This is a genomic window from Novosphingobium aeonii (genome assembly GCF_052279045.1).
Classification (GTDB): Bacteria; Pseudomonadota; Alphaproteobacteria; order Sphingomonadales; family Sphingomonadaceae; genus Novosphingobium.
Map to the genome: position 1 here is coordinate 1 of NZ_CP176832.1, position 54,234 is coordinate 54,234.

Annotated in this window: 61 protein-coding genes and 1 tRNA gene (1 of these 62 only partly in view); 26 read left to right on the forward strand and 36 right to left on the reverse strand. The window is 64.0% G+C overall.

From position 1 onward, the window contains the following. Positions 1-99 precede the first annotated feature (99 nt). The 4 genes from tnpA (at position 100) to ACLIMP_RS00020 (ending at position 2,787) form a co-directional block, all read left to right on the forward strand. The gene (gene tnpA, locus ACLIMP_RS00005) at positions 100-474 is read left to right on the forward strand and encodes an IS66-like element accessory protein TnpA (RefSeq protein WP_443477961.1); all 375 of its coding nucleotides are present in this window, start codon (positions 100-102) and stop codon (positions 472-474) included. A 17-nt stretch (positions 475-491) separates the two neighbouring features. Next, a complete protein-coding gene (gene tnpB / locus ACLIMP_RS00010; protein ID WP_348635608.1) occupies positions 492-818 on the forward strand; it encodes an IS66 family insertion sequence element accessory protein TnpB in 327 nt (108 codons plus the stop codon). A 62-nt stretch (positions 819-880) separates the two neighbouring features. Next, positions 881-2,491, forward strand: a complete 1,611-nt coding sequence (gene tnpC, locus ACLIMP_RS00015) for an IS66 family transposase (protein ID WP_443477962.1) — start codon at positions 881-883, stop codon at positions 2,489-2,491. Continuing rightward, the gene (locus ACLIMP_RS00020) at positions 2,491-2,787 is read left to right on the forward strand and encodes a hypothetical protein (RefSeq protein WP_431568171.1); all 297 of its coding nucleotides are present in this window, start codon (positions 2,491-2,493) and stop codon (positions 2,785-2,787) included. The genes tnpC and ACLIMP_RS00020 overlap by 1 nt, the downstream gene beginning before the upstream one ends. A gap of 269 nt (positions 2,788-3,056) precedes the next feature. Here the strand turns inward: ACLIMP_RS00020 and ACLIMP_RS00025 are convergent, their stop codons facing one another. Further along, positions 3,057-3,743 (reverse strand): DUF6118 family protein, encoded by a 687-nt coding sequence (locus ACLIMP_RS00025; protein ID WP_443477963.1) that lies wholly within the window; start codon positions 3,741-3,743, stop codon positions 3,057-3,059. Positions 3,744-3,747: 4 nt separating this feature from the next. Beyond that, positions 3,748-6,576 (reverse strand): Ti-type conjugative transfer relaxase TraA, encoded by a 2,829-nt coding sequence (traA, locus tag ACLIMP_RS00030; protein ID WP_443477964.1) that lies wholly within the window; start codon positions 6,574-6,576, stop codon positions 3,748-3,750. 171 nt (positions 6,577-6,747) lie between these two features. Here traA and ACLIMP_RS00035 point away from each other — a divergent pair, with 171 nt between their 5' ends. The 4 genes from ACLIMP_RS00035 (at position 6,748) to ACLIMP_RS00050 (ending at position 8,788) form a co-directional block, all read left to right on the forward strand. Next, positions 6,748-7,086, forward strand: coding sequence for a conjugal transfer protein TraD (locus ACLIMP_RS00035; protein WP_443477965.1), 339 nt, complete (start codon positions 6,748-6,750; stop codon positions 7,084-7,086). Positions 7,087-7,102: 16 nt separating this feature from the next. Then, positions 7,103-7,348: a conjugal transfer protein TraD gene (locus tag ACLIMP_RS00040; RefSeq protein ID WP_443477966.1), complete on the forward strand. Its 246-nt coding sequence runs from the start codon at positions 7,103-7,105 to the stop codon at positions 7,346-7,348. Between the two features lie 310 nt (positions 7,349-7,658). After that, on the forward strand, positions 7,659-8,240 hold the full coding sequence (locus tag ACLIMP_RS00045; RefSeq protein ID WP_443477967.1) for a hypothetical protein: 582 nt from the start codon (positions 7,659-7,661) through the stop codon (positions 8,238-8,240). A gap of 329 nt (positions 8,241-8,569) precedes the next feature. Next, positions 8,570-8,788, forward strand: a complete 219-nt coding sequence (locus ACLIMP_RS00050; protein WP_443477968.1) for a helix-turn-helix transcriptional regulator — start codon at positions 8,570-8,572, stop codon at positions 8,786-8,788. 62 nt (positions 8,789-8,850) lie between these two features. Here the strand turns inward: ACLIMP_RS00050 and ACLIMP_RS00055 are convergent, their stop codons facing one another. The 3 genes from ACLIMP_RS00055 to ACLIMP_RS00065 all read right to left on the reverse strand — a co-directional run bounded on the left by ACLIMP_RS00055 (position 8,851) and on the right by ACLIMP_RS00065 (position 12,345). Continuing rightward, positions 8,851-9,135: a sigma factor-like helix-turn-helix DNA-binding protein gene (locus ACLIMP_RS00055; protein WP_443477969.1), complete on the reverse strand. Its 285-nt coding sequence runs from the start codon at positions 9,133-9,135 to the stop codon at positions 8,851-8,853. After that, complete coding sequence (locus tag ACLIMP_RS00060; protein ID WP_443477970.1) at positions 9,132-10,019, reverse strand: ArdC family protein; 888 nt, start codon at positions 10,017-10,019, stop codon at positions 9,132-9,134. Before ACLIMP_RS00060 ends, ACLIMP_RS00055 begins: the two co-directional genes overlap by 4 nt. 361 nt (positions 10,020-10,380) lie before the next feature. Beyond that, complete coding sequence (locus ACLIMP_RS00065) at positions 10,381-12,345, reverse strand: hypothetical protein (protein ID WP_443477971.1); 1,965 nt, start codon at positions 12,343-12,345, stop codon at positions 10,381-10,383. Positions 12,346-12,638: 293 nt separating this feature from the next. On the opposite strand from ACLIMP_RS00065, the gene ACLIMP_RS00070 reads away from it, so the two are divergent. The 4 genes from ACLIMP_RS00070 to ACLIMP_RS00085 all read left to right on the forward strand — a co-directional run bounded on the left by ACLIMP_RS00070 (position 12,639) and on the right by ACLIMP_RS00085 (position 16,547). Then, positions 12,639-13,343, forward strand: coding sequence for a hypothetical protein (locus ACLIMP_RS00070; protein WP_443477972.1), 705 nt, complete (start codon positions 12,639-12,641; stop codon positions 13,341-13,343). Between the two features lie 139 nt (positions 13,344-13,482). Further along, a complete protein-coding gene (locus ACLIMP_RS00075) occupies positions 13,483-14,268 on the forward strand; it encodes a DUF262 domain-containing protein (protein ID WP_443477973.1) in 786 nt (261 codons plus the stop codon). Positions 14,269-14,328: 60 nt separating this feature from the next. Then, positions 14,329-15,500, forward strand: a protein-coding gene (locus tag ACLIMP_RS00080) for an IS3 family transposase (protein WP_185999051.1) whose coding sequence is annotated in 2 segments (ribosomal slippage) — positions 14,329-14,581 and positions 14,581-15,500 — 1,173 coding nt in all. Because the reading frame shifts where the segments join, the coding sequence is not laid out codon by codon here. An 18-nt stretch (positions 15,501-15,518) separates the two neighbouring features. Continuing rightward, a complete protein-coding gene (locus ACLIMP_RS00085; RefSeq protein ID WP_443477974.1) occupies positions 15,519-16,547 on the forward strand; it encodes an HNH endonuclease family protein in 1,029 nt (342 codons plus the stop codon). Positions 16,548-16,622: 75 nt separating this feature from the next. Here the strand turns inward: ACLIMP_RS00085 and ACLIMP_RS00090 are convergent, their stop codons facing one another. Further along, a complete protein-coding gene (locus ACLIMP_RS00090; RefSeq protein ID WP_443477975.1) occupies positions 16,623-16,901 on the reverse strand; it encodes a hypothetical protein in 279 nt (92 codons plus the stop codon). A 260-nt stretch (positions 16,902-17,161) separates the two neighbouring features. On the opposite strand from ACLIMP_RS00090, the gene ACLIMP_RS00095 reads away from it, so the two are divergent. Then, positions 17,162-17,443: a type II toxin-antitoxin system RelE/ParE family toxin gene (locus tag ACLIMP_RS00095; protein WP_443477976.1), complete on the forward strand. Its 282-nt coding sequence runs from the start codon at positions 17,162-17,164 to the stop codon at positions 17,441-17,443. Beyond that, positions 17,443-17,745, forward strand: coding sequence for a HigA family addiction module antitoxin (locus ACLIMP_RS00100; protein WP_443477977.1), 303 nt, complete (start codon positions 17,443-17,445; stop codon positions 17,743-17,745). Before ACLIMP_RS00095 ends, ACLIMP_RS00100 begins: the two co-directional genes overlap by 1 nt. A gap of 76 nt (positions 17,746-17,821) precedes the next feature. Here the strand turns inward: ACLIMP_RS00100 and ACLIMP_RS00105 are convergent, their stop codons facing one another. Together ACLIMP_RS00105 and ACLIMP_RS00110 are read right to left on the reverse strand one after the other, a co-directional pair. After that, the gene (locus ACLIMP_RS00105) at positions 17,822-18,964 is read right to left on the reverse strand and encodes a tyrosine-type recombinase/integrase (protein ID WP_443477978.1); all 1,143 of its coding nucleotides are present in this window, start codon (positions 18,962-18,964) and stop codon (positions 17,822-17,824) included. Between the two features lie 144 nt (positions 18,965-19,108). Continuing rightward, positions 19,109-19,198, reverse strand: a tRNA-Ser gene (locus ACLIMP_RS00110). A gap of 153 nt (positions 19,199-19,351) precedes the next feature. Here ACLIMP_RS00110 and hspQ point away from each other — a divergent pair. Next, entirely contained in the window at positions 19,352-19,732 is a 381-nt protein-coding gene (hspQ, locus tag ACLIMP_RS00115) for a heat shock protein HspQ (RefSeq protein WP_054434385.1), read from the forward strand. 12 nt (positions 19,733-19,744) lie between these two features. Here hspQ and ACLIMP_RS00120 read toward each other — a convergent pair whose 3' ends face one another. Together ACLIMP_RS00120 and ACLIMP_RS00125 are read right to left on the reverse strand one after the other, a co-directional pair. Next, positions 19,745-21,979: a putative bifunctional diguanylate cyclase/phosphodiesterase gene (locus ACLIMP_RS00120; protein ID WP_324696727.1), complete on the reverse strand. Its 2,235-nt coding sequence runs from the start codon at positions 21,977-21,979 to the stop codon at positions 19,745-19,747. A 197-nt stretch (positions 21,980-22,176) separates the two neighbouring features. After that, positions 22,177-23,082, reverse strand: coding sequence for an ABC transporter permease (locus ACLIMP_RS00125; protein WP_054437843.1), 906 nt, complete (start codon positions 23,080-23,082; stop codon positions 22,177-22,179). Positions 23,083-23,178: 96 nt separating this feature from the next. Between ACLIMP_RS00125 and ACLIMP_RS00130 the strand changes: the two genes are divergently transcribed. The 3 genes from ACLIMP_RS00130 (at position 23,179) to ACLIMP_RS00140 (ending at position 25,340) form a co-directional block, all read left to right on the forward strand. Beyond that, on the forward strand, positions 23,179-23,880 hold the full coding sequence (locus tag ACLIMP_RS00130; protein WP_054437845.1) for a GcrA family cell cycle regulator: 702 nt from the start codon (positions 23,179-23,181) through the stop codon (positions 23,878-23,880). A 13-nt stretch (positions 23,881-23,893) separates the two neighbouring features. Further along, on the forward strand, positions 23,894-24,595 hold the full coding sequence (locus ACLIMP_RS00135) for a peptidylprolyl isomerase (protein WP_420719889.1): 702 nt from the start codon (positions 23,894-23,896) through the stop codon (positions 24,593-24,595). Positions 24,596-25,127: 532 nt separating this feature from the next. Next, positions 25,128-25,340, forward strand: coding sequence for a hypothetical protein (locus ACLIMP_RS00140; protein WP_324696733.1), 213 nt, complete (start codon positions 25,128-25,130; stop codon positions 25,338-25,340). Between the two features lie 62 nt (positions 25,341-25,402). Here ACLIMP_RS00140 and ACLIMP_RS00145 read toward each other — a convergent pair whose 3' ends face one another. From ACLIMP_RS00145 to fliG, 8 genes are all read right to left on the reverse strand, one after another. Continuing rightward, positions 25,403-26,074 carry a flagellar hook assembly protein FlgD gene (locus ACLIMP_RS00145; protein WP_443477979.1) on the reverse strand — a complete coding sequence of 224 codons (672 nt, stop codon included), beginning with the start codon at positions 26,072-26,074 and terminating at the stop codon, positions 25,403-25,405. A 12-nt stretch (positions 26,075-26,086) separates the two neighbouring features. Then, entirely contained in the window at positions 26,087-27,505 is a 1,419-nt protein-coding gene (locus tag ACLIMP_RS00150; protein ID WP_443477980.1) for a flagellar hook-length control protein FliK, read from the reverse strand. Between the two features lie 100 nt (positions 27,506-27,605). Continuing rightward, the gene (gene flhA, locus ACLIMP_RS00155) at positions 27,606-29,705 is read right to left on the reverse strand and encodes a flagellar biosynthesis protein FlhA (protein WP_054437852.1); all 2,100 of its coding nucleotides are present in this window, start codon (positions 29,703-29,705) and stop codon (positions 27,606-27,608) included. A 23-nt stretch (positions 29,706-29,728) separates the two neighbouring features. Next, positions 29,729-30,175 (reverse strand): helix-turn-helix domain-containing protein, encoded by a 447-nt coding sequence (locus ACLIMP_RS00160; protein WP_324696739.1) that lies wholly within the window; start codon positions 30,173-30,175, stop codon positions 29,729-29,731. Continuing rightward, the gene (fliN, locus tag ACLIMP_RS00165) at positions 30,172-30,534 is read right to left on the reverse strand and encodes a flagellar motor switch protein FliN (protein WP_054437989.1); all 363 of its coding nucleotides are present in this window, start codon (positions 30,532-30,534) and stop codon (positions 30,172-30,174) included. The genes ACLIMP_RS00160 and fliN overlap by 4 nt, the downstream gene beginning before the upstream one ends. 11 nt (positions 30,535-30,545) lie before the next feature. Then, positions 30,546-32,159 carry a flagellar basal-body MS-ring/collar protein FliF gene (gene fliF, locus ACLIMP_RS00170; protein ID WP_054437854.1) on the reverse strand — a complete coding sequence of 538 codons (1,614 nt, stop codon included), beginning with the start codon at positions 32,157-32,159 and terminating at the stop codon, positions 30,546-30,548. 96 nt (positions 32,160-32,255) lie between these two features. After that, on the reverse strand, positions 32,256-32,915 hold the full coding sequence (locus ACLIMP_RS00175; protein WP_231635888.1) for a FliH/SctL family protein: 660 nt from the start codon (positions 32,913-32,915) through the stop codon (positions 32,256-32,258). A 230-nt stretch (positions 32,916-33,145) separates the two neighbouring features. Next, positions 33,146-34,174 (reverse strand): flagellar motor switch protein FliG, encoded by a 1,029-nt coding sequence (gene fliG / locus ACLIMP_RS00180; protein WP_054437859.1) that lies wholly within the window; start codon positions 34,172-34,174, stop codon positions 33,146-33,148. A gap of 105 nt (positions 34,175-34,279) precedes the next feature. On the opposite strand from fliG, the gene ACLIMP_RS00185 reads away from it, so the two are divergent. The 5 genes from ACLIMP_RS00185 to ACLIMP_RS00205 all read left to right on the forward strand — a co-directional run bounded on the left by ACLIMP_RS00185 (position 34,280) and on the right by ACLIMP_RS00205 (position 40,645). Next, a complete protein-coding gene (locus ACLIMP_RS00185) occupies positions 34,280-36,985 on the forward strand; it encodes an NHL repeat-containing protein (protein WP_054437991.1) in 2,706 nt (901 codons plus the stop codon). A gap of 12 nt (positions 36,986-36,997) precedes the next feature. Beyond that, complete coding sequence (locus ACLIMP_RS00190; protein WP_054437862.1) at positions 36,998-37,423, forward strand: flagellar basal body rod protein FlgB; 426 nt, start codon at positions 36,998-37,000, stop codon at positions 37,421-37,423. 178 nt (positions 37,424-37,601) lie between these two features. Next, positions 37,602-37,979: a hypothetical protein gene (locus ACLIMP_RS00195; RefSeq protein ID WP_443477981.1), complete on the forward strand. Its 378-nt coding sequence runs from the start codon at positions 37,602-37,604 to the stop codon at positions 37,977-37,979. A 118-nt stretch (positions 37,980-38,097) separates the two neighbouring features. Beyond that, positions 38,098-39,216 carry a helix-turn-helix domain-containing protein gene (locus tag ACLIMP_RS00200; RefSeq protein ID WP_082370352.1) on the forward strand — a complete coding sequence of 373 codons (1,119 nt, stop codon included), beginning with the start codon at positions 38,098-38,100 and terminating at the stop codon, positions 39,214-39,216. 148 nt (positions 39,217-39,364) lie between these two features. Further along, positions 39,365-40,645, forward strand: a complete 1,281-nt coding sequence (locus ACLIMP_RS00205; RefSeq protein ID WP_324696747.1) for a putative bifunctional diguanylate cyclase/phosphodiesterase — start codon at positions 39,365-39,367, stop codon at positions 40,643-40,645. Between the two features lie 84 nt (positions 40,646-40,729). Here ACLIMP_RS00205 and ACLIMP_RS00210 read toward each other — a convergent pair whose 3' ends face one another. From ACLIMP_RS00210 to flgC, 8 genes are all read right to left on the reverse strand, one after another. Then, positions 40,730-41,152 carry a flagellar biosynthesis protein FlgN gene (locus ACLIMP_RS00210; protein ID WP_054437868.1) on the reverse strand — a complete coding sequence of 141 codons (423 nt, stop codon included), beginning with the start codon at positions 41,150-41,152 and terminating at the stop codon, positions 40,730-40,732. Next, on the reverse strand, positions 41,142-41,453 hold the full coding sequence (locus ACLIMP_RS00215; protein ID WP_324696749.1) for a rod-binding protein: 312 nt from the start codon (positions 41,451-41,453) through the stop codon (positions 41,142-41,144). The genes ACLIMP_RS00210 and ACLIMP_RS00215 overlap by 11 nt, the downstream gene beginning before the upstream one ends. 2 nt (positions 41,454-41,455) lie before the next feature. Then, a complete protein-coding gene (locus ACLIMP_RS00220) occupies positions 41,456-42,568 on the reverse strand; it encodes a flagellar basal body P-ring protein FlgI (RefSeq protein WP_324696751.1) in 1,113 nt (370 codons plus the stop codon). An 82-nt stretch (positions 42,569-42,650) separates the two neighbouring features. Next, entirely contained in the window at positions 42,651-43,721 is a 1,071-nt protein-coding gene (flhB, locus tag ACLIMP_RS00225; RefSeq protein WP_185996708.1) for a flagellar biosynthesis protein FlhB, read from the reverse strand. A 3-nt stretch (positions 43,722-43,724) separates the two neighbouring features. Further along, positions 43,725-44,510, reverse strand: a complete 786-nt coding sequence (gene fliR / locus ACLIMP_RS00230; RefSeq protein WP_324696754.1) for a flagellar biosynthetic protein FliR — start codon at positions 44,508-44,510, stop codon at positions 43,725-43,727. A gap of 4 nt (positions 44,511-44,514) precedes the next feature. After that, complete coding sequence (locus ACLIMP_RS00235; protein WP_054437876.1) at positions 44,515-44,778, reverse strand: flagellar biosynthetic protein FliQ; 264 nt, start codon at positions 44,776-44,778, stop codon at positions 44,515-44,517. A 15-nt stretch (positions 44,779-44,793) separates the two neighbouring features. Beyond that, positions 44,794-45,132, reverse strand: a complete 339-nt coding sequence (gene fliE / locus ACLIMP_RS00240) for a flagellar hook-basal body complex protein FliE (RefSeq protein ID WP_054437877.1) — start codon at positions 45,130-45,132, stop codon at positions 44,794-44,796. 11 nt (positions 45,133-45,143) lie between these two features. Continuing rightward, positions 45,144-45,551: a flagellar basal body rod protein FlgC gene (gene flgC / locus ACLIMP_RS00245; protein WP_054437879.1), complete on the reverse strand. Its 408-nt coding sequence runs from the start codon at positions 45,549-45,551 to the stop codon at positions 45,144-45,146. Positions 45,552-45,669: 118 nt separating this feature from the next. Between flgC and ACLIMP_RS00250 the strand changes: the two genes are divergently transcribed. The 3 genes from ACLIMP_RS00250 to fliP are packed head-to-tail and all read left to right on the forward strand — an operon-like array spanning position 45,670 to position 46,976. Continuing rightward, entirely contained in the window at positions 45,670-45,903 is a 234-nt protein-coding gene (locus tag ACLIMP_RS00250; RefSeq protein ID WP_054437881.1) for a FliM/FliN family flagellar motor switch protein, read from the forward strand. 4 nt (positions 45,904-45,907) lie between these two features. Further along, complete coding sequence (locus ACLIMP_RS00255; RefSeq protein WP_324696760.1) at positions 45,908-46,237, forward strand: FliO/MopB family protein; 330 nt, start codon at positions 45,908-45,910, stop codon at positions 46,235-46,237. Further along, positions 46,230-46,976 (forward strand): flagellar type III secretion system pore protein FliP, encoded by a 747-nt coding sequence (gene fliP / locus ACLIMP_RS00260; protein WP_054437884.1) that lies wholly within the window; start codon positions 46,230-46,232, stop codon positions 46,974-46,976. Before ACLIMP_RS00255 ends, fliP begins: the two co-directional genes overlap by 8 nt. Before the next feature lie 62 nt (positions 46,977-47,038). Here fliP and ACLIMP_RS00265 read toward each other — a convergent pair whose 3' ends face one another. The 10 genes in view from ACLIMP_RS00265 to ACLIMP_RS00310 are tightly spaced (at most 35 nt apart) and all read right to left on the reverse strand, a layout consistent with a single transcriptional unit that may run on beyond the window. Next, entirely contained in the window at positions 47,039-47,671 is a 633-nt protein-coding gene (locus tag ACLIMP_RS00265; RefSeq protein WP_054437886.1) for a PilZ domain-containing protein, read from the reverse strand. 13 nt (positions 47,672-47,684) lie between these two features. After that, positions 47,685-48,122, reverse strand: a complete 438-nt coding sequence (locus ACLIMP_RS00270) for a hypothetical protein (protein ID WP_443477982.1) — start codon at positions 48,120-48,122, stop codon at positions 47,685-47,687. Positions 48,123-48,149: 27 nt separating this feature from the next. Further along, positions 48,150-49,016: a flagellar motor protein MotB gene (locus ACLIMP_RS00275; protein ID WP_054437888.1), complete on the reverse strand. Its 867-nt coding sequence runs from the start codon at positions 49,014-49,016 to the stop codon at positions 48,150-48,152. Positions 49,017-49,028: 12 nt separating this feature from the next. Next, complete coding sequence (locus tag ACLIMP_RS00280) at positions 49,029-49,340, reverse strand: hypothetical protein (protein ID WP_231635889.1); 312 nt, start codon at positions 49,338-49,340, stop codon at positions 49,029-49,031. Positions 49,341-49,375: 35 nt separating this feature from the next. Further along, on the reverse strand, positions 49,376-49,906 hold the full coding sequence (locus ACLIMP_RS00285) for a chemotaxis protein CheD (RefSeq protein WP_054437892.1): 531 nt from the start codon (positions 49,904-49,906) through the stop codon (positions 49,376-49,378). Between the two features lie 5 nt (positions 49,907-49,911). After that, positions 49,912-50,301 (reverse strand): response regulator, encoded by a 390-nt coding sequence (locus ACLIMP_RS00290; protein WP_054437997.1) that lies wholly within the window; start codon positions 50,299-50,301, stop codon positions 49,912-49,914. Positions 50,302-50,313: 12 nt separating this feature from the next. Next, positions 50,314-51,345, reverse strand: a complete 1,032-nt coding sequence (locus tag ACLIMP_RS00295; protein ID WP_132469132.1) for a protein-glutamate methylesterase/protein-glutamine glutaminase — start codon at positions 51,343-51,345, stop codon at positions 50,314-50,316. Next, positions 51,342-52,229 carry a CheR family methyltransferase gene (locus tag ACLIMP_RS00300; RefSeq protein ID WP_324696775.1) on the reverse strand — a complete coding sequence of 296 codons (888 nt, stop codon included), beginning with the start codon at positions 52,227-52,229 and terminating at the stop codon, positions 51,342-51,344. Before ACLIMP_RS00300 ends, ACLIMP_RS00295 begins: the two co-directional genes overlap by 4 nt. Continuing rightward, positions 52,229-52,720 carry a chemotaxis protein CheW gene (locus ACLIMP_RS00305; RefSeq protein ID WP_054437897.1) on the reverse strand — a complete coding sequence of 164 codons (492 nt, stop codon included), beginning with the start codon at positions 52,718-52,720 and terminating at the stop codon, positions 52,229-52,231. The genes ACLIMP_RS00300 and ACLIMP_RS00305 overlap by 1 nt, the downstream gene beginning before the upstream one ends. Beyond that, positions 52,717-54,234, reverse strand: partial view of a chemotaxis protein CheA gene (locus ACLIMP_RS00310; RefSeq protein WP_324696778.1) — the 3' portion only. The gene runs 702 nt beyond the window's last position; the window shows 1,518 of its 2,220 coding nt (coding positions 703-2,220); its start codon lies beyond the right edge, outside the window; it ends in the stop codon at positions 52,717-52,719. The genes ACLIMP_RS00305 and ACLIMP_RS00310 overlap by 4 nt, the downstream gene beginning before the upstream one ends.

Sequence of the window (54,234 nt, forward strand, 5' to 3'; positions counted from 1 at the left end):
GTAACCGTCCGCCTGGGACCGCCTGCCTGATGGTGCGATAATCTCTTAAGAGACGGTCATAGCGACGTCGCTAACGACGTCTCTTGATCGGGGATTGCGATGAGGGTGGAGATACTGGGTCAGGAACGTCGGCGCCGGTGGACGGATCAGCAGCGGCTGGAGATCATTGGTGCCGTTGGCGTGAATGGCGCTACACTGACAGAGGTGGCGCAGCGCCACGATGTAACCCGACAACAGATTTATACTTGGCGGTATGATTTGAAGAAGCGCGGGCTCTTGGGAGCCGCCCCCGAGCCTGTCTTTCTCCCCCTGGACTTGCCTGCCGTTCGAGCCCCTGAAGTTGCCTACAACCCTGGCCCAGGCGCGACGTCCATGGTTGAGCTGCGCCTGACGAAAGGCCGGACTTTGCGCTTTGGAAGCGACATCGAGATCATCTCCCTGACACGGCTCATCCGCTGCGTGGAGGCGGCGTGATAGGGCCGGGAACTGGCGTGCGGGTTTACTTGGCCTGCGGCGTCACTGATATGCGCAAAGGCATCTCTGGTCTTGGTCAGCTGGCCCAGACGGTGCTGCGACAGAAACCGACAAGCGGCGCGGTGTTCGCTTTTCGAGGACGTCGCGGCGACAGGGTGAAGCTCCTGTACTGGGATGGGCAGGGATTTTGCCTGTACTACAAGGTCTTGCAGCGTGGCCGTTTTCCTTGGCCTTCCGCTGCAGACGGGACGGCGCGGCTGACGTCGGCACAACTCGCGATGCTTTGGGAAGGCATCGACTGGAGGCGCCCAAATTGGGGCGCGCCGCCTGCCCATGTGGGCTGATTTTTGTTTTTGAATCTACCTGTTTTCATGGATATTCCTGCCCTTGGCTGGTAAGCGGGATCATGCTGAGCGCGGCGCAAAATCTTCCCGAAGACCCAGCTTTGCTGAAGGCGATAATCGCCGACTTGCAGGCGGAAAACGCGAAGCTGGCGGCAACGGTCCGTGCACATGATCTGGTGGTTCAGGCCCTGCGTCTGCGCATTGCCAAACTGAAGAAACAGGCCTTCGGCAAATCCTCGGAAAAGATCGAACGCGAGATCGAGCAGCTGGAACTGGCCCTAGAGGACATTCTGGTCGCCGCGGCACAAACCGTCGCTTCGCCGAGTGATGTCGAAGAGGATGAGGCCACTGCGCACGTAGACAGTGCACGGGCCATGGCCCGGCGCCCGCGCGTTGCGCCTGACACCCCGCGCGAGCGAAAAGAACTCGACCCGGGCAGCGCTTGTCCCGATTGCGGGGGCGAGTTACGCCTCGTCGGCGAGGACGTGAGCGAAATCATCGAAATGATTACCGCCAAGCTGAAGGTGATCGAGGTCGCGCGGCCGAAGAAGTCCTGCCGCTGCTGTGAGAAAATGGTGCAGGTGCCGGCTCCGAGCCGCCCGATCCCCGGCAGCATGGCCGGAAGCAGCCTGCTTGCCTACGTGCTCGTCTCAAAGTTCGACGATCACTTGCCGCTGTACCGGCAGAACGAAATCCTTGCCCGCATGGGCGCTGACATTCCCCGCAGCACGCTGGCTGACTGGTGCGGCAAGGCGATGCGAAGCCTGCAGCCCTTGATCGAGCGTATTGAGGCATCGGTCCTGGCCAGCACCGTCATCCACGCCGATGATACACCGATCCAGGTGCTGGATCACACAAGGCGGGCCAAGGGGCTCGGCAAGGGCGTGAAGCAAGGCAGGATCTGGGGTTATGTCTGCGATCAGCGCCCGTGGAACGGGCCGGCACCGCCGGGTGTGGTCTATCGCTTTGCCCCCAACTGGAAGGCGGAGCACGTGCAAAACCACCTTTGCAATGCGAGCGGCATTCTCCAGGCCGACGCCTACAAGGGATATGCGAAGCTCTATCAGCCCGGCGCGGACGGCGAACCGCGCTTCCGGGAAGCTGCCTGCTTCGCCCATTGGCGGCGTGACTTCCACGACATCTGGAAAGCGAACAAATCCCCGATAGCGCGAGAAGCCCTCGATCGCATCGGCCAGCTGTACGACATTGAACGCGAAATTGTCGGGAAACCTGCCGATGTTCGGCGTGCCGTCCGCCAGGAGCATAGCAAACCCAAACTCGAGGCGTTGCGCGCCTGGGCTGAGCAGCAACTCACCCGCATCCCCGTCAAGGGCGACTTGGCCAGCGCCATTAGGTATGGCTTGGGTCGCTGGCAGGCCTTCTCACTGTTCATCGAAGACGGACGCGTCGCCATCGATAACAATGCCGCTGAGCGAGCCGTCAGACCTATTGGTCTAGGAAGACGCAACTGGCTCTTCGCCGGCTCCGAAGCAGGCGCTGAAACACTGGCGCGAGCCATGACGCTTATTGAAAGTTCCAAGATGAACGGTCTTGATCCGCAGGCTTATCTCGCCGACGTGCTCGGCCGTATCCATGATCACAAGATCAACCGGATCGAGGAATTGCTGCCTTGGAAATGGGTGCCCTTGGTACCGTTGGCAGAGGTAGCCTGATGGCCACGATCACCCATGTGCACACACTGGCCTATGCTGCCGAAATGCTCGGCGAGGACGTGGAGCTGTTGCAAGCCATCATCTGGAGCGGCGACAATCTGACATACGGCAGCATCATCAGCGTTTACACTGGCCCCGATGAGACCATTACGGCGCTCACCGACGATGGCGTCGACGAATTGTCAGATATGCTTCGAGAAGCACGCCGCACCACCCAGACCTGGCACGGCTTTCTCGATGCCTTCGTCGGCGACCCCGAACTCGCTACGCGCTTCAAGGCCCAACCACCGCGGTAACAATCGGACGGTTACGCTCGAGCCAAGTCATATCGATTTTCGGCTTCGCCAAGCCCCCCCCCTTTCGCGATGGCCAGTCGGCCCGGCCGCGGGGACCTTACGTATGCCGAGTTCTCTGTCTACCCTTGGACTGATGGCTGTCCCCCCGCCGGGAGCTGCCGTTCCTGCAGCTTTATCGGAATGGCGTGAGTTAGTCGCGAGCCGCTGAAAGAGTGTCAGCTCCTGCAATCCAACTCCGAACCGGACGGTCGCTTACCGGCCATGGCCAGTCATTTCGACGCGTGAAGTCGCTGCAACTTCGCACGCCCACTCCCAACGCGATTGGCAGATTTTGCGGATTCGGCACCTTGATCCTCGGCCGAACGCAAAGCGGCCTGCAATTTTTGCCACCTTTCCAAATCAGCCACCTCCAACAGCCTCTTGCCGGCACGCCATTTATCGCGCCCAAGGATCGCCGCTGCCCGCTCCTCCGGCCAATGCCAGCTAGCAGGGGCGATCCACGGAATGGTGTCCCTACCTACGCCCCCCAGAAAGAGCCCAACAACAAGTGTCGCGCTCGCGGCGATCACCATCCACTTGTTCTGCCTTTGCCCATTGCGCGCCTTGGTGACGACGCTGTCGATCGACGCAACAGCGACCAGAAGCTCCCTACGCGCCCGCTCCCACGCCTGCTGATCGGCCAAGCGCCCATCCCTGCCTGCCTCCTTGATTTGCCCGGCGATTTTGTCGGGCGTTAGCGCCATGGCGGGATGATGGTTGAGCTTTTCTACGACGCCGCGCACGGCCTCGAAGCGTTCTTCGATCTTGGCCAGCTCGGGACTGTAATCGCGGGCATGCATCTCCTGAAATTTGACGGCGAGGCCGTCGATGGCAGCGGTAAGTCCTGCCAGGCGATGGCCCATGGCCTCGAACGCAGCGGCAGGATCAAGCTCGTGGGGGGTGTGGATTTCGGTCATCCGATCAGCTTATCCCAAGCCCACGGTCGCGCGAGCGGCCGAGCCATTCCCGGATCTGGTGCGACACCGGTTCTTTCCCAGTTGGTTTCAGCCCCAGCTCGCGGACCCTGTTCCGCAGCCGCGACTCGAGTTCGGGGTCGCGATGGAGGCTCTTGGCGAGATGATCGATTCGCGCTTCCGCCCGCTCCTCGCCGAGCTCGTCGCCGATCTTGCGCATCCGCATGAGCAGCCGGGCCTGGGTCTGGAACTCGTTCACGAAACGGTCGGCACGCATGTCGCCATCGATGCGAATCTCGCGCTCGGCCATCATCGCCTGGATCGCGCGTTTGGTCTGCCCCTTGCCGGCTTCATCGGCGAGATCGGGGTCCTTGTGGATCGCCGCCGTGAGATCGCGAGCACCGTGCTCGCGCACCTTGTCGAGATGGTTGGCAGCTCGTTCCAACGCCTGCTGCTGAAGTTCGATGGGCTTCAACCCCATCGCCTTGATGCGCAGAATTTCCTGCGCCGCGCGTCCATAGCGCTGCACCGCAACCTCAAGCGGCCCTGGCGGCGCGGCAATGGCTGGCGCCTTGAGCCTGAGCCCCGCAAAGGGATCGCGCTTTATGACGACCTCAGCTTGCGGCTCGCGCTTCAACTCGAAGGCCGGGCTGTAATCGGAGGCCATATCCTTCGAACGATCGCGGCTGAGCACCCGAACCAGCTTCGAGCGATCGGCAAAGTCCTCCTTGCCATAATGGAGATCGACCTCAGCCCGGTGGCGCGATAGCGCCACATAGGCCCCGTGCCGGTCGAGCCCCGGCGTGGCGAGCACTTGCACCCGGTCCACGGTCATGCCCTGCGCCTTGTGGATCGTCGCGGCATAGCCGTGATCGATGTCGGCATAGTCCTTGAGATCGAAGGCGACCGCCCGGCCATCGTCGAGCATGACCGCCATGCTGAAGGGCGAGACACTGCGCAGGGTGCCAAGCGATCCGTTCTTCACCCCCATGCTGCGCTCATTGCGGAGGAACATGACACGGTCGCCCACCGCAAAGGCCCGCTCGCCCCGCTCCACCTGAAGCGCCACATCCTCGCCCAGCTCTCCCGCCTCGCGCATCTTTCCGCGCGCCGCCTGGTTCAGCTCACCTACTTCGTCATTGGTATGCGTGAGAATGATCCGGCTCGCGGTGGGGTTTTGCTGACGACCGCGGTCCCACTGCCCGACCAGCGCTTCACGTGCGGCCTCGCGGGTCGGCGCCAGGTGGACATGCCCGGCCTGCTCATAGGCCAGCACCGCCTCGCCGGTCCGCCCGGTAGCGAGATCGCGCGTTGCCTCGCGCTGCCATTCCTCATTCTGCCGGCGCACCTGCATGATTTCGACGCTGCCATGCCGCTCGGCAATGCTGCGGAACGCCGCCCCTGCCTCGATCGCCTGCAACTGCTCGGGATCGCCGACCAGCACGACCTTGGCGCCGCGCTTCTCGGCTTCGGAGATCACCCGCTCCATCTGCCGGGTGCCGACCATCCCGGCCTCGTCGATGACGAGCACCGAGCGATCGGTTAGCAGTTCACGATCCTGCGCCCATTGCCGCTCCATGCTGGCGATGGTGCGCGAGGCAATACCCGACCCGCTTTCCAGGTTCTCGGCGGCGATGCCGGACAGCGCCGCGCCACGCACCTCATAGCCCGCCGAGTGCCAGGCATCATGGGCCACACCCAGCATCGCACTCTTGCCGGTGCCGGCATAGCCGATCACCGAGGAAAGGCCCCGGCTATTGGTCACATGCTCGAGCGCACCGCGCTGCTCGCCGGAGAGGGAAAGTCCCCTCGCCTCGGCTCGGGCCAGCGCCTTTTCCTGTATGGCCCGGCTGACGCCATGACGCCGCCCGGCATCGAGCTTGATCGTAGCCTTCTCGAGCCGCTTCTCGGTCTCGATCATCGACCGCGAGGTGAAGCGATCCTCACCGCGCCCATCCTTGCCGAGCGTGATCAACTCAGGCGAGGAGCGAACGGCTCCCAAGACCTGATCGAACTGTTCTTTCCCGTCGCTGTGCCGGTGCACGAACTTGGCGAGGTCACGGGTGGTGAATGTCGCCTGTTGGTGGGTGATGGCATCGAGCGCGATTGCCGGATTGGCGAGGATCTTCTCGCCATTGGCGCGGGCAATCGCATGATGCTCGTCGAGCCGCTCGCTCTCCAGCCCCTGCCCCGCCATCCGCGAGGCGGCGGGACCGATCTTGTGCTGCGGCTCGAGTTCGATGCCCTGGGCTTCCAGCGAACGGTGATCGATCCGCGCGTCGATATCGAGTTCGGCCAAGCGCTGGTTGACGTGGGTCGCCCAGGCTTCGCGCCAATGGGTGAGCAGTTCGGTGCGGTTCCAATCTCGCACTTTGGGACCAAAGCCTTCCTCGCTCACTTCACGCATGCCGAGCATTACATGGGCATGGGGCTTGGGCTGTCCATCTTCACCGATATCCCAGTGCACATTGAGATCGGCGATCATGCCTCGCGCCACGAATTCACGGGACACAAACTCCCTCGCCAGCCGAATGCCTTCGGCTTGGTCGAGCTCGCGGGGAATGGCGAACTCGACCTCGCGGCAAAGCTGCGCGTCCTTGCGCTTCTCGGCGGCCTCGACATCGTTCCACAGCCGCTCGCGGTCCAGCCACTGTTCGGGGGCGTTCTCGGGGAGCAGAATCTCCGAGTGGACGACACCCGCCTTGTTCGAAAAGTCATGATCGCGCCCCAGCCGCTCATCGTGCAGCCGCGAGGCGGAACGATAGGCGGCGGCGGCCACCGCCGAGGAGCCGGTAGCGCGGGAAATGACTTTGGCCGAGAAGTGGTAGATCGCCATGACGGCCAACCATTTACACTTCAAGCAGCACGTCGGCACGACGTATAAGCGCGCCCTCGAACGATTTCATCGCACTCGGGAACGCGAAATCCCAGAAGATTTCACGCTATTGTTCGGCGCTGAGACTCCCGATAGCTGAACCGTCCGCCTCGATCAAAGAAAGGACGGACGATGCGCAAACCGCGTGACTATGACGCCGAACTCAAAGCGCTTAACGACAAGGCGCGGCAACTCAAAACCCGCAAGACCAGCCAGCTCGGAGAACTGGTGAACGCGACAGGTGCCGATGCCCTTTCCGCCGAGATGCTGGCGGGCGCCCTGCTCGATGCCGCCACCACCGCGGATGCTGCAAAGAAGGAGGCATGGCGCAAGCGGGGCGCCGCGTTCTTTTCAGGAGCCGGCAAAGGCGCTCGCACAGGAACTGGCAGCGAGCATCACAGCAACTTGGGCAGCGCTGCGGCGGAGCCAGGCAGCGCGCAATTGCCACTTGGCGAGCCGGGCGCGGCATGATGCCCGTGCGTGGCAAGTGAAGCGGCGCGAGCGCCCCCGCCAGCTCATCGAACTGGGCGGGCTCGTCGTCAAAGCCGAACTGGCCGAACTGACCGGGGATGACCGCGCGGTGATCCTCGGTCTACTCGTCGAGGCAGCGGCGAAGCTGCGCGGCGAAGATCGTGAGCAGGCGCTGACGCTATGGCGAAGACGCGGCATGCGTGCGTTCGCCGACGATGCCGTCGCGAAGGACGAACGCCAGAGCCGTTCGATAGAGGGCTGAGCGGGCGGCGCTCACCCTCGTTCTGCACGGCCTTGGCGTAAGGATTCCCGTCTGTTATCCTGCCAAGGCGCTGCGCAAAGGGCAGCGCCGGGACTGGTAATCCCGCACACGAAGCAAACTCGGAAAACACGGTTTTCCGGGGTGCCGTCGCGCATGTCCAAACCTTCGGGTGAAAGGCGGCGGCGCATGACGTGTGCATGTTACCAGCTCCGGCGGCTCCCGCGCGTTAGCGTGCGGGAGTTCGGGACTGGTCCGCAAGTTGTCTCGAAGCCTTCCGCCAACCCGCCCTGATGCGGACCCGGAGGTGCCAATGGACGTTCAAGTTCCTGTTGCTTCACCCGATGAAATCGCCGCTGTCGCTGCGGCGCTCAACTCTTTGCCCGATGAGAATTCCGCACTCGCTGCGCTCTGGAAAATCTACGACGCAGAACCAGTGCGGTTGCTGCGCACTCAGGACGGCCGCAGCCTGAGCCGCGCACGCGCCAGGCGAGCGGAAGAGTTCATGGGCTCGATGGCGCCCGATGCCCCGTTCGACTGGCACTATTTCCTCTACACGTCTGGGATCGTTGCCCAGCTGTCGCTGTCCGCGCATCTTCTCGATGTGGGCTTTCCGGACACTTGGTGTGCGCGGCATGTCGGGCTCCATGTCGACCGCTCGCTCGCCTACGCCAATGTCACCGGCTTCGGCTACGATTGCGCCGAGACCGCGCGGCTCATGCAGGTGCTGTCGCCCTATTGGAAATGGAACCGCCGCGACGTGATCGAGGGCATGGATCTCGATGATGGCGGCTTCACACCGGACCAGGTTCGGATGCTCATCTGCACGCTGGTCGATCACGTGTGTCACGTGACCGGCCATGCGCGGTCGCGGAAACGGGTCATGCGATCCTGATCGCGCCACTGCGGCGCTGACATTCCAGACTGAGGCACGGTGTCATCGCCGCCGAGGTCTGGCGCGATTCGGGCTCGTGAGATGGTCGCGGCTCGCGTGCGAGGCGCGCCGCGAGACGGCGTGAGACAGAACCGCCGGTCGCGGGCTCCCGGCGGCAAAATTTATTTGGGTGCCATAGAGTGCCGCCAAGACCCACTACGGTGCAACTCGATGAATCTGCGCCAGGAATATCCGATAAGCGCCAATTAGCGCCCTTGCAGGCGGCTCGAATTGGCCCAATCTTGCTCATGGCCGGCCAGTCCACCTCATGCAATCGGAGGACACGCCACATGAACATGATACCCCATGATCGTTTCCTGCGCCTCGATCTCGTTCTCGAACGCACGGGGCTTTCCCGCGCTACCCTCTACCGCAAGATCCAGTCCGGGACGTTCCCGAGACAGGTTCGCATTGCCGAGCGCTGCTGCGGTTGGCGCGAAAGCGCCATTACCGAATGGATGAATAGCCCCATCTCGTACCTGGTCGACAACTTCCCGCCGCAAGCCTGAATTGTCGGTACGCCCGCAAAAAAGGCCGGGCGCGTCCGCCGCAGCGGACGCGCCCCAAACCCCTACCAGCCCTTGCGCTCCTGCCGGTTTCGCGATCGCACGATCAGGCACATCGCCCGGCCCACTTCGATCTCCACCCGGCGAACGCTGATGCTCAGATGATCGGCGATCTGCTCATACCGCAGGCCCTCGAACCGCAGCAGGTGGAACACTGCACGCGGAAGCCAGGGAAGCGAACGCACCGCCCGCGCGAGTCGGCGAAGGTCCGGGTCTTGGTACTCAGGAAAGGCATGGCGAAGGAATGCCTCACGGATGCGCTGCTCCAGCAGATAGAGATGCCACCTCATGCTGCGTCCTCCCCGAAGGCGAGGAGATAATCGGCTGCCTTGCTGGCCGCGCTGGCCGCCCGGAAGATCGCCTTCTCGTCGGCGCGGAGCACTTCAAGCCACGATCCAAGGTAATCCGAATGCCGCACCGTGGGCTGGATACCCAGTGACGCGCAGGCAAAGGCCGAGGTCATCTCGGCAATAAGCTCTTCTTTTGCATACGATGCCGAGCCGTACTTGCCGGTCTGGTCGCGGTCCAATCGCGCCTTGCCCCCGGCCCAATGGCCGAGTTCATGTAGTGCCGTCCGGAACCAGTTCACCGGCTCATGGAAAGCCGCCTGTGGGGGCACCTGCACATAGTCCTGCTTGGGGGCATAGAACGCCTCGTCGCCGCCGATCCGGAAGTCCGCGCCGGTGGCAGCAATCAGCCGGTCTACCTCGGCAATTGCCATGACCGGATCGGGCACCGCCGGTTCCTCGACATAGCGTTCCGGCAGCCCTTCAATCTGATCGAGGTTGAAGACGACAAAGCGCTTCAGGAACGCAATCGTCCGCGCCTCGCGATCTTCGCACCGCGCCTGCTCGGTCTCGCCCTTCGGGGTGAAGCGATCCGCATAGCAGATGACCGTGCCCTTCTCGCCGCGCCGGACATGACCGCCTGCCGCCAAGGCCTGTTTGTAGGTCAGCCAGCGCTGCGATGCGAACCGGCGTTCCACTGCCTCACACCACAGGATCAGCACATTGATCCCCGAGTACACTCTTCCGGAAGCCGCGTTGTGCGGCATGAGGCAGGGACACCGCGCACGGTCCCAGGGCTGCACCCAAGGAAGCCTGCCCTCTTCAAGCTCGGCAATGATGCGCGACGTGACCTCTCCATAGAGGCTCTGACGATTGGTCCTTTCCATTTCTCCTGTTCCTTTCCTCAACCGCCATTGACCGGCGCCGGGGTGGCGGGGGGCGGCAGGAGCGGACCAAAAGCCTCGCCAAGATGGCGGGGTGCACCGAAAGGCCGGAACAGGGTGGAGGACCTGGGCTCCGCCCAGGTTGCGGCTCGACATGGCGGGGCTAAGGGGCCGTGACGCCCCCCGTCACCCTGGAGCCGAGGCACACGCCGACGCGCCGCAGGCGCGGCGACCGCTGACGGGACGCGATGAGCGTCCCGCCCCGCCAGTGATCGTCACGGCTATGCCGACGAGACGCCGCAGGCGGCTCGGTTGAGCGTCAGCGAAATAGAGCGCGGCCGTGCGCAAGCACGGGGCGGCCAGGTCATGCCACCATCCAGACCTGATTGAGTATCTGCGCTGCGAGGGCTGATTTGTCCTGTGGTAGGAACCGTCCGTAATGCTTCGCTACCATTTCAGGCGTGTCCTGGATTGCATAGCTTGCCCGCTCGAATGAGCCGGTCTGCTTCAGGATATGCGTGGCGAGAACATCGCGAATGTTGTGAGGCCCATGTGGGAGCAAACCCACAACTGCACCTCGGCCGGTGTAAGGGTTGAAGATGCCGTACCGCTGGATGACCAGCCGCCAGGCTTCGTAGAATGTGTTGCTGTCATAGGCGGCATCCCTGCTCGAGACCTTCGCCGATTTGACGAAGAACGTGCCGGGATCTTCAGCGCCGCCAAGCAGCACAGACCGGTGCCGCCTGACGTATTGGTCGATATGGCGATAGAGATCGCCAAGATCGGGCAGGACCAGCCGGAAAGGACGCCCGCCGAAGAAGGACGACCCCGCATTCTTGAACGCAACCGCCGGGATAAGCACTTCCCAGCCGCTCTCGCGGTCGCTCCACCGGATTTCGCCGCGCTTCATCATCTCGAGCTGACGCTCGGTTCTTGGAGTCTGATCGCGCGGGCAGACGAGAAGCTGGCGCAGATTCTTCTGCCGCAGCCCAAGGTGCAATCCCAGGCGGATGAGCAGGAAGGACCGCGCCGCCTCCGCCGCTGCGCGCGGATGCCTGTTGGCATCGGGCGCGAGCCGCAAGATTTCGTCGGCGATCTTGCGGTACTCTCCAACTGGGCTGTCCGCTTCGAGCACCGGCAGGATCGGCTCGAACGGATCACGGTGGACTCGCGCAACGCGCTCGATCTCCTTTGCCCGCGCAGAAGCATGGGAATGAAGCCGATCACAGGCGGCCGACCAATCGGCGCGCAGGGCCTCGATCTCGTCTGCCGTGACAATGCCTTCGATCGGCACCAGCCGCTCCCCCAGCGGTGCCATCTGGCGCAGCCAGCCGGTCTCTTGACGAGTGAACGCCATGCCGTTGCGCAGCATATCGACTTCCCACCGCGTGAAGAAGCCGCGCCGCTTCTCACGCCACTGGATATACCAGTCCCACAACCGGGGAATGACAAGCATCGCCAGGGTCAAGTGCCGCATCGGAACGCCGAGCCCGCCGATCGCGCCTTTCGGCGAGGCAACCATCGCACCGAACATCAGGCCAAGGTGCTCCAGCCGCATGGCCGTCGTTTCCTCGTTCCAGACGCCGCTTCGCTGGAAGCCGATGTCGGTCAGCGTCGCCGACTTGAAGCGTACCAGTTGCGAGATCTCGGCAGTCAAACCCGGCGGCGCAATCTTGTTCGACAACAGGGCGTCGTCATCATGATAGACGGCCCTTTCATCCTCCGAGAGCTTCGCGGAATTCGCCTGTGGCTTGCGCCCGGTGAGAGAAGGGAAACAGAGGCCATAGCGGTTCTTCGCCGCCTCGGCCTGGTACCGCCGATATTCCGTGGCGCCGGATATCACGACCGTGCGAACCCAGTTCAGGATTTCGCTGCGCTCCGCGAGCGGACGGTCGTTGAAATCATCGGGCAGATGCCAAGCTAACCGGCGCTGCTCCGCGCGCGGTATGCCGCCGAGGTTCAAGCCTGCCGGTGCGCGTGCCTGATGCGGCAGCTTTGCTTTGAAGTAACCTTTGGGCAGCGCATAACGCGCTTCAATTCGCGCAAGAACGTCGAGGCTGGCTGTGTTTCGCGGCGTCCTCTTGCCGGAGCACCATCCCTTGATGGTAGCTGGATCGAATGTCTCATCGGGCCGGATCACCGCCCGGTGGAGCAGAAGGTAGGATTCCTGATATCGGGCCAGGTGAAGGCGAAGGGCATCTGCAAAGCCGGGGGGATCGATCCATTCGTTCGTGACGGGCGTGGGACATTCGCTCGGGATCTTGCGCACGACGCCGCGCTTCCTGGTGCCGGCGACGACGCTCGCCGCACGGCTTGAATTCGATGACATGGGGTGATTTTTCCGAAGTGTTTGATTTGGCTCCCCGAGGGTTTTCCGATCGGGGGCCGCGCTTTCGGCAAAATTGCGGCCACGAGACAAGGGCCTAGACGCGCGCCTTTCACTGACAGTTTGCGATTGCGTCCGTCAAATTGACCCTTCCAGACCCGCAAAAGATCGGACCCATCACTCTATAACATCTTTACGAGAATTCTCACGGGCATTTCGCGATCTAAGACCTTTTTATGAGATGGTTATTTCAAAAGCCTCAGTTCGGAACGAACCGGACAATTCCAGGACCCTTAATGAAAAACTTTCATACCATTAGTGATGTGATCCCGAAGTTAGAGCCCGTAAAGTCGGCACCGCGCACCTTAGTGGCGGCCCACTGGATTTTGGGTGCATCGGTATTCTTTTTCCTGCTGTTCATGATGTGTGCCGCGCTGGGCGAGACGCACCCACCGCTCAGACACGGTATGCGCGCCGCAGGCATAATTCTCCACTCGCTTGGCCTTGCTCTGCTTGCGGCCTGGGGTGCGCTGAATGCTTGGATCCTGGGAGAGCTACTGTGGAGATCCAATTTCCATCTTGCAGCGCAACTGGATGCTCAAATCGCGCACGATCGAAAGCTTATTGATGGTTTGGTTAAAGCCAATACGCTCCCAAATCTGCAGCGCCTGCGCCGACACGTCGACTTCGAAACCAAGATGATCCAGGGCTTCGGGGTGACGGTCGCCCAGATCGGTGGTCTGGGCGCTGCACTGATTGCTACAGCCGCATTCCCACAGATCTATGCCGGAAATTTAAGCGAGTACATCAAGATCAGCATATCCGTCCTGGTACTCGGCACTCTTCTCGCAGGAGCGGTCAAGCATGGCTTTGGACAACGGTTACGAAGGCTGGAATTCACAATTTCCGAAGCTGAGCTCGAGCTTGACAAGAAGAAAGCGAAATTTTCTGAGCGCAAGGCGAGGCACCGTGCACCGCTGAAATCCAGCCCAAAGGCGTAAATCCATATCCGAGCTATGTGATGTGGGCATGGGAAGCTTGTTAGCCATTTCTAGACTTGTTCATTGCTATTGAGAGAAGAATTCGACGAAGTCTTCTCGACAGCACATGCGCTATGGGAAGATAGCTCAATCCGGGGGAATGATGGACTCGATTGAATCAAAAGACGCAACGGTAGCTGGCATATTTCGGGATTTTTACATCGTACCGAATTACCAGCGCGAATATGTTTGGGGTCAGGATCAGGTTGAGCAATTGCTTGGCGATATTCGCGCCGAACAGAGCGAAGGTGGCGATGCTGAGTATTTCATCGGTTCGATCGTAGTCTGTCCCAGCAGGGCTCACCCCGGCGCCCTGGATCTGATCGATGGTCAACAGCGGACGACGACTCTTTTCGTCATCCTTTGCGCGATCCGTGATCGGCTGCATGCTCTTGGCGACAATGGAACGGAAGGCGTCAAAAAGCTCATCGCCGACACCGTGATCGATCATAACGGCAATGACAGCTTCCGTGCCCGTCTCGACCCGCAGTACGACGATGCCGGCGACGTCTTCGAGAAACTCATGACCAGCCAAGCACCCGCCACGCGCGGCACGCGATCAATGGTGAATATCGCTGTTGCATATAACAGCACCATCCGTTTCCTGGCGGAAGAGTTCGGCAGCGACGCGCAGTCCGTGCGGGGATTTTTCGGGTATTTGATTCACAAGGTGAAGCTGATCCGAATTCACACGGACAGCATTGCGCGCGCCCTCAAAATTTTCGAGACGATCAATGATCGTGGCATTGGCCTCGATGCGATGGACCTATTGAAAAACCTGCTTTTCATGCGGACCGACCCTGCGAAGTTCGACAAGCTGAAAGATCGATGGAAGCTGCTGACGGACAAGCTGCATAAAGCCGGCGAGAAGCCTCTGCGGTTTTGACGTGACCCCCTGATTTTCCTCCAGGTATGATTAGAGTCCGGCCCAACAGAAGGACGGACAATGAAGCGAGCAAGGTTCACGGAAGAGCAGATCATCGGCGTGCTGAAGGAGGCCGAGGCCGGAGCGAAGACCGGCGATCTGGCCCGGCGCCATGGCGTATCGGAAGCGACGATCTACAACTGGAGGGCCAAGTATGGCGGCCTGGAGGTGTCCGAGGCGAAGCGGCTACGAGCGCTCGAGGATGAGAACGCCAAGCTGAAGCGGCTCTTGGCCGAGGCGATGCTCGACAATGCCGGCCTGAAGGATCTTCTCGCAAAAAATTGGTGACGCCCGCTGCCAAGCGAGAGGCGGTCGCGCGTCTCCAGGCGGCCCTGGGGATGAGCGAGCGGCGGGCGTGCCGTGTTATCGGCGCCGATCGGAAGAGCATGCGCTACCGGTCGCAGCGGGACGATGATGCCGATCTTCGGTCGAAGCTGCGCGAGTTGGCTCAGCAACGCCGCCGTTTCGGCTATCGCCGACTACATATCCTGCTGCGGCGCGAAGGCGTGGTGATCAATCGCAAGAAGACCCAGCGGCTCTACCGCGAGGAGAAGTTGGCAGTCCGACGAAGACGGAACCGCCGTCGTGCCGTCGGTGCGCGGGCGCCAGCACCCGTGCTGGCGCTGCCCAACCAGCGCTGGAGCCTGGATTTTGTGCATGACCAGATGGCATCGGGCCGCCGGTTCCGGGTGCTCAACATCGTCGATGACGTGACCCGGGAGTGCCTGCGCGCGGTGCCGGACACGTCGATCTCAGGGCGCAGGGTCGTGCGCGAACTCACCGATCTGATCGCCGAGCGCGGCAAGCCGGGCATGATCGTCAGCGACAATGGCACCGAGCTGACCTCCAACGCGGTGCTGGCTTGGTGCGGAGAGATTGGTGTCGAGTGGCACTACATCGCGCCGGGCAAGCCGATGCAGAACGGCTACGTGGAAAGCTTCAATGGGCGAATGCGCGACGAACTGCTCAACGAGACGCTGTTCCTCAGTCTGGACCATGCCCGCGTCGTGATCGCCGCCTGGGCGAAGGACTACAACCAGGCGCGCCCGCACTCAGCCCTTGGATACGAAACACCAGCGGCGTTCGCCGCTGAACTGCATAAGCAATGGCCTGCTTCACTACGCCCTACGGGCTCCGCTGCGCAGGCCATTGCTCAACCCGCGCTCATGCGCAACAAAGCCGCCAGGCTCTAATCGCTGCTGGTGGAAACCATGGGGTCACGTCAGTTTCTCCGCTATTATGTGCTGGCGACATGGGGCGTCACCAAGCTGCGCGAGGACGAGTTGTATGATTGGTTCGTCAAGAACGAGAGCAAGGTGGGGTTTGCAGCAGATCCGATCGCGTTCGTAGATCGGCTTCAGCTTGCCCTGGACGCGTATCTCAATTTCTTCAGTGGCAAAGGTAGAGATGGACAGCCTGATCCGGCGCTCGAATCCATTTCTCTTCTGGCTGGCGGGGCGACACGTCAGCATTTGGTGATGCTATTGGCAGGCCGAGATTTGCCTGCCGAGCTGTTTACCGAACTCTGTGTCGATGTGGAGGCCCTGCTATTTACATATTTGATCACGAGGCAGACCAATCGGGAATTCGAGGTCATGTTTCCGGAATGGGCTCCCGAACTGGCAGGCATCACGACCCAAGCTGACTACGAGCAATTTGCAGAGCGCACCTTACGCAAGCGCAGACAGGAGCTTTCTTCTCGTTTTCGTCGAGAATTCCAAGCTCTCAACGGCCAGTTCCTACGCCAATATCAACTGAGGTATATCCTCGGAAAACTCACCCAGGCAGTCGATCGCTCAGCCTACGGAGCCACCGCACAAACGAGCCTCTGGCTGTCTCGCTACTGCGATGGATCGAATGTCCATATCGAACATATTCTTCCCCAGTCGTCGGACGACGTCGTCCGCCAGGAATTCGGCCCGGATGCGGACAACCCGGAGGTGCTGTGGTCGATCGGCAATCTGGCGCTGGTCGAAAAATCGATCAATACGTCGCTGGGAAGAAAACCGTTTTCATATAAGCGAGGAATCTATCCGCAGTCACAGTTCCTTTTGACTCGGGTGATTGGCCAAAGGCCTGACATAGGAAATACCGCAATCGATCGAGCAGTTTCGCATATGGCTCCATTTGAAAGCTGGACCCACAAGGATGTGACACAGCGCGCCGCATGGCTTGCCGACCTCGCTTGTGCAGTCTGGTCAATTCCGGCGTTGGATACGGAAATCATCGAAGCTGCATAATCACGCTGGATCAGGCGCAAAAAGGGCCGGCACATAAGGCCGGCCCGTATTTGATGCGTGGGGGATTATGGGACGTTACAGGGACAGTGCGTCAATGCCGATCGTGTGAAAAAGCACCGTGATCAGTGCAGCTTTCGCGAGTTCGCGGATCATCGATTTGCCCATATCTACCACCTCGTCTTTCTTTTTGCTTCCTTCCATTACTTCATTCAAATTCACTTCATCATCAGTTTTTCCGACCTTGTTACCCGGCGCCAGAAACCGGTATGCGGCGAGGCCCGCAAAAACGGGCCAAGTCAGGATGGGACAAAGCCCACCCAAGTTCATCACGGCGGCGAGGACGAATCCACCCACAGTCCCTGTAACGTCCCACCACTGGTGTCGCCAAGGCGTGTCCCGTGGGGGCAATTGCCCTAATAGTGTCAAAGCCTCTATTTTTCAATATGTTCACATTCCACACCAATGTGTCGCCAAGTGCGGAGAGCGTTGGACTGCAGGCTTATCTCGCCGGGGCCACGACACCTCAGAAGCAATCCACCGCTGGCGGGTGAACTTCCCCCCAATGTCGTAAAGCTTAGCTTTACACATTCGTAAAGCCATGCTATACGCTTATCGTGGAAATCGAGAGCGTCTCTCACAAGAACCTGCGTAAATTCCTTGAAACGGGAAAGACGAAGGGCATGATCGAAGTCGAACGTATTGGCGATATGATCCAGTACATTCTCGCGGTCAGTGAATTCAGCGAACTCACCATTCCTCCCAACTTCGGCTTCCATGCCCTGACCGGCAATCGCGCCGGCACATTCGCCATGACCGTAACGCGGAACTGGCGCCTGACATTCACGAAGGTCGACGAGCAGACGATCGGCGACCTCGATCTGGAGGACTACCACTGATGGCGATCAAGGTTCACCCTTCGATCTTCACGCATCCGGGCCCTTGGCTCCGGCGTAACTTCGTGGAGCCGTATCACCTCACGGTCCAGGCCACGGCCACGGCGCTAGGCGTGACCCGCGTGGCGATGAGCAACTTGCTCAACGGCAAGGCTGCCTTATCGGCCGAGATGGCGATGCGCTTCGAAAAGGCGTTTGGGGTCTCTGCCGAGACGTTGATGCGCATGCAGACTGCCTACGATCTTGCCCAAGTGCGCGAGCACGCGGACGAGCTCGTCGTGGAGCGCATCGCAAAGGCCGCCTGATCAGTGGCACAAGCGGCATAAAGACTTCTTTGGGTCATCGGGACATCCGCCTGAGAGCCATGAACAGGGCCGAGAACTACCCAACACAGAATGCATTCCAGTCATCCATCATGGCCCGACGCTTTTCCAAGAGGTTGCCTCGACGGTAAGCCGCCTCGGTCTTGTTCTTCACCACGTGGGCAAGCGCCGCCTCCGCAACATCGCTGGGGTGCTGGGTTTCCTCACTAACCCAATCCCGGAACGACGAACGAAAACCGTGCGGTGTGTAGGGTTCGCGCATTTCGCGAAGCAGCTTGGATAGGGTCATGTCTGACAAGGGAGATTTCGGCCGAGCCCCCGGGAAGACCAGAGTGGCCTCTCCTAACCTCAGTTCCTGACACCGCCGCAGAATTTTCAAGGCGCCGTCGTTTAGTGGCACCACGTGTTCGCGCTGGGCTTTCATACGCTCTTTGGGAATGGTCCAAAGCTTGGCATCGAAATCGATCTCACCCCATGTGGCCTCCCGCACCTCGCCTGAACGAGCAGCAGTGAAGATCGCGAACTGCAAGGCGAGCCTGCTGAACGTCTCGCGCTCGGGGAGGCGGCGCAGGAACGCCGGGACATTGTCATAAGGCATGGCGGCGAAATGGCCGTCCTTCTTGGGCTGACGCGGAAGGCCTTTGGTGATTGCGCGCATCGGAGCCTCGGTCTCGCGAAAGCCGGAGGCATAAGCCCAATCGAGAATTGCGCCGACCCGCTGGCGAACGCGGCGAGCGGTCTCGGGCTTGGTAAGCCATATCTCGGCAAGGAGATTTCGAATCATGGGCCCCGTGATCTCATTGACCTGACGATCGCCGATGTGGGGGAAGACATAGGCCTCCAGCGTACTGGACCACTGTGCCGCGTGCTTCTGATTACGCCAGGTCTTGTCATTGGCGGCAATCACCTTTGCCGACGCCTCGCGAAAGGTGGGTATGCCTTGCGCCTTGCGCCGCTCGAAAATGGGATCGAGCCCCATCTCCATCCAGCTACGGATTTCCCTCGCCATCTCTCTGGCGGTCGCAAGCGAGATTTTCGAAGCGCTGCCGAGACCGAAATCCCGCCGCAGGCCATGCTTCTGCACACGGCACATCCAGCTCTTTGAACCGCCGGGCTGGACGATGAGGTACAGGCCCTCGCCGTCACCCAATCGGCCCGGCCGAGTGGCCGCCTTAACGCTCGTCGCAGACAGTTTTCCCATGCCAAAACCTTCCCACATTTCTTCCCACGAAACGACTCGGACGCCGTGCGATGGAGTGAGATGCGGTGGGAAGCGAATCAGGGCATAAACCAAGGAAATCCTTGGGTTTATGAGACTGAATCGTGATGTGGTGGGATGGTCCCTTGGCGGAGAGGGTGGGATTCGAACCCACGGTACGGTTTCCCGTACACTGCATTTCGAGTGCAGCGCATTCGACCACTCTGCCACCTCTCCGCTAGAGATGCGATAGCGATGGAAGGTCTCCATCGGGTCGGGAAGCGCGCCGTTAGCCCAGCATTTCGACCTTGCCAACCCCCTGTTTTCAAAAATGGGGATTGTCCACAGGGGTTGCTTGTTTGCACCCCGCAGGAAACCTATATTTCTCGCATGAACAGGGCGCACTTTTTTTCACCCACGGCCGGACGCATCATCGATGCGCCTCGCCAGACCCGTGCGCGATTCGCTATCGGCGATGTGGTCCGCCACCGGAATCATGACTTCCGGGGCGTCATCTTCGATATCGATCCGGTGTTCGCCCATAGTGAGGAATGGTACGAATCCATTCCCGTGGACGTGCGCCCCAAACGCGACCAGCCCTATTACCACCTCCTCGCCGAAAACGAGGAATCCAGCTACGTTGCCTATGTCAGCCAGCAGAACCTGCTCGCCGATGCCGAGGGCGGGCCGGTAGACCACCCCTCTTTGTCGCAGATGTTCGATGATTTCGGCAACGGGCGCTATCGGTTGCGGCGCGGTCTCGCGCACTGAACCCGCGCTTTTTCAGGACGATTCGGTACCTGTTTCTGAAAAGGAATGCGCGCCGCCTTCCAGCAGGCGCGTGATCTCGCCGTACGGAACCGGGCGTGAAAGCAGGTAGCCCTGTACTTCGTGGCATCCCAGTGACCGCAGGTGCGAGAGCTGGGCCTCGGTCTCCACGCCTTCGGCAGTCAGGTTCAGGCCATTGGCGCGGGCAACGTTGACGATCGCCTCCACCAGGGCCGCGCCCGGTCCGGTGTTCACCGCATGGACGAAGGAACGGTCTATCTTGATGCGATCCACCGCAATGTCGCGGATGTGGCTGAGCGAGGAATAGCCCGTTCCGAAATCGTCGAGCGCACAGGCCACCCCGATCCGACGCAGCGCCTTGAGAGACGCGGAGACCTCTTCCGAAGCAGACATCAGCGCGGTTTCCGTCAGCTCCAGTTCCAGACGGCGCGGATCGAGGCCGGTCTCGTTCAGGACCGCCCGCACATTGTCCACGAAGGCCCTGCTGCGCATCTGCACCGGCGAGACGTTCACCGATATCCGCAGGTCGGGCCAGGCCATGGCATCGTCCACCGCCTTGCGCAGCACCCAGCCGCCAAGCACCTCGATGAGGCCGGACTCTTCGGCCTGCTGGATGAAGCCGGCAGGGTTGACGAGACCGTTCACCGGATGGTTCCAGCGCAGCAGCGCTTCCACCGCGACCATCCGGCCACTGACCGTCGAGTAGACCGGCTGGTAGAAGACCTTGAGCTGCTCGTCGCAATCCAGAAGCGCCTGGCGCAGCTCGCGATTGGTCGTCTCCCGCAGCCGCACCACTTCGTCCATGCTCGCCTCGAAGAAGGTGAAGCGGCTCCGCCCTTCCATCTTCGCCTTGTAGAGAGCGATGTCCGCACGCCGCGTCAGCTCGGTGCGGTCGGTGCCGTGGTCCGGCGCGACGGCAACGCCGATGCTGGCGCCGATGAACGCCTGCGCGCCGGCCACGTCGAACGGACGCTCGATCTCGGCTACGATGCGTTCGCAGATCTGCCCGATCGCCTCGCGGGATTCCGGCTCGACGACGAGCACGGCGAACTCGTCTCCTCCAAGGCGCGCGACCATGTCGTAGCCGCGCACTTCCGAGGTCAGCCGCCGGGCGACCTGACGGATCAGCGCATCGCCGGCGGGATGGCCCAGACTGTCGTTCACCTGCTTGAAGCGGTCGAGGTCGATGTAGAGCAGCCCGACAAGGCCGCCCTCCCGGCGGCAGCGGGACAGGGCAGCGTCCAGCCGCCCTTCGAACATGGCGCGATTGGCCAGTCCGGTCAGGGCGTCGTGCAGCGCCTGGTGGCGCGCCTCGCTCCGGCTTTCCTCTAGATCGAGCGTCCGGCTGGCGAGCCGGCCGGCCAGGAGGTAGATCACCACGGCCGAAAGCAGGAGGACCAGCAGCACGACCGGCCCGACCGACCGGGTCACCTCGCTCCCCGGCGCGAAGGGATGCCATACGAAGTAGCCGATGACATCGCCGTCGCGCGAGCGGAGCGGCACCGAGGCTTCGCCCCAGGCCCTGCTCGGCGATATCTCGTAGCGCGCCTGTGCGAGGCCGTAGTTGCTGCCGAGGCGGGCGAAGAAGTCGTTGTCGAGATAGACGACACCGATATGCACCGGCTCGCTTCCCGGCTTCTGGACGATCGAGCCGCTGTCCGAAAGGATCGGCTTCGCGCTGACGATCGCCGGACGGCCGCGCAGGATCGCAAGGTCCGAGGCGCCGGGCGAGATCATGGGAACGCCGCCGACACCCACTTTTCCGCTACCCCGCGTGCGGCGCAGCCGCATCACCAGCGGGTCGGCCACGTCTTCGATGGCGATGTAGGTTTCCGGCACCTTCCGCTTGCCGCCGCGCATGGCGTAGATCGGCACGCTCTCGGGGGAAAGGACATAGACCTCGTTGAACCCGGCATATTGATCGAACCAGATGCCGAGGTTGAGATCCATCCAGTCCTGATCGATCGGGCGCCTGCGCGCTTCACGCAAGGCATCGTCCCACACGGTCGACGATTCCTGCGCATGGCCGACCCGCTCGATGCTCTGGGCGAGGACGAGCGACACGATGGAACGGTCTCGCTCGCTTGCGATGCGGTCGATCTCGCGCCCGGACCAGATGAGGAAGCCGACGATCAGCATGACGATGAAGAGCGCGGCCACGACGATATGCGGCGCAAATCTGGCCGCTTCCGACTTGCGAACCTTGCGCGTGTGGATCGGAGCGAACACGCGGAAATCCTTAGCCTTCGAGGGATACCAGAGCATTAGAAGGCAACAGCAGGCCGACCACAAGCGAAAGCGCGGCCATAAGCGTCACAATGCGTCAACCATGTGACAAGGGCCTTCACCTCCGCCTTCGCCACATGCGAAAACGCCCCGGCCGGATGTCCGAACGGGGCGTCTGCAACTGCGAAGGGGAAAGGATGTCAGCCCTTGAGCTTCCAGCCCGAACGCAGGACCAGATAGATGATGCCCGCCAGCACGGCATCCAGCAGACCCATCCCGATCGCGCTGTGGAGCACGGCCATGTTGGTATCGCCGATATCGCTGACACCCAGGAAACCGAACCGGAAGCCCGAGATCACGTAGAAGAACGGATTGAGGCGGCTGATCGCCTGGAAGGTGGGCGCCAGGTTGTCGATCACATAGAACGTGCCGGAAAGCAGCGAGAGCGGCGCGATCACGAAGTTGGTGACGGCGGCGTTGTGATCGAACTTCTCGGCCCAGATCGACGACAGGAAGCCGAGCAGCGCGAGGAATACCGAACCTGTGAGGCCGAACCAGATCACGGCCCAGGGATGCGCCATCGAAAGGCTCACACCCGGCCACAGCAGCATCGCGCCCGACAGCGCGAGCCCGACCAGAACCGCGCGGGTCACCGCCGCGGCGACCATGGCCAGCATGAGTTCGCCTTCGCTCAGCGGCGGCATCAGGTAATCGATGATCGTTCCCTGGATCTTGCCCGCCAGGAACGAGAAGCTGGAATTGGCGAACGCGTTCTGCATCATGCCCATGACGATCAGGCCGGGCGCCACGAAAGTCGCGAAGTTGACGCCGAGCACTTCACGGCCGCCGCGCCCCATCGCCACGGTGAAGATCACCAGAAACAGCAGGGTAGTGATCGCCGGTGCCCAGATCGTCTGGGTCTGGACCTTGAAGAAGCGGCGGACCTCCTTCATATAAAGGGTCTTGAGCCCCTCCCAGTTCACCTGGTGGATCAGGGGTTCTCCCTTCGCCGGGAAATGGCGGGCCGGGATCGTCCGGGGCACGATGTGTTCTGACACGCTCCCGTCCTGTGTCGGCAGTTCGGTCGAATTCGTTTGATCGGGCATGGACCGGCGAGTATCGGCTGCGGCTTTCCAAGGCAAGCCGCGCCACGGAATTTTGGGGCGATTCTTGGTTCGCCCGATGAAGAGATGGAACACCGAATGAGCTGGACGGACGAGCGGATCGAGAAGCTGACCAAGATGTGGGAGGGCGGAGCCACCGCCAGCCAGATCGCGGACGAGCTTGGCGGCGTCAGCCGCAATGCGGTGATCGGCAAGGCACACCGCCTCGGGCTCAAGGCACGCCCTTCCCCGGTCAAGGCCAACGAAAAGCCGGCCCGCCCGGCACCCGCCCCGAAGAAGCCCAAGCCCGTTGCCGAGGCCGCGCCAGCCGCGCCCGCGCCGCAGGTCGAAGCGCCCGTCGTGCGCGCCGCGCCGCAGCCGCCCGTGGCGCCGGCGCCCCGCAGCCCCGCTCCGGTGGCACCGCCGGTCGCCGCCAGCGAAGATGCCCCGGCCGCGCCGAAGGGCCCGCGCGTCGTCTCTGTCGGCCCCGGCGGCTTCCTGCGCCAGGGCCCCGGCGATCAGCAGCAGCCGATTCCGCCCGCGCCGCCCCGCCGCCTGGTGCCTGCCAAGCCGAGCGCGGAAATCGCCGACAAGACCAGCCTCCTCGACCTCAGCGACCGCGTGTGCCGCTGGCCGATGGGCCACCCCGGCGAACCGGACTTCCACTTCTGCGGAGAAAAGGTGAACCCCGGGTTCCCTTATTGCGTCGAGCATTGCGGCCGGGCCTATCAGGCACAGCTGCCGCGCGGCGCGCGCCGTCCTCCTCCGCCGCTTCCCTTCGGCGGCCCGCGGGTTCGCTGATCCGATGAAGACGATGGTGCGGCGACGGGCCCTGAATGCCTGGCTCATCGCCGCACCGTTCGTTCTGGCGCTCGCCGCCCCTGCCCTCGCGCAGAACGCTCCGCCCTCCGGCGAAACCGCCGCACCGAAGCCTGCCGAGCCCAAACCTGCCGAGCCCAAGCCTGCAGAACATGTCTACGTTGCGCTGACGACCAGCGCCGGGACAATCACCCTCGATCTCGACAAGGCCCACGCCCCGCTCACGGTCGCGAACTTCCTCAAGTACGTCGACAGCCGCAGGTTCGACGGTGCCAACTTCTACCGCGCCATGCATCTCGACTGGGGCGACCAGCCCAACGGATTGCTGCAAGGCGGCCTGCAGGGCATCAACGTGCTGCCGCCGGTGCCTCATGAGCCCACCAGCGTCACGGGGATCACGCACAAGGCCGGCACCATCTCCATGGCCCGCTACGCGCCCGGCAGCGCCACGGCGGACTTCACGATCATGCTGAGTGACATCCCGTCCCTCAATGCGCAGCCCGCTTCGGACAATCCCGAAGCCCGCGCAGGCTTTGCCGCCTTCGGTCATGTCGTCTCGGGCATGGACGTGGTGCGCAGGATCTGGGACCAGCCCCGTTCGCCCACCAAGGGCGAAGGCGTCATGAAGGGCCAGATGCTCGAACCGCAGGTGAAGATCGTGAGCGCGCGCCGCGTTCCCCCGCCCGCCACACCCTGAGACTTCCGGCGCCGGCCGCCATTTCCACAAAGACAATAGCGCTGTGCGTCGCCCTAGCGCGTAAAGCCGGCAGCCTGCCGAAGATTGTGGATTAAATTTCTGGCATCTCCCTGAACACAACCACATCGGCGTTAGCTTTGGGTAATGCCGCCGCCTGTCGATTCGCTCATAATCCGCGGGTTTCCGCCCTTACTCGGCGCTCCCGGTTTGCCAGACCAACTGTCTCGCCTTCCACGGTAAGAGAACATTTACCCAATCGCCAAATCGAATACGGGAAATCCCTTAGTTGGTCCCAGTGACCACGGGAGCCATTGAACTTTCAGGGGTTGTGGGACTCCCTCTCAGGTCCGGGGGCACGGACTGCATCTATTCGGTTCGATGTACTTTTGAGAGTGCGATGATAGAAAATTTACCTTGGAATTGCGCCGGCGAGGCCGGTCCAACTGTCGTGTCGCACGAAGAGTTCTGGTTCTCGCTCAAGTTGAGAGTTGAATCAACTTCTCAGCTTTGGCAGGCGGCCGCGCTTCGCTGCATGAGTCAATCGGACGTCTCCTATGAGGAGGTGGACGAACTGATCGGTCCGATCGACGATCCATCGATCGCGGACTGCCTGATGATCCTGGCGTTGCCCGAACGTATTCCGGGCTGCACCAGGCTCGACGTCTCCCTCCAGTCGGCGGAGAGCGTGGAGCCGGCAACGGGCATCGGAAATGCCAACCGTCACAGCACGGTCGGCCAGGCCTGAAACGAGAAAGGCCCCTGAACCAGCCGGTTCAGGGGCCTTTCTCGTTTTCGGGGCCGTTCCGGTCAGCTATCGGTGCTGGCGCCGGCAGCCGCGAGGGCGACGAGGCCGGAGGCGGACATGCGGATACCGTTGACGCCCAGCATGATGTTGGTGCCGTCGGTCACCACGTCATCCACGATCGCCACCGAGTTGGTCGTCGTATCCAGCGCATTGCCGGCGGCATTGGTGGCCGTGATCGACAGGGTATAGGCGCCGTCCGCGGCCTTCGTGCCGTCAGCCTTGGTTCCGTCCCACTCGTAGGAGCCCTGCGTGGTGGGATCGAGCGTCACGGTGTTCACCACGGTGCCCGAGGAATCCTTGATCGTGGCGGTGATGGTGGAAGGCGTGCCGTCCACGTAATAGGTCCAGTGGGCCGGTGCGTTGCCGAGCCCGGCAACCGGGGAATCGAAACGCGCCTCGCGCCCGATGTAGCTCGATGCCTGCGCCATCTGCTGCGAGGTGAGCTGGCTGAGGATGTCCTCCAGCTTGCCCGTCTGCTGGATCGACTGCTCCACCTGCGAATACTGCACGAGCTGCTGCGTATATTCCGAGGTATCCATCGGATCGAGCGGATCCTGGTTCGTCATCTGCGTCGTCAGCAGCTTGAGGAACAGGTTGTAGTCGGTCAGCAGCCCCGAAGTGGAGGCCGCCGTGGTGTCGCTCGTGGTCGACGTCGTGCTTGAAACCGTGGTCATTGCTCTTGTGCCTTATGCCATGAGATCGACATGACCGCTGCTCCTGAGCGGTCGGTAGATCGGGTCGTCGCTCCCGCCGAATGTGTCGGACAGGCTGCCCTGCGCCTGCCGCTGCCCTTGCTGGTCACCCTGCCAGCGCTGTCCGCCCTGCCCGCCTGAGCGGCTGTCGAAGCGCAGGGACTGGCCGTCGGCACGGATACCGGCGTCGGCCAGCGCGCGATTGAGATCGGTGCTTTCGCGGCGCAGCATGTCGAGCGCGGAAGAACTGTCCGCCGACATGACCGCGCGCAGAACGCCCTCGTGGTCGAAGGATAGGCGCACGTCGATCCGGCCCATGTGGCGCGGGTCGAGGCGGATGAGCAGGTCGTCGCTGCCCTTGTCGAGGGCGCGGGCGATCTCCACGCCGATATCGGCGCCGAACTGGCCCTCCTGAACGGATACCGCTGCGCTCTGGGTCGCCGACTGCGTTGCCGGGTAAGGCAGCGCGGCCGGGCGCGCGGCCGTGCCGGTCAGCGTCTGCGACAGCAGCGGGGTCGAAAGATTGCCGTCGCCCTGCGCGGAGGACTGATCCGGTGTGAAATCGGCCTGCTGCATCGCCGCCGGGCCGGCGCCCTGTCCGCGCGTTGCCGCCGGCTCCGGGGCGAGGCGGTCGGCACTGCCCGCCGAACGATCGGCAGCGGATGCCCTGCTCGCCAGCTTGCTGCCGGACTTGCCGCCAATTTCGCCGCTCTTGGCGCCACCTTCGGTTTTTTCGGCCTTCACGTCCGGGACCGCCTGCGGCGCCACCGCCAACGCAGGCTGCGTCGCAGCGGGCACGGGCATGTTCTGAACTTGCGCGGTCTGGACAAGGCTCGCCGGATCCACGTCCGCATCGCCGGCATCCGGCGCGCTGCCGTCCTCGGCAACCGGCGCATCGGCCGCCGCGCCATCGGCCGGTACTGCCGTGTCGGTGCCGGAGGGAACCTGCGAAGCGGCGGCCTGCGCCGCAAGCTGCGCCAGCGTGGTCTTTGCCGTCTCCGCCTGCGGAACGAGCTTGTCGGCCACCGTCTTGTGTGCGGCCACCGGCTTGGCGCCCTGTTCCGGCTTCCCGGCGAGCGCCGCGCCCGGTGTCGCTGCTGCCTCTTCAAGCGAAGTCGCCGCGGTCCACGGCTGCTGGACGAGCTTGCCGTTCTCGGCAGCGTCAGCGGGAGCGGGAGCGGGAGCGGGAGCGGCCAATGCCGGGTCGGCGGCGGGAACGGTTTCCGCTCCGGTCCCCGCCGCCTCGCCCGCGATCATGGCAGAAGCGGCAGGCGCGGTCTTGCGGGTCGCGCCGAGCAGGGTTCCGAACGCGACCGGCGCCTTCTGTCCGCTTGCGGCCAGGCTGTCGGCGCTCGTTGCGGCGCCTGCCGCCGGTGCGGAGGTGGGAAACAGGGCATTCATGGAAACCGGCATTATGGAGCATCCTCCGGCCGGCGATACGCGGCCATGTTGTTATCATAGAGGGTTTGCACCGGTCCCGGTCGCACCCTCGCCTTCACGCGGGCCTGCCGCTTCAGCCGATCGTGCCGAGGCTGCGCAGGCGCGCGCGCGGATGGATTTCGTTCTGCGAGAGCACTACCGTTGCAGGGCGGACGCGCTCGATGATCGAACGCACGAACGGCCGCAGCGGCGGGCTGGTGAGCAGGCAGGGAATTTCGCCCTGCGCGGCGAGGCGGTCGTAACCCTCGCGGACGGCGGTGATGAAGGCCTGGAGATGCGAGGGCGCCATGGCGAGGTGGCGGTCGTCGCCCAGGCCGACGATGGCCTCCCCGAAAACCTCGTCCCATTGCCCGCTGAGCGTGACGATGGGGATCGTCCCGTCGAACGTCTGCTGGGCGGAGATCTGGCGCGAAAGGCGGGCACGGACGTGCTCGGTCACTTGCGTGAGGTTGCCCGACATCGCGGTTGCCTCGGCAATGCCTTCGAGGATCGTCGGCACGTCGCGGATCGACACGCCCTCGGACAGCAGGTTCTGGAGAACGCGCTGCACGCCCGAGATCGAGATCTTGCCGGGAATGATATCGGAGATGAGCTTCTCCGATTCCTTGTGGACCTCGTTCAGCAGCTTCTGCGTCTCGGTATAGGAGAGCAGGTCGGCGATGTTGTCCTTGACGATCTCGGTCAGGTGCGTCGTCACCACGGTGCCGCAATCGACCACGGTAAGGCCGCGGAATCCGGCTTCCTCGCGCATGTCCCGGTCGATCCAGAGCGCCGGAAGCTGGAACACCGGCTCCTTGGTGGCCTCGCCCCGGATGCCCATGTCCTGGCCGGAAGCGTTGATCACCAGCAGCTTGCCGATGCGCAGTTCGCCGCGCGCGATCTCGGTCTCCTTGACGAAGACGATATATTCGTTCGGCTTGAGCGCCATGTTGTCGAGAATGCGGACCGAGGGCAGCACGAAGCCGTAGTCGATCGCCATCTGCCGGCGCAGCGCGCGCACCTGGTCGTCCAGGCGCGGCTCGGCCTGCGAATCGTTGATGAGCGGCAGCAGGCCGTAGCCCAGCTCGATGCGCAGCGAATCGATGGCAAGCGTGCGCGAGATCGGCTCCTCGGCCTGCGCCTCCATCTGCTGCTGGTGCGTGAGCGCTTCCTGCATCCGCTCCTGCGCGGCCTTTGCCTCGGCCTTGCGCGACATCGACCAGGCCAGCCAGCCACAGGCCGCGCCAAGCGATGCGAACGGGAAGAACGGCAGGCCGGGCATGAGCGCCAGCACGCCCATCAGCACGCCGACGATGCCGAATGCCTTGGGATAGCGGCCGAGCTGCTCGCCGAGCGCGGCGCCGGTCTTGCCGACCACGCCGCCCTTCGAGACCAGCAGGCCCGCCGCCGTCGAGACGATCAGCGCCGGAATCTGGCTGACCAGACCGTCGCCGACGGTCAGGATCGTGTAAGTGGTGAAGGCCTCGCCGAAGGGCACGCCGTGAATGGCCACGCCGATGATGAGGCCGACGACGATGTTGATCGCGGTGATGAGCAGGCCGGCAACGGCATCGCCCTTAACGAACTTCGAGGCACCGTCCATCGCGCCGTAGAAGCCGCTTTCCGCCTCGATCTCGGCGCGGCGTTCGCGGGCCTGCGCCTCGGTGATGGTGCCCGCATTGAGATCGGCGTCGATCGCCATCTGCTTGCCGGGCATGGCATCGAGGCTGAAGCGCGCCGCCACTTCGGCGATGCGCCCCGCGCCCTTGGTGATGACCACGAAGTTGATGACGATCAGGATCGCGAAGATGGTGAGGCCGATGACGGTCTCGCCGCCCATCAGGAACTCGCCGAAGGCCGCGATAACGCCGCCCGCCGCGTGATGGCCTTCGTGCCCGTGCCCCAAGATCAGGCGCGTCGAGGCAAGGTTCAGGCCCAGCCGCAGCATCGTCACGATCAGCAGGATCGTCGGGAAGCTGGAAAGCTGGAGCGGCTTTTCGATGAACAGCGCCGTCATCAGGATCAGGACCGAGGCCGTGATCGAAAGCGCCAGACCCATGTCGAGCATCCAGCCCGGCATCGGCAGGATCAGCATGGCGATAATCGCGCTGACGCCCAGCGCCAGCGCCAGGTCGCGGCTGGGGCCGAGGCGCGTCAGGAACTGGTCGAGCCTTGCAGAGACGAGTGCGTTCATCGCTTCACCGGGTTCCGAAAGCTTCAGTGGCGGATCAGGCCCGGCGGCACCACGAGGCCGTCGGACAGGAAGGTTCGCAGCTTGTTGCGCATGGTCCGCACCGAGATGCCGAGCATCGACGCTGCGGTCGTGCGGTTGCCGCGGCAGCGTTCGAGCGTCTGCAGGATCAGCTCGCGCTCCACTTCGGCGATGTTCTGGCCCACCAGTTCCGACACCGCCATGGTGACGGACTGATTACCGGCCCGTTCACCACGCAGGCGCGCCATGACATCCTGAAGGTTCACCGCGATATCCACCACGACGATATCGCCGTTGGCACGGTGCCACGCTTCGAGCACGGCCGGGTTCGCGGTTCCCACCGCGATGCTCGCGGCCGACCCGCGCACCATCTCGACCGCGAGGCCCATGGCGTTGCCAAGGTCGCCGACCAGCATCAGACGGGTCGGATCGTGATCGGACACGGGCATCATGCCTCCTGCCGCACGATTTCGGTCAGCGTGATGCCCAGCGTGCTGTCGATCAGGACAACTTCGCCGCGAGCGATCAGGCGATTGTTGACGAAGATGTCCACCGGCTCACCCACCCGGCGGTCGAGTTCGACGACCATGCCGGGCTTGAGGCGCAACAGTTCGCCGATGTCCATGCGCGAACGGCCAAGCACGGCCTGGACCTTCACCGGCACGTCGAACACGGCGTGCAGGTCGTCGGGCGTGGGCGGCGTGGTCGGGCGCGGGGACCGTTCGGTCGTTCCTTCGCCGCCCATGTCAGCGGGGTTCTCTTCGGTCAGGTGAGCAGGCGCCAGCTGGCGCGGCTCGAGCTCGTCGCTCATGGTCATACCTTTCAACTGTTCATCCACTGACGGATTACGGATGCGGATTCTGCGGGACTGGCCGAGATGGCGTCACCGATGCGGCGCAGGGCGGAAAGCTTGATGCGGCCATCGACCTGAGCAAGCGCGATCTCCTGGTCGAGCAGGGGTTCGCCCTCTCCAGCCCGCATTTCCTCGAGCTGCCGCATGGCGTCCTCGTCGCCGTCGGCCGCCCGTTCGCTCAGCGAGATCATCTCGGCATCCGGAGCGGGCAGGCGCTGTTCCACCACGCCTTCCACCAGCGGCGGTTCGCCGAGCTTGGGCTTCAGCATGCGGATGGCGAAGAGGATAATGCCGCCCACCAGCAGGATCTTCAGGACGTCGAAGATGCGGTCGGTGGTGATGCCGAAGGGCAGGCCGGAATCGGCGCCATCGAGATCGGTCGGCGCGTTGAACGCCATGTTCTCGACCACCACGCTGTCGCCGCGATCGGCATCGAAGCCCACGGCGTTCTCGACCAGCCGCTGCAGGCGCTGGACCTGCGCGGCAGGAAGGCCCTGCGGACCGCCGTCGACCATGACCGCAACGGTCAGGCGCTTGACCTGCCCGGGCGTGCGGACCGCGACCTTCTGGGTCCGGCTGTTCTGGTAGGTCGTGTCTTCAGACGTCTCGTTCTGCGCCGAACGGCGGTTTTCGCCGCCGTTGCCGGCCACGTTGCCCTGGTTGTCCGGCAACTGCGCGCCCACGGTCACGCCTTGCGCGCCGGCGGAGTTCTCGTCGTTCTGGTTGTTGGATTCCACCGTCACCTGATGGGCGACGACCTGGGTATCGGGATCGAAGACTTCCGATTCCTCGCGTACCTGATCGCGTTCGAGCACGGCGGCCACTTCGGCGCGCACCTTGCCCTGGCCCACGATCGGCTCGATCATCGATTCGATCTCGTTGCGCAGGCGCGCCTCGACGGCGTTCTGGCGATCCTCGAGATTGCCCGCGCCCGCATCGCCGCCCTCACCCGCACGCGCCAGAAGCGCGCCGGTCTGGTCGACGATCGACACAGCCTCGGGATTGAGATCGGGCACGGCGGAAGACACGAGATAGCGGATCGCCTGGACCTGCTCGCCGGAAAGACGGCCATTGGTCTTTACCGTGACGGAAGCGCTGGCCTTGCGCGGTTCGGTCTCGAACATCGCGCGGTCGGGCATTACGACATGGACGCGTGCCTTGGCCACTTTCTCAAGGCTCTCGATCGAACGGACCAGTTCGCCTTCGATGGCGCGGGTCTCGTTGAGCTTGGCGCGCGAGGACGAGATGCCGAAAGGCTCCTCGGCATCGAGCACCTCATAGCCGATCTTGCCGCCGAGCTGCTCGGACGCCATCGACATGCGCAGTTCGGCCAGCTTGTCGACCGGCGCCATGACCGACGTGCCGTCCGCCGAAAGCTGGAAGGGCACGTTCTGCCCCTTCAGCTTCTCGGTGATCGACTGCGCGGCCGAAGGATCGAGATCGGTATAGAGGTAGCCCATCTCGGTCGTGGGGCTGCGAAAGGCCATCCACCCGAGACCCGCCAGCATGGCAAGGGCCACGCCCCCCATCAGCAGGGCCCGGCGCGGACCGATCTGCTCGATAAAGTTCCGCAACGCGTTCAAAAGTCGCCTCTTACATCAGCAGCGGCACCCCCCTGGCGTCGCTGCTGACATTATAGGATAATCGGCTAGGCAACTCTTGCCGGTAACAGGAAAAGTTTACGCAGCGCCTTCCGGCGCGAGGACGCCCGCGAGTTCGCCCATGACGGCGGCGCGGCGGGAAGCGGAATCGACGTTGAGGCCGCCCTCGGCCCAGCCGATATGGGCATCGTTCATCGGCAGCGTCTCGTCGTCGATCACGACGATCGCAAGCGCGCGGCGTTCACGGCTGCGGCGCTCCTCCACCAGGCGCTCGATATCCTCGCGCATGGCGGGATTGGCCCGGATCGAAAGCGCGGTATCGCGGGAAACCTGATCGAGGGCGCGGGTCAGCGCTTCATCGATGGCGCGCGCGGGCTCGGCGGCGATGGCATGACCGGCGAGCAGTTCGGCGGCCTGGAGCGCAATCGCCCCGGCCTCGGAAATGACCTGGTCCATCACGGCATCGAAGCGTCGTTCCACTTCGTCCACCGAAGCGTGAAGCGCGTCGGTCGCCGCCAGCATCGCCTCCGCACGCTCGCCCCGCGCCTGCTCCAGCCCGGCGTCGAAGCCGTCGGACCTGGCCCTTGCGAGTTCGGCGACATGGTCCTCGTGAAGACGTTCGATGCGCGCCTGAAGCTCCGCGACATGCTCGCGCAGTTCCTCGTGCCGCCGTTCGTCCACGGGCTCATTGGTCGGGAATCGAAACACCCTGTCGAAACCGAATGGCTGAATGGTCATGGGATCCTCCATCATCGCCGCACCCTCGGAATCTCTATACGTCTTCATCAGGTCGTAAACTCATTAATGACGCCAGCGAGGCTTGCGCTGATCCGTTCTGCCCCAAACCTCGACGGCCTCTTGGCGAGTTTACGACATCGCCCGGACTTCCCCGCGGCGGAACAGGCAAGCACCTGTTTCCGCGAAGAACTCTTCAGGAATATGACGCGCGTACAAAATCGGACATTTCATCAATAGATCATCGCATCGTCGCTCTTTGGATCGACCAGCATGATTTCGCCGCGATCGCCGAGCGACTTGGCAAGGCGGACCAGCGCGGTCTGTGCCTCCTCGCATTCGCGTGCGCGCACGGGGCCCATCGCCGACATGTCGTCGCGCATCAGCTTGGCGGCGCGTTCGGTCATGCCGTTGAAGAAGATCTTCTTCATCTCGTCCGGCGCGCCCTTCAGCGCCAGCGCCAGCTCGCGCTTGTTGCAATTGCGCACGATCGTCTGGATCGCACCCGGCAGCAGATTCGCCAGATCCTCGAAAGTGAACATCAGCGCGCGAATGCGCTCGGCCGATTCGGGGGCCTTCTCGTCCAGCGCGCCGAGCATCGCTTCCTCGGTGGAGCGGTCGAGCGCGTTGAACATTTCGGCCATGGTCTCGTGCGGATCGCGGCGCTGCGCGCGTGAGAGGTTGGTCATGAACTCGCTCTTCAGAGTCTGTTCGACCTGGACGATCACGTCCTTCTGCACCGTATCCATGCGCAGCATGCGCATGACGACATCGGTGGCGAATTCGCGCGGCAGCTCGGACAGGACGCGCGCGGCGTGATCCGGCCGCAGCTTGTGGAGGATAACCGCCACCGTCTGCGGATATTCGTTCTTGAGATACCCCGCGAGCACCGCCTCGCTGACGTTGGACAGCTTGTCCCACATCGTGCGGCCGGAAGGACCACGGATGTCCTCCATGATTTCCTTGACCCGGTCCGCCGAAAGGATGCCTTCGAGCAGCCTTTCGGTGGTCTCGTAGGAACCGTGAAGCGTCGCCATGCTCGAGACTTCGCCCGAGAACTGGACGAGCAGATGCTCGACGACGACCGACGGCACCCGGCCGAGCTGGGCGATCGTGGAGGACAGCTCCTTGATCTCCTCGGTGGTGAGCTGCTCCCAGATCGGACCGCCATGATCGCGGCCGAGCGCGAGCATCAGCGCGGCAGCGCGCTGCATGCCCGAATACTTCTTGAGCTCCGGCGGCTCACCCACCGCGGCCATCATCGTCACTTCGATACCCCCGAAAAATTGCTCGGTCCCGTACGGTCAGGGCCTCGTTCCTTCTATTTATAGGAGCAAGGTCAGCGCAACCGCCCGATGGAGACACAATTGGCGATAAATTTAAACAATGGGTTGATAGGCCTGTCGGTTCTCGGCGGATCGAGCGCCTATTCCGCCCTGTCGTCGTCCCTCGCCTCCATGGACAGTGCGGCGGTTATGGCTGCGAAAAAGAACTTCACGCTGGAGGTGCCCGATACCACGCCTCCCTGGCAGGAGGACGCGGACACCAGTTCCGTCAGTTCGCAAATCCTCGCGATCAAGAAGATGCTGTCGATCGTGGACACCACCAAGGACAGCTCGCTGGAGGACCTGCCGGACGTCCAGACCGCCTTCACCACCTACAAGGCACTCGACAAACTGCGCATCCTTGCCGAAAGCGCGGCCAAGACCACCACCTCCTCGACCGAGCGCGCCTCGCTCCAGAAGGCCTTCGCGAAAGGCCTGGCCGATCTCCAGACCTACCTGGGTTCGGCTGACACCGACCTTGTCACGCTCAACTTCGGCACGCCGTCCAGCAATGCGACCTCGGTGGCGATCAAGGCCGCCAATTCCAGCGGCGCGGTGATCGGCGAAGGGGTGTCCACCTCGCGCGATGCCGCCATCGCCGGGATGACCGGCAGCGAAGTGCTCGAAATCAAGCTGACCAAGGGCAGCGCCGCACAGACGGTCACGGTGGACCTGTCGCAGACGACGCAGCCGCCCACGCTCGATTCCGTGGCCGCCGCGATCAACGCCGCGATCGGCGCCAGCCAGGCGACAGATACCAGCGGCAATCCGGTCGTCGATGCCGACGGCAATCCGGTCAGCAAGTGGAAGTCCAATTTCACGGTCGAGAAGAACGACGGCAAATGGGGCCTCGTCTTCAATCCGGCGGGAAGCGAAAAGGTCGCGATCGACCAGATCGGCGGCAGTGACGCGCTGATGGTCGCCAGCGGCGAAACCGCATCCTCCGCGGTGACCGCCGCGCGGGTATACCGCATCGACGACCTCGACGCGTCGCTGTCCTGGCAGCGCCTCAGCAAGATCAACGCCGTGGACGGCGCCGCCACCGCAACCGCAGTGGCTTCCGCCTCGGCCGACGATTACGAGGACAAGGACTACACCGTCTCCTCGGCGACCCAGGCCAAGGCCATCGCCACTGACGCCGAAGGCTTCAGCTATGTCGTCGGCACGACCGCCGGCGACGTGGGCACGCATCTCACTGACGGTTCCGACGACCTGTTCCTCACCAAGGTCGACAGCGAGGGCAACGTCGTCTGGCAGCGCAGCCTCGGCGCCGCCGGCAGCGCGCAGGGCGCGGCGGTGACGATTGCAGCCAATGGCGATATCGTCGTGGCCGGCACCGTCAGCGGCGCCTTCAACGGCGGCGACGACAGCCAGACCGACATGCTCGTCGCGCGATACAACGTGAAGGGCGAGGAACTCTCGGCCACAGTCATCCGCCAGGTCGGCAATGAAACGGCCAGCGCGGTCACCGTAGGCGACGACGGCAGCATCTATGTCGCGGGCAAGGCCTCCACCGGCGGCGGCGATGCCTTCATCGCCAAGCTGGACGCCACCGGCAAGTTCGTGGAACGTCGCACGATCGACAGCGGCGGCGCCGATTCCGTCACATCGCTGGCCATCGACGAATCCGGCAACCTGCTGGCCCTGACCAGCGAAAACGGCGTGGCCACGATCCGGCGGATCGATTCCTCGTCCCTGTCCTCGGACCTTGGCTCGATCTCGCTCGGCAATGTCACCGCCCGCGCCATCGCGGTCTCGGACACCGGCGAAATCGCGGTCGTCGGCACCACCGCCAACGCGGTCAACGGCGCGCAGGTCAACAGTATCAACGGCGGTCAGGACGCCTTCGTCACGCGCATCGACGCGGCGATGTCCTCTGCCACCACGACCTATATCGGCACCTCGGCCACCGATCAGGCCGACAGCGTCACGTACCTGAACGGCACGCTCTACGTCGGCGGCCGCACGGCCGGCGACCTGTCAGGCGCGAAGACCGGTTCCGTCGACGGCTTCGTCGCCCGCATCGACGCTACGACCGGAGAGATCGAAAAGATCTCGCAATGGGGCATGCGCACCTCGACCACCGAGCCGGTGAAGATCTCGGCCGTTTCGGGCGGCTCCACCGTGCTGGGCGCGCTCGGCCTCAGCCGGGGGACGCTCAACCAGCAGGAATCGACCACCCTCACCTCGCAGACCAGCCTTCGCGCCGGGGACCAGTTCACCCTGCGCGTGGACGGCGGCGCAACGCGCACGATCACCATCGACAAGGACGAGACGATGGCGTCGCTGTCGCTGAAGATCCAGCGGATCACCGGCACCAAGGCGACCATCACCACACCCAAGATCGATGGCCAGACCACGCTCAAGATCCAGGTCAAATCGGGCTACAAGATCGAACTCGGCGCCGGAGCCGAGGGCAAGGATGCCCTTTCCAAGCTCGGTATCGATCCCGTCCGCCTCGTGGCCTCCAAGGCGGCCGATCCCGACGCGCCCAAGGTCACCCCGGGCGGCACTTACAGCCTCGCGCTTTCGGACACCCTCAACCTGTCCGATGCCAAGACCGCCGCGGTCGCGCTCTCCAAGATCAAGTCCGCGCTCTCGATGACGCAGACCGCCTATCGCTCGCTCTACTGGGACTCCACGAAGGCCTCGCTGGTGGACGGCACCGTAACCGGGGGCGGTACCGCCTACCAGCAGAAGCAACTCGCCAATTACCAGGCCGCCCTGTCGCGCCTGACCGGCTCGTAAAGGATCGCAAGCATGTCCTCTCTTCCCCCGATCTTCGACGGCATGGGACAGGCGATGAAGTTCATGGCCGAGCACCAGCGCGTGATCGCCGAGAACATCGCCAATAACGAGACGCCGGGCTTCAAGGCCCGCACCGTCGAGGCGCCCGACTTCTCCTCCCTCGTCGCGCAATATGGCGAGGCGGGCGGCGCCCCGCGCGTGTCCCGACCCAAAGTCGAACTGTCGGGCGGCATGACCGCGCTCGGCGCCCGTCCACCGCAGGCCGGCAGCCACATCGTGCTGGACAGCGACACCAGCGAGACCAAGCCCGACGGCAACAACGTCACGCTGGAAGACCAGCTTCTCAACCTCGGCGAAGTCCAGGCGGACTTCGCGGCCATGACCAATCTCTATCGCAAGCAGATCGGATTGATGAAGGCCGCCCTCGGCCGGGGCTGATCGCGCTTTCAGCCCGGCTCGACAAGGGGGGCGCGCTCCAAGGCGGGGCGTGCCCCCCTTTCGTTGAAGGATGCCTGGCGGCAGGCTAAATTATCGGACTGATTTACAGGAACGAAATCGCCGCATCGTCGTTCAAGGATAAACGGGAGGATCCAAAGGTGAAAAGCACAGCCGTTCCATGCTCAACGGCATGATGAAAAGCCTCTTTCCGGGCTCTTTACCCGAAAAGCCGTTCATCCTCGCTTCAAACACATCCTGCTTCATCCCGAAAAATGCTCCGATCCCGAGGCAATTGCCCCGTGATCGCGATCACAGGGCAATGGGAAATACAAAACTATATGTATTTCAAAAATTTAACTCCGCTCCTTTTAGAGCAGCAGCGAGGCGAGTTGCATGGCCGAAGTGGGAAAAATTTGCCTGCAATGAAGCTGAAATTCGCTGGAAACATGACAAGCTTAACCGTTCCGGCGTAAAAGTAGGAGCAATAACATCGGAATTTATTGCCGCATGCATTATTCCGACCCACTTTGGTACGACATGGATCATGGAATATTGACCAAATGGCAATTCCATGGAACAAATTCGCCAACCTTAGCTAAACAAGAGCTTCAATGACCCAAAAACCGCTTAGATCGCAAAAGCGGACTGGGAAGGGCCCTGCCGCGGCAGAGACCATGATCGAGATCGATGCTTACCGCACGCTGGTCTTTCCCAACCGGATCAGGAAATATCGCAAGCAGCTGAATATCGGATCGCTGCTGGAATTGTCGGAACAGCTTCCGACAATAACCTATATTCGCCTCTCGAAGATCGAGCGGGGCGAGATTTTCGCGCGGGCCGGTGAGCTTCGCGAAATCGCGCGGGCGCTGGGTATCGATCCGCAGGACCTGCTGATCGATGTCGACGACCCCGAGTTCGATATTGCCGCCTGGGCCGAACCGCTGCACGGCGCCGACCGCTCCGATCCCGAGGCGGAGCGCTTTGCCGTCCTGCTCGCCGCGGCCCTGCGCGTGCGCCGCGCGGGCGATCCTGCCCTGACGATCGCCACCCTCGAACACGAGCATGGGCTTGCGCCCGTGATCCTTTCGCGGATCGAAAACGCGCTGAAGCCCTACAACCGCTGGAACGACGATGTGCGCGCAACCTTGCGCCGCCTGTTCGATGTGTCCAACGACAGGCAGCTCGCCGAACACATTGCCGCCGTGCATTCGCGCGGCGAACTCGACGCCGTCCTGCCGATGATCGCCAATCCCGAACTGCGGATCGGCAAGACCCGCGTGCGGGTCGCCTCGCTGCGCGATGAACTGGATGCCGGTTCGGGTTCCATCATCGCCCGGCCGCGCAGGCTCAACATTCCTCACCCCTTGGGCGAACGCCTCATACCGGTCCAGGACGCCGCGCCGGCCGTTCTTGCCGACGATGCTGCCGGACATCGCATGGTCGCCGTTTTCGGCACGCCGCTTCCCGATGGCCTGATCGCCAGGACGCCCGTCGATGCCCATGTCGAAGCGCCCCGCAATGCCGGCCCGAGGGCCTACGGGCTGCGCATGGGCCGGCCGACGCTGGGCGCGGGCCTGCCGGGGCGGGCCACGCTGATCGTCGATCCAGACCGGTTCCCGTCAGCCGGTGGGCTGGCCGTCATCACGAACGAACAGGGCCTGCGGGTACTGTCCGTCACGTTCGACCGCCATGGCCGGATGCTCGGCTACAGCGAAAATCCCGATCTCGAAATCGAGATCGACGGACTGGACCCTGCCAATGTCGCCACAGTACTGGCCGCCGTATTCGAATGACGTAAAAATACAAATAGTGTGACAGTCGGGCCGTTCGCCCGATTATCCCGATATAATGGTATGAGTAATATGCCCGGAAGGCAGGATGCTCATACCCAGCCTTGTGAAATCGATCGGAAAGCGAGCGGGCCCGTCCCGCGCAGCCTCCATGCGCGTCCCCCCGTTGCGTCTCATCGAGCATGCAATCGCGCATCTTCGGGCACAGGCCGGCCGCGACCGTGCCTTGCCGATCTCCTTGCTGATCGTGAACGTCGATCGCTTCAAGCTGGTCAACGACTTGTGCGGACATGCCGCAGGTGATCGCCTGATCGAGCACATCCGCGATCGCTGCGCGCGGTCTTCCCGGAACCTTCAGGTCATTCATATCGGCGCGGACGAATTCGCCTGCCTGCTCCCCGTCACCGCATTCGATTCCGGCGAGGGAGACCGCATCGCTGACAGGATCGCCGAGCGACTTCAGGAAGCGGTCGGCGATCCGGTCAGCCTTGGCCGCCACATCGTCCACCCCACAGCGTCCGTCGGCATCGCCACCGACCGTTTCGGAACGCTTTCGCCCGAGGAACTGCTGCGCGGCGCGTCGATCGCACTGTCCCACGCCAAGCAGGCGGGCGGCGGCACGGTGCAGCGCTTCTGTCCGGCCATGTTCGCAGACCTGAGCGACCGGGCGACGCTGGAAGACGACTTGCGCGGCGGATTGCTGCGCGGAGAGCTGCTTCCCTATTACCAGCCCATCGTGTCGCTCGGCTCGCGGAAGATCGCGCGGTTCGAGGCGCTCGTGCGGTGGCACCACCCCCATCGCGGCCTGCTGGGACCGGACCAGTTCCTGACGATCGCCGAGGAAGCCGGGCTGGACGACGATCTCCTGTTCTCGATGGTCCGCCAGGCCTGCCGCAACGCGGGCGAATGGGAGGGCCGGCTGGGCCTGTCGATCAACATGACGCCCCGTCAGGTCTGCGACCCCACCGTGGCCTTGCGCCTGCTGCGGATCGTCTTTGCCAGCGGCATGCGACCGGATCGCTTCACGGTGGAGATCACCGAGGATGCGATGATGCACAATGTCGTCGCCGCGCAGGAGACCGTATCCACCTTGCGCGAAGCGGGCATCCGCATCGCACTGGACGATTTCGGCACCGGCTACACCAGCCTCAGCCGCATCTGCCAGCTACCGCTCGACATGATAAAGATCGACCGTTCGCTGATCCAGTCGCTGGATACCGACGCCGGGCGCAAGCTGGTCAAGGTGGTCGTGGACCTCGGGCAGAGCCTTTCCATGCCGGTCACCGCCGAAGGCATCGAGACCCCGCGGCAGGCGCGCCTGCTGAACGAGATCGGCTGCATCTTCGGTCAGGGCTACCTGTTCGGCCGCGCCGCACCGGCATCGCTGGCCGCGCGTCTGGCCGGGGCAGCCCCGCTCGCCATAGCGTCCTGAATTCGCTTTCCGCCCCTGCGGCGGGCATGGAAAAGGGGGCAGGAGCGCATGGCCCCTCCCCCCCTCTTTTTCGATCTCGGCCGATCAGTATTCGGTGTTGAACGAGATCGGCGTCGTCAGGTCGATCCGCGCGAGATCGCCCTTGGCGCCGTAAGTGTAGGCACGGTTGCCCGAGAGCCGCTTGGCCTCGTTGGCGATGGCCCCCATCATTTCCATCGAAAGTTCGATCTGACGTTCGAGCAGGGCCGAATTGACCAGCGACGCGGCGCGCAGTTCGCCCAGCGCTTCTGCGAAACGCTCCCGCGTCTCGTCGTCCATCTGATCCGTCCATTCGGGTTCTAGCCGGTTCCGGCGCGCCAGAACTTCCTCCAGCGAGCCGACCAGACGGGCCTTGGCCGCCGCCAGTTCAGCAAGGTCAAGCGCCCGCTCGCGCCCTTCCAGCCGTTCCGTCTCCTCGCGCATCACCATCGAGAGCGAGGTCATGATCTCGATCATTTCATTCGGCACGGCCGCTACCTCCCTGCAGGCGGATGATCTGCGCCTCGACGGCGGATGCGATGCCGAGGCCCTTTCCATTGGCGATCTGGTTGCCGATCTGTTCGGCCAGCACGCCGCGGAACATCTCCTCACCGTGGCCGCCGGAGAACTCTTCCCCCTGCTCCACGGTTTCGAGCATGATTTTGGTGACCTGCCCGGCGAAGACACCCTCGAACTGGCGTGCGACAGCAGCCGGGCTGCGATCGGGTGTCTGGACCGTCGTTCGCGCCGGCAGCGAGGCCGGGCCCTTGGGAAGAACGGAATCTGCCATCGTCACTGTACCGCTATTTCCGCCTGGAGCGCACCCGCCGTGCGGAGCGCCTGGAGGATGGTGATGAGATCGCGCGGGCTGACGCCCAGCGCGTTGAGGCCGGCAACCAGCGTTTGCAGCGAGGTGCCGCCGGTGAGCAGGGCCAGCGAGGCGCCGCTGCCGTCGTCCGCCTCGATGCGGGTGCGCGGCACGGTCGTCGTCTGGCCGTTGGAAAGCGGAGCGGGCTGCGAAACCACGGGCGTTTCGGTGACGCTGATGGTCAGCCCGCCCTGTGCGATGGCCACCGGGCTGACGCGCACGTCCGCCCCCATGACCACGGTGCCCGCCGCCTCGTTGATGACGATCCGCGCGGGCTGATCCACCTGCACGGGGAGGTTCTCCACTCGGGTGACGAGATCGATCACCGTACCGCCGTTCGGGGTGAGTTCGACGGTGCCGGGATCGAGCACTTGCGCCGAGCCGGGCGCCTCGCGGTTGATGGTCGCCGCGATCTGCCGGGCGGTGGTGAAATCCGGGTTCTTCAGCGCCAGCTTGAGGCTTTGCGCCGAGCGCAGGTCATAGGCCACCTCGCGTTCGACGATGGCCCCGCCCGCGATCCGCGCCGTCGTCATCACGCCCCGGCTGAGCTTCGCCGCCGCGCCCTGCGCCTTGAAGCCGGAAACCGCGACGGGGCCCTGCGCCACCGCATAGATCTCGCCGTCTAGCGCGCGCAGCGAGGAAACCAGCAGGATGCCGCCCTGAAGGCTGGAGGCGTCTCCCAGGGCCGAAACCTGCACGTCGATGGTGGAGCCCGCGCGCGCGAAAGGAGGCATCGTCGCCGTCACCGTTACCGCCGCGACGTTCTGGGTCAGCATCTGGGTGCCGCGAATGTTCACGCCCATGCGCTCCAGCATCGCCTGAAGCGTTTCCTCCGTGAAGGGGATGTTGCGGATACGGTCGCCCGTGCCTTGAAGGCCCACGACCAGACCGTAGCCGACCAGCTGGTTGGTCCGCACGTTCTCGACATCGACGATGTCCTTGATGCGCGGCTGCGGCCCGGCGAGCGCCGCCGTGGGCGACAGCAGGACCAGCCCCGCCGCGAAAGCGAGCGCGGAGGCGAAAATCGGACCTTGCATCCTCGATTTCAAAGGCTTGGGCATCACTGTCCTTATAGGAAGAAAGAGGCTGCGGGCGGCGGTGCGGGCAGGCATTTTCGCGCTACTTCCGGGCGCCGCGCGCCAGGCGCATGACGTAGCCGATGATCTCGGCGACGGCGGCGTAATGCTCGATCGGGATCGGGCGGTCGATCTCCACGGCGGCGAACAGCGCACGCGCCAGCGGCGGGCTCTCCACGATCGGCACGTTGGATTCGGTGGCGATCGCGCGGATGCGCAGCGCGATAGCATCCACCCCCTTGGCCACCACGACCGGCGCGGCCATGGCGCCGTGGTCGTACTTGAGCGCGACGGCATAGTGCGTGGGGTTGGTGATGATGACGCTGGCCTCGGGAACCGCCGCCATCATGCGCTTGCGGGAGCGCTGCATCTGGATCTGGCGGATCTTCGCCTTGATCTTGGGATCGCCGTCGCTCTGCTTGTGCTCGTCCTTCACCTCCTGAAGCGTCATGCGCATGCGCTGGAGGAAGGCTCGCCGCTGGTAGATGAAGTCGAACAGCGCCAGCGCGACCACCAGCAGCACGACGGCGCGGATCGCCTCGTAGGCCATCTGCCCCGCCGCCGCCCCCACCGCCCCCGGCGCATAGCCGACAAGCTGGTCGAACCCGGTGAGGCGCGGTTTCAGGACCATGAAGACCACGATGCCGATGGCGCTGAACTTGGCGAGCGTCTTGGCGAATTCCACCAGGGCGCGCTGCCCGAACATTCGCTTGAGCCCGCTTGCCGGCGACAGCTTCGACCACTTGGGCGCCAGGCGCGACCAGCTCAGCGTGGCGCGGCTCTGCAGGAAGATCGTGGCCAGCGCGCAGAGCAGGAGCACGCCGAAGATCGGCAGCAACGAAAAGGCGGCATGGCGCATCACGCCGGTAATCAGGTTCTGCGCGCCGCCGGAATCGAGCGGATAGTCCTCGGCACTGCCCCAGAGCCGCATGAGCATGGTGCCGAGATGACGGATCGCGGTAATGCCGAGCCAGCCGGTGACAATCAGCGCGCCGGTCATCATCGTGGCGTGGCGCACCTCCGGCGCCATCGCCACTTCGCCGCGCTTGCGGGCATCTTCCAGCTTCTTCTGGGTGGGCTCTTCGGTCCGCTGGTCCTTGTCGCTCTCGGCCATGGCTCAGAAGCTCCATCCGTTCTGCATGAAGGTGCCCATGGCGGTGGCGAAGGCCGTCAGCATCGTGCCGAGCGTCATCGCCAGCACCGAGAGGCCGAGCAGCAGGTTGAGCGGCTGGGTAATGAAGAAGACCTGGATCGAAGGCGCCACGCGGGCGGCAAGGCCGAGCCCGACGTTGAACAGCGCTCCGTAAAGGATCAGCGGCGCAGCAAGGCTGACGCCCAGCGACATCGCCTGACTGGTCACCTTCACGGCAAGATCCGCGAACTGGGCGGAGGGCGGAAGCCCGCCCACCGGGAACACCCCATAGGACTGGAAGATCGAGGCGATCCACAAGTGATGCACGCCCAGGCTCATGCAGACGATCACCGCGACGATGCCGAACAGGCGCGACAGCAGCGGGGCCTGCCCGCCCATCGACGGGTCGGAAACGAGGGCGGATGCAAGGCCGACCTGCTGGCTGGCGATCGAGCCGGCAATGGCAGCCGCGCTGAACAGGATCTTCACGATCATGCCCATGGCGATGCCCACCAGCGTTTCGCCGATCACCAGCAACGGCAGGGAAACGTCGGACTTCACCGCCGGTGCGACGTGGCCCTGCAACATGCCGTAAAGCCCCGCGGTGAAGCCCAGCGACATCACCAGCCGGATCTGCGGCGGCACCGAATCCTCGGAGAAGGCCGGCAGCAGCATGATGACCGCCCCGACCCGGCAGAACAGGATCAGGAACGTCGCCGCATCGATCGGCAGTGCGGCCAGGGCAGCCATGTCCAGAGCGGCGGCGTTCATGACGCTATCCGGAAACGATGGCGTCGGCGATGCGGTCCATGAAGGCACCGAGGGCATGGCCGATCATCGGCAGGGACAACAGCATGACCACGCCGAGAACCAGGATCTTGGGCACGAAAGTCAGCGTCATTTCCTGCACTTGCGTAAGCGCCTGGAACAGGCCGATGACGACGCCGACGATCAGCGCCGCCATCAGCATCGGGCCGGCGATGGTCAGAACCAGTACCAGCGCGGCGCGCGCGATCTCGATGGCTTCGGAGGAGGTCATGACGCGCGGCTCCCGTCAGATCTGCATGCGCATGATTTCGGAGTAGGCGCTCACCACCCGGTCACGCACGGCAACGACCGTATCGAGCGCGGTCTCGGCGGCGCCCATCGCGGTGACCACGTCGATCAGGTCGCCCTTGCCGGCCACCTGCTTGGCGCTTTCGGCTTCCGCCGTGCGCAGCGAGGACGAGGCATCGGTCACCATGGATTCCACCATGCTGCCGAAGCTGCCGCCAGCGCCGCCAGCCGCGCCCGAACCGGCGCTCGCCATGTCGCCCAGACCGCCCATCGAGGGGCCAGCCGTCTTCATCGCGCGGCCATAGGCGGCCGCGGCGTCGAGTGCTCCGATTGCCATGAAGTGTTTCCTTACTTGAGCAGGTCGATGGTGCGCATGGTCATGCCGCGCGCGGATTCGATGGCGTTGAGGTTGGCTTCGTAGGAGCGCTGCGCCGCCTTCATGTCGGCCGCCTCGATCAGCGGATTGACGTTGGGTTGGTCGACATAGCCCTGCGCGTCGGCAGCGGGGCTTCCCGGCTGGTAGATGCGCGGGAACTGGCTCTTGTCGCCTTCGATGGACTTGACCGCCACTTGCGTCGCGCCCGATGCGCGGTCGACTTCGGCGGTGAAAGTGGCGACGCGGCGGCGATAGGGATCACCTTCCGGCGTGGTCGCCACGGAATCGGAGTTCGCGAGGTTTTCCGCGATCACGCGCATCCTCAGCGACTGGGCGCGAAGGCCCGAGGCCGAGACGCCGATCGAATTCTGAAGTTCCATCAAGTCTGCTCCTGCCCCGCCTCTGCGGGGGACAGCATCCTTATAGGCATTTTTTGCCTAGCGGCGGCATGATCCTATAAATTTAATTCCTATAAGCAGGCTTGAAAGGAGACGCGCCATGTCCGTCCTCGAAGGCATTCCCATCGAGCTGTCGATCGTTCTCGGATCGACCAGCATCCCCATCCGGCAGGTCCTCAAGATGAGCCGCGGCGCGATGATCCCGCTCGACACCGGGCACAGCGATCCCACCCGCATCTACGTCAACGACCAGCTCGTTGCCGAAGGCAAGATCCTGGTGGACGGCGAGATCATGTCGCTGGAAATCACCCGGGTCGTCGAGCGAGAGCGCTGAGGCCATGGACCTGCTTTCCCTCCTGCGCACGATCGGCGCGCTGGGCTTGGTGCTCGGCATGCTGGTCGGCGCGCTCTGGGTCGTGCGCCGCTACGATCTCCGGCTTCCGCAGAAGTGGCTGAACGGCCAGCTTTTCGCAGGGCTTGGCCAATCGGGTTCGGAGCGCCGCCTCGAACTGGTGGAACGCCTCGCCATCGATCCGCGCCGCTCCGTCGTCCTGATCCGGCGTGACTACCGCGAGTTCAGCCTGCTCATCTCGCCCGAAGGCGTGGTCCTGCTCGATTCAGCGCCCTGCATCGCCCCCGCAAACCCGAAAGCTCCCACTGATGCCTAAGCGTTATGCAGTCCTCGCCGCACTGGCCGGGGCGGCAATTCTTGCCGTGTTGCCCGAAGCGGCCATGGCGCAAAAGGCCGCCGCCGGCCCGCTTGGCGAAGGCGCGATGTCGGGCCGGGTGATCCAGCTCGTCCTGCTGATGACGGTGCTCAGCCTCGCGCCGGGTATCCTGATGACGATCACCTCGTTCACGCGCATCATCGTCGCCCTTTCGCTGCTGCGCTCGGGCCTCGGCGTGCAGGGCGTGCCGCCGAACCCGGTGGTCATCAGCCTTGCGCTGTTCCTTTCCTTCTTCGTCATGGCGCCGACCTTCGACGCCGCCTGGAAGGACGGGATGGTTCCTTACAACCAGGGCCGCATCAACGAGACGCAGGCGCTGGAGCGGGCCAGCAAGCCGTTCCACACCTTCATGCTCAAGCAGGTCCGCGACGACGACGTGAAGCTGTTCGTCCAGCTTTCCGGCAAAGTTCCCGCCTCGCGCGCGGAACTGCCGATGACCACGCTGATGCCGGCCTTCATGATCTCGGAACTGCGCCGCGCCTTCGAGATCGGCTTCCTCTTGCTGCTTCCGTTCCTGGTGATCGACCTGGCCGTGGCGGCAGTGCTGATGGCCATGGGCATGATGATGCTGCCACCGGCGACGATCTCGCTGCCGATGAAGATCATCTTCTTCGTTCTGGTGGATGGCTGGGCGCTGATCGCCGGATCGCTGGTGAAGAGTTTCGGCGGGCCGGGGTAATTCCTTCTTCACCCGGCAACGCTGGAAGGGCGCGTCCGAAACCGGGCGCGCCCTTTTTCGTGTCACGCGCGGTAGCGTTGACGATGGTCGATCAGCCACGGGCCGAATTCGGCGAAGGACAGCGGCTCCAGAAACGAAAGGCCGTGGGCGCCCTCGCCTACCCAGCGCACCGCGGCCTTGCGTTCGCCCAGTCCCGGCACGGCAAGGGCGATCAGGCTGTCTCGCTCCATCGGCGCGGCGCAGGAAAGGCGTGCACCGCCCTGCGAAAGGTCTTGCAGGCGGGCCTCGTGCCACTGGTGCCGGGCAAAGACTTCCGCGCCGCAATCGACATCGAAGCGCGGGCCACGGGCCACGCCTTCCGGCCCCATGCGGTTGGCGACATGGGCAAGAAGCGCGCTGACATGGACCACTTCGCCGAACTCCACGCCGATCCGTCCGTTCAGCGACCAGCGCACCTCACCGCGCAGCACGTCGCCCGCCTTGAGAGTGATGGCCACGGCCTGGCCTGCCGCGTAGACTCCATGAACCTCGGCCATGAGGCCGTTGTCCGAAATGTTGCGGATACGGCAGATCGTCTCGCCGTTCTCGCTGGCGAGCTTGCCGATCAGCAGGATCGTGGTGACGCGTGGTCCACGTGGAACAATCGGGTTCGCCGCGCCCGCCGATGGCGACAGCGCGAAGGACGAATTCGGCATTTCCGCTTCCCCCTCAGACCGGCGCGGCCTGCGTGACGACGACGCGCCGCACCAGATCCTTGCCATAGACCTCGACGGCGGCATCCATCACCAACCGGCGGAAAGCGTCGACGCTCGGGATCATGCCGTCCGGCCCGCTGGCGAGCGGCGTGCGGTAGGTCCGCATGTTGACCGCGTTGAGCAGGAGCGGAAGCTGGCCCGTCACATCCTCGGCCTTGCCCTTGACGACTTCCACCTGGCACTCGAACGAGACATAGCCGGCGAGCCGGCCATCCGGGAAAGTGAGCGGCGCAAGCATGGTGCCGGTGGGCACGAATTCGGTCTCCACCTTCACCGGGCCGAGATCGGGCATGACCTGCGGGAGGAACTGTCTGGCGGCATAGGCGCCGCCCACGCCGACCCCGGTGCCCACGACAAGGGCGACGAGGCCGATCACGATCCGCTTGATCACGGTAATCTCCAGTCTTTGCCCATCACGTCAGAACTTGAAGCTCGCATCGCGCGGAAGCGCGGAAGGCTCGGCCATGACGACGATGGTGATGCGGCGGTTTTCGGGGCGGTCCGGACGGTCGGGATAGACCGGCTCGGTCCCCGCCTTGGCGACCACTTCGGCGAAGCGATCCGCCGGCAGTCCCGAGGCGACCATCGCCGCGCGCGCCGATAGCGCGCGCTGGGCGGAAAGGGTCCAGTTGGCCTCGCTCTGGCCGCCGGTGCTGTCGGTATGGCCCTCGATCGCGACCTGAGCGCCGGTTCCGGCGAGCTTGCGGGCGATCCGGCCAAGCAGGTTGCGGGCATAGTCGTTGAGCTCGGCAGTGCCGCCCTTGAACATGGAGCGGTTGGCATTGTCCATGAGGTGGATGCGGAAACCGTCGCGATCAGGCTCGACGTCGATGTTGCGCTTGCCCTGCGAAGGATCGACCGGCGGGTCGAGCGAGAGCTGCATTTCCTGGGCCATGACGCGCAGCGCCGCCTCGGGAATGTCGGCGGTGCCGCCGCGGGCCGCGCCCTTGGTGCCCGCTTCGGCCGAGGGTTCGCCCAAGGCCTCGCTGTCGGAGGACTGGTTGCGGCGGCTGTGCCCGCCCAGCCCGGCCTGCGAACCGGGAAGGCTGGTCAGCGTCGTGGCCGGGGAGGATTTTTCGGCATTGGGCGAGAAATATTCCGCCAGCCCCTTGAGCTGCTCCTTGTCCGGGTTGGCCAGCAGCCAGAGCAGCATGAAGAAGGCCATCATCGCGGTCACGAAGTCGGCATAGGCGACTTTCCACGCACCGCCGTGATGGCCGGCATGCGCGTGTTTCTTGACCTTGCGGATGACGATAGTGGGATGTTCGTCGTTGCCCCGTGCCACGCTCCGAATTCCTCAGTCGAGAGCGGCGCGAAGCCGGTCCTGCATCACGCTCAGGCGTACCTGGCCAACCGCGTCGCCCACGCTCTGCCCGCCCGCCACGCGGTCGAGCAGCGCGGCGCTCTCGTCCACGTGCTGGGCGATCAGGTCGAAGGCCTGCAGCTGGTCGATATAGTCGAGGACGAAACGCTCATCGGTCACGAGCACCCCGGCCAGTTGCTCCAGCAGTTCGCGGGCCACGCGCATCTCGCGCGCCAGGGCCTGCCAGAGCGGCGCGGCCGGCCCTTCGACCGATCCTGCCGCCAGCCCCTGATTATCCATTGTCATTGCTTCCCCCTGAATTTCCGTCCGCTGTGCCATGGTCAGAACAGCTCCAGTTCGCCGGTCGGCTGGAAGACCGGCATGGGCTTGGGACGGACGACCGGCGGCAGCGGCTGGTCCTTCACCAGCGTCGCGCGTACGCGGCCCTCGTAAGGCATGAATTCCACCTTGCGCGCCTGCGTGCCGCCAAGATCGCAGTGATCGAGCGCGATCCCTTCGGTCTGCATGAAGTTCCGCGCGAACTGCCCGTTCTTGGTGCCGATCCCGCCCAGTCCGGCCACGATGTTGGCGCCGCCGTAAAGGTGGCCCCGCAGGCGCGAACGCTGTGCGCCGCGCTTCATCAGGGCATTGATCAGCAGTTCCATCGCATGAACGCCATAGCGCTGCATGTCCGCCGGATTCACCGGCGCATCGGCGCCCGGCTCCCCCAGCAGGAAGTGGTTCATGCCGCCCACCCGCGCGACCGGGTCTTGCAGGCAAGCCGATACGCACGATCCCAGCAGCGTCGAGATGACGACGCCGGGCTGGTTGACGACATGATATTCACCCTGGACGATGGCAACGCGGCGCATGTCGGTCAGACCAGTTCACCAAAGACGCGTTCGATCTTTTCCTTCAGCGCGGCAGGCGCGAAAGGCTTCACGACGTAGTTGTTCACGCCCAGCGCCGCGGCTTTCTGGACGACTTCCTTGTCCGCCGAGCCGGTGAGCATGATGAACACCGTCTTGCCGATCACCGGGTCCTGACGAACCGCTTCCAGGAACTCCAGCCCGTCCATGTCGGGCATGTTGTAGTCCGAGATGATGAGGTGAACCCGGTCGGACTTGATCGCGGCCAGCGCTTCCGCCGGCCCCGCCTTGTCGCGAATATCCTTGAAACCCAGATCCTGAAGCGTGCGACGGATCATCGCGCGCATACTCGTCTGATCGTCGACCACCATTACTTTTATTGCAGACGCTGCCGGCATGAACCGCTCCATTTACCGCCGACACGCGCCGAGGATAGCCTCGGGCATGGCGGACAAACTGAATTCCTTCTCGACCGCGCCCGCCTCGAAGGCGGCGCGCGGCATTCCGTAGACCACGCAGGTTTCCCGGCTCTGGCCGAGCGTGCGGGCCCCGGCGTCGCGCATGGCCTTGAGGCCAAGGGCGCCGTCCGATCCCATTCCGGTGAGGATCACCCCGACCGCGCGCGAACCGAGCCGCGAAACCGACCGGAACAGCACGTCGACCGAAGGCCGGTGACCGCTGACGGTATCCCCCGCGACCAGCTTGACCTGGCCGCTGGTGCCGCCAAGCAGTTCCATGTGCTGACCGCCGCCCGGGGCGAGGTAGACCGTGCCCCGGCGCAGGTTCATGCCGTTCTGGGCCTCGACGACCTGCACGCGCGCTGCCTTGTCCAGGCGCACGGCGAAGCTGCCGGTGAAGATCGCGGGCATGTGCTGGACCACCAGCACCGGCGGGCAATCCGGCGGCAGGGCGCCGATGATCGAGAACAGCGCTTCCACGCCGCCGGTGGAGGCACCCACCGCGATCACCACATCGCGCAAGCTGCCCTGCGCCGCGTTGACAGGCGTGGGCGGGCTCGCCGTGCGGCGCACCGAGGAGCGCGCCGCGGCCTTGACGATCTTGCGCAGCAGCGCACCGTCCTGCGCGATTTCCAGCGGATTGCCGGAAGGCTTGGCGATGCAGTCCACCGCACCGAGACGCATGGCCTCGATGGTCGCTTCCGTCCCGCGCGCGGTCAGCGTCGAACACATGACCACCGGCATCGGGCGCAGGCGCATGATGCGTTCGAGGAAGGACAGGCCGTCCATCCCCGGCATCTCGATATCGAGCGTGACCACGTCGGGATTGAGCGACTTGATCATCTCGCGCGCGGCATGGGGCTCGGGCGCCATGCCCACGACCTCGATGCCCGGATCCTGGCTCAGCAGCTTGTTCAGCAGCGCGCGCATCGCGGCGCTGTCGTCGACGATGAGGACACGGGTCTTTTCGGGCGCAACCGTCATGCGGCGCCTCCGTCGTTGCGGGCGTAGATCGTCTGGCCGACAGGCTTCATCAGCCGCGCGGCGGGACCGATCAGGCGTTCCGAATGGCCGATATAGAGATAGCCGCCGGGCGCCAGCATCTCGACGAAGCGCGCCTCCAGCTCGGCCTTGGCGGTATCGTCGAAATAGATCATCACGTTACGGCAGAAGATCACGTCGTACTTGCGCCGCATCGGCCAGGGCTCGAACAGATTGAGCACGCGGGCCGCCACCAGCTCGCGCAGCGGCTCGACCACGACGTGCTCGCCGCCGGCTTCCTCGCGCATCCAGCGCTTGCGATAGGTTTCCGGGATCGGCTCGACCGTGGCGGCGGGATAGCGCGCCTCCTGCACGGACTGCACGACATGCGGGGCAATATCGGTGGCCAGCAGGCGCACATCGCCCTGCCGCAGCCATGCCGCGCTGGTCGGGCCGTCTCCGGCGAGGCACATGGCGATGGAATAGACTTCCTCACCGCTGGAGCAGCCGGCCGACCAGATGCGCACCTTTTCGCCCCGGCGCGCGCGGTCCTGCAGCATCGGCAGGACTTCGCGGCGCAAGTGGTCGAAGTGGTGGTTCTCGCGGAAGAAATGCGTGTGGTTGGTGGTCAGCGCCACCACCATGGCATGACGTTCCACGGCATCGCGCTGGACCAGCGCGACGTAGTCCACGAAGCTGGACAACCCATGCTCGCGCAGGCGGCGGCTCAGGCGCGAGTGGACGAGCGTCATCTTGGCCTCGACCAGATGGATGCGCGCCTCCCGCTGCATGATCGCGGCGATGTCGCGGAACTGCGCGGGACGCAGTTCGGCCGTGCCGGACAGTGCGCTCCCGCTCATTCCTTCAGGGGCAGCCAGCGTGCTCATCAGGCCACGAAGTCCGGGACCTGGCGGGTCAGGCTCAGCGCGTCGAGGTCGAGCAGCAGGCACATGGCTTCGGCATTGGCCGCGTCATGCGTGCGGCGCTCGATCTTGACGAGACCGGCGATGGCGCCCTGCTCGTTGATCTCGACATCCGGCGCAGGCTGGATCTCGCTGCCCTGGATCACGACGATGTCCTGCACTTCGTCCACCAGGAAGCCGGCGTGACGACCGGCAATGGTGACGACGAGGATGCACGAGCGCGAATGCAGTTCGCTCGGCGCCCAGCCCAGGCGCTCGGACAGGCCGACCACGGGAACCACCGAACCACGCAGGTTGGTCACGCCCTTCACGTAAGGCGGGACGCTCGGCAGCGGGGTCGGTTCTTCCCACTCGCGGATTTCCAGCAGCGAACGCATGTCGATGCCGAACAGGCGGCTGCCCAGCGTGAAGGTGACGATCTTGCGTTCGTCGAGTTCGGTGTCTTCGGTGCTCATGCTGCCATTCCTTTCAGCGCATACTTGGAAGAGCCGCCGGTCGGCGCGACCAGGGCATCGATGTCGAGGATCAGCGCGATCGAGCCGTCGCCGAGGATGGTGGCGCCGCCGAGGCCGCGGATCGGGTGGAGGTTGTCCTCCAGGCTCTTGATCACGACTTCGCGGCGGTTATCGATCGTGTCGACCATGAGGCCGACGTTCCCGGCCGTCTCGCTTTCGACGATGATGACGAGCGATTCCTCGGGCGGTCGGTTCGAACCGACGCCGAACATCTCTCCGACCCGGCGCACCGGCAGGTACTGGCCGCGCAGTTCGATGACCTCCGAGGTCGGCGAGGTCGCCTGCACCTGTCCCGGTTCGGGCTGGACGGTTTCCACCACGTTGGCGAGCGGCAGCACGAAGCGCTGGTCGCTCAGGCGCACGATCATGCCGTCGAGGATCGCCAGCGTCAGCGGCAGGCCCATCGAGAAGGTCGTCCCCTCTCCCGGCACCGAGTGGATTTCCAGACGGCCGCCCAGCGCCTCGACGTTCGAGCGGACCACGTCCATGCCGACGCCGCGACCCGAGATGTTCGAGATCGTCTCCGCCGTTGAGAACCCCGGCGCGCAGATCAGGCCGTCGATCTCCTCGTCGGAGATCTGGGCGTCCGCCGCGATGATGCCGCGCTCGATCGCCTTGGCGCGCACCCGTTCGCGGTTGATGCCGCGCCCGTCGTCACGCACGCGCACGATGATGCGCGCGCCTTTCTGCTCGGCCGAAAGGTGGATGGTGCCTTCGGCGGGCTTGCCGGCCGCGATCCGCTCCTCGGCGCTTTCGATGCCGTGGTCCACCGCGTTGCGGATCATGTGAGTCAGCGGATCGCCGATCTTCTCGATCACACCCTTGTCCACCTCGGTCATCTCGCCGATGGTTTCGAGCACGACCTTCTTGCCAGTTTCGGCCGAAAGGTCGCGCAGCATGCGGGGCACGCGCGAGAACGCCTGCTTGATCGGCTGCGCGCGCAGCGACATGACGTTGTCCTGGATCTGGCGCGTCAGGCGCGACAGTTCGGGAAGCTCGACACGTTCCTGGTCGGCGGGCGAAAGCCGGTCCGACAGGATCGATCCCCGGATCACCAGCTCGCCCACGAGGTTCAGCAACTGGTCGAGCTTGGACAGATCGACGCGGATGGACTGCGCCACTTCGACGCTGGCCTGCCGCGCTTCCGCCTTCGGCTTCCCCGGCGCTGCCGCCGGCGAAACCGCCGCCGCCGGAGACACCGCAGCAGCCACCACGGGGGCCGGTTCGACCGGCACGAGCGTCAGCAGCTCTTCCGGAGCGGGCAGCGGTTCGAACACGCCGAAGCCGTCGAATTCAGCGGCGACGGATTGTTCCACCACCACCATGGTAACGACCGCTTCCTCGCGCTCGATCTCGATCAGCGAGTCCGGTGCCACGAAGTCGAAACAGTCGCGAATGTCCTGTTCGCCCACGGTACCGGGAACGTGCAGGGTCCAGACGAAATAGCTGTCCTC

What these genes read in the sequence shown, in the direction of transcription:
- ACLIMP_RS00125 (WP_054437843.1), bottom strand. Translation starts at nt 23,082, where the DNA reads ATGCCCGATCAAACGAATTCGACCGAACTGCCGACACAGGACGGGAGC.
- fliR (WP_324696754.1), bottom strand. Translation starts at nt 44,510, where the DNA reads ATGAACGCCGCCGCTCTGGACATGGCTGCCCTGGCCGCACTGCCGATC.
- ACLIMP_RS00020 (WP_431568171.1), top strand. Translation starts at nt 2,491, where the DNA reads ATGGCCACGATCACCCATGTGCACACACTGGCCTATGCTGCCGAAATG.
- ACLIMP_RS00195 (WP_443477981.1), top strand. Translation starts at nt 37,602, where the DNA reads ATGCTCAACGGCATGATGAAAAGCCTCTTTCCGGGCTCTTTACCCGAA.
- ACLIMP_RS00190 (WP_054437862.1), top strand. Translation starts at nt 36,998, where the DNA reads ATGTCCTCTCTTCCCCCGATCTTCGACGGCATGGGACAGGCGATGAAG.
- fliE (WP_054437877.1), bottom strand. Translation starts at nt 45,132, where the DNA reads ATGGCAATCGGAGCACTCGACGCCGCGGCCGCCTATGGCCGCGCGATG.
- flgC (WP_054437879.1), bottom strand. Translation starts at nt 45,551, where the DNA reads ATGGAACTTCAGAATTCGATCGGCGTCTCGGCCTCGGGCCTTCGCGCC.
- ACLIMP_RS00250 (WP_054437881.1), top strand. Translation starts at nt 45,670, where the DNA reads ATGTCCGTCCTCGAAGGCATTCCCATCGAGCTGTCGATCGTTCTCGGA.
- ACLIMP_RS00055 (WP_443477969.1), bottom strand. Translation starts at nt 9,135, where the DNA reads ATGAGGTGGCATCTCTATCTGCTGGAGCAGCGCATCCGTGAGGCATTC.
- ACLIMP_RS00205 (WP_324696747.1), top strand. Translation starts at nt 39,365, where the DNA reads ATGCGCGTCCCCCCGTTGCGTCTCATCGAGCATGCAATCGCGCATCTT.
- fliG (WP_054437859.1), bottom strand. Translation starts at nt 34,174, where the DNA reads ATGATGGCCGCGGTGGGTGAGCCGCCGGAGCTCAAGAAGTATTCGGGC.
- ACLIMP_RS00070 (WP_443477972.1), top strand. Translation starts at nt 12,639, where the DNA reads ATGAAAAACTTTCATACCATTAGTGATGTGATCCCGAAGTTAGAGCCC.
- ACLIMP_RS00050 (WP_443477968.1), top strand. Translation starts at nt 8,570, where the DNA reads ATGAACATGATACCCCATGATCGTTTCCTGCGCCTCGATCTCGTTCTC.
- ACLIMP_RS00105 (WP_443477978.1), bottom strand. Translation starts at nt 18,964, where the DNA reads ATGGGAAAACTGTCTGCGACGAGCGTTAAGGCGGCCACTCGGCCGGGC.
- ACLIMP_RS00085 (WP_443477974.1), top strand. Translation starts at nt 15,519, where the DNA reads ATGGGGTCACGTCAGTTTCTCCGCTATTATGTGCTGGCGACATGGGGC.
- tnpA (WP_443477961.1), top strand. Translation starts at nt 100, where the DNA reads ATGAGGGTGGAGATACTGGGTCAGGAACGTCGGCGCCGGTGGACGGAT.
- ACLIMP_RS00300 (WP_324696775.1), bottom strand. Translation starts at nt 52,229, where the DNA reads ATGAGCACGCTGGCTGCCCCTGAAGGAATGAGCGGGAGCGCACTGTCC.
- ACLIMP_RS00060 (WP_443477970.1), bottom strand. Translation starts at nt 10,019, where the DNA reads ATGGAAAGGACCAATCGTCAGAGCCTCTATGGAGAGGTCACGTCGCGC.
- ACLIMP_RS00235 (WP_054437876.1), bottom strand. Translation starts at nt 44,778, where the DNA reads ATGACCTCCTCCGAAGCCATCGAGATCGCGCGCGCCGCGCTGGTACTG.
- ACLIMP_RS00255 (WP_324696760.1), top strand. Translation starts at nt 45,908, where the DNA reads ATGGACCTGCTTTCCCTCCTGCGCACGATCGGCGCGCTGGGCTTGGTG.
- ACLIMP_RS00295 (WP_132469132.1), bottom strand. Translation starts at nt 51,345, where the DNA reads ATGACGGTTGCGCCCGAAAAGACCCGTGTCCTCATCGTCGACGACAGC.
- hspQ (WP_054434385.1), top strand. Translation starts at nt 19,352, where the DNA reads ATGAACAGGGCGCACTTTTTTTCACCCACGGCCGGACGCATCATCGAT.
- ACLIMP_RS00290 (WP_054437997.1), bottom strand. Translation starts at nt 50,301, where the DNA reads ATGCCGGCAGCGTCTGCAATAAAAGTAATGGTGGTCGACGATCAGACG.
- ACLIMP_RS00035 (WP_443477965.1), top strand. Translation starts at nt 6,748, where the DNA reads ATGCGCAAACCGCGTGACTATGACGCCGAACTCAAAGCGCTTAACGAC.
- ACLIMP_RS00045 (WP_443477967.1), top strand. Translation starts at nt 7,659, where the DNA reads ATGGACGTTCAAGTTCCTGTTGCTTCACCCGATGAAATCGCCGCTGTC.
- ACLIMP_RS00145 (WP_443477979.1), bottom strand. Translation starts at nt 26,074, where the DNA reads ATGACCACGGTTTCAAGCACGACGTCGACCACGAGCGACACCACGGCG.
- ACLIMP_RS00175 (WP_231635888.1), bottom strand. Translation starts at nt 32,915, where the DNA reads ATGACCATTCAGCCATTCGGTTTCGACAGGGTGTTTCGATTCCCGACC.
- tnpC (WP_443477962.1), top strand. Translation starts at nt 881, where the DNA reads ATGCTGAGCGCGGCGCAAAATCTTCCCGAAGACCCAGCTTTGCTGAAG.
- flhA (WP_054437852.1), bottom strand. Translation starts at nt 29,705, where the DNA reads ATGAACGCACTCGTCTCTGCAAGGCTCGACCAGTTCCTGACGCGCCTC.
- ACLIMP_RS00215 (WP_324696749.1), bottom strand. Translation starts at nt 41,453, where the DNA reads ATGGCAGATTCCGTTCTTCCCAAGGGCCCGGCCTCGCTGCCGGCGCGA.
- ACLIMP_RS00025 (WP_443477963.1), bottom strand. Translation starts at nt 3,743, where the DNA reads ATGACCGAAATCCACACCCCCCACGAGCTTGATCCTGCCGCTGCGTTC.
- traA (WP_443477964.1), bottom strand. Translation starts at nt 6,576, where the DNA reads ATGGCGATCTACCACTTCTCGGCCAAAGTCATTTCCCGCGCTACCGGC.
- fliP (WP_054437884.1), top strand. Translation starts at nt 46,230, where the DNA reads ATGCCTAAGCGTTATGCAGTCCTCGCCGCACTGGCCGGGGCGGCAATT.
- ACLIMP_RS00220 (WP_324696751.1), bottom strand. Translation starts at nt 42,568, where the DNA reads ATGCAAGGTCCGATTTTCGCCTCCGCGCTCGCTTTCGCGGCGGGGCTG.
- ACLIMP_RS00075 (WP_443477973.1), top strand. Translation starts at nt 13,483, where the DNA reads ATGATGGACTCGATTGAATCAAAAGACGCAACGGTAGCTGGCATATTT.
- ACLIMP_RS00305 (WP_054437897.1), bottom strand. Translation starts at nt 52,720, where the DNA reads ATGAGCACCGAAGACACCGAACTCGACGAACGCAAGATCGTCACCTTC.
- ACLIMP_RS00280 (WP_231635889.1), bottom strand. Translation starts at nt 49,340, where the DNA reads ATGACAATGGATAATCAGGGGCTGGCGGCAGGATCGGTCGAAGGGCCG.
- ACLIMP_RS00200 (WP_082370352.1), top strand. Translation starts at nt 38,098, where the DNA reads ATGATCGAGATCGATGCTTACCGCACGCTGGTCTTTCCCAACCGGATC.
- flhB (WP_185996708.1), bottom strand. Translation starts at nt 43,721, where the DNA reads ATGGCCGAGAGCGACAAGGACCAGCGGACCGAAGAGCCCACCCAGAAG.
- ACLIMP_RS00100 (WP_443477977.1), top strand. Translation starts at nt 17,443, where the DNA reads ATGGCGATCAAGGTTCACCCTTCGATCTTCACGCATCCGGGCCCTTGG.
- ACLIMP_RS00285 (WP_054437892.1), bottom strand. Translation starts at nt 49,906, where the DNA reads ATGCGCCGCGTTGCCATCGTCCAGGGTGAATATCATGTCGTCAACCAG.
- fliN (WP_054437989.1), bottom strand. Translation starts at nt 30,534, where the DNA reads ATGAGCGACGAGCTCGAGCCGCGCCAGCTGGCGCCTGCTCACCTGACC.
- ACLIMP_RS00160 (WP_324696739.1), bottom strand. Translation starts at nt 30,175, where the DNA reads ATGATGCCCGTGTCCGATCACGATCCGACCCGTCTGATGCTGGTCGGC.
- ACLIMP_RS00150 (WP_443477980.1), bottom strand. Translation starts at nt 27,505, where the DNA reads ATGCCGGTTTCCATGAATGCCCTGTTTCCCACCTCCGCACCGGCGGCA.
- ACLIMP_RS00140 (WP_324696733.1), top strand. Translation starts at nt 25,128, where the DNA reads ATGAGTCAATCGGACGTCTCCTATGAGGAGGTGGACGAACTGATCGGT.
- ACLIMP_RS00265 (WP_054437886.1), bottom strand. Translation starts at nt 47,671, where the DNA reads ATGCCGAATTCGTCCTTCGCGCTGTCGCCATCGGCGGGCGCGGCGAAC.
- ACLIMP_RS00130 (WP_054437845.1), top strand. Translation starts at nt 23,179, where the DNA reads ATGAGCTGGACGGACGAGCGGATCGAGAAGCTGACCAAGATGTGGGAG.
- ACLIMP_RS00065 (WP_443477971.1), bottom strand. Translation starts at nt 12,345, where the DNA reads ATGTCATCGAATTCAAGCCGTGCGGCGAGCGTCGTCGCCGGCACCAGG.
- ACLIMP_RS00135 (WP_420719889.1), top strand. Translation starts at nt 23,894, where the DNA reads ATGGTGCGGCGACGGGCCCTGAATGCCTGGCTCATCGCCGCACCGTTC.